The following is a 56181-nucleotide window of genomic DNA, read 5'->3' as shown; positions in this document are numbered from 1 at the left end:
CGCGGGGTCGTCGTAGGTGTTCCAGTAGTACGTCCTGGTCCGCGCCGAGTAGAGCCCGGTGTAGATGGTCCTCTCGAACTCGCCGGAGCCCATGGCTGCGCTGCCGTCCACCATCGCGACCTGCTGGAGCGTGTGGAAGGCCCTGCTGACGTTCTCCTCCTCGCTCGCCTTGCCCGGGTAGTGCGCGTTGACGTACGCCGCGCGCACGAACCGGGACGGCGAGTAGTAGTCACCGGGGATCCCTCGCATGTGCGCCCCCGAGCCGAACGGGCCCAGGTGCGCCCGCCCGAGCACGGTCTCCTCGGGAAAGTCGGGCGTCACGTTGAGGTAGTTGCGCAGGTTCTCACGGTGCCACCCGAAGCCCGGCTGGTTGGCAAGGACGTCGACGTCGTCGTCGAAGACCTGGAGGCCCTCGCTCGTGGACTCCACCACGATGGCGCGCGTCGAGTCGCCGATGATCCAGTGCAGCAAGGAGCTCGGGTACTTCTCGTTGATGGGCTTGTCGACGATGACGACGTCACCGAGGGCGGCCTGGACCTCGTCGACGCTGGCGAACTGGGAGGCCACCCAGAGCGGGAACTCGAAGGCGGCGACGTTCGTCGCGCCTTCGACCGGCTCCTGCGCGTAGCTTGCGTAGCCCGGGAAGTTGAGGCCCGCCACGGCCAGGCCCGCGTCGTTGCCGCAGTCGAAGTACAGCGGCGTGTCCTCCTCCACGATCCCCATGCCGATGACGGCGTACTGGATGCGCGGCACTGCGCCGAACGGTGAGTTCGTGTCGTACGCGGTGGGTGTCAGCACCACCCGCTCGCCGTACCCGATCGTCCAGTCGAGGTTGCGGGCGAGAAAGAGGTTGTTGCTTGCGTCGGAGAACCTGATGCTCGTGCACATGTCGTCACCCCTGCGCTATCGGCAAAGCTGCGACGGCCTCGCGTGACAGTCGCCGCCGGCCTCGCTCGTCCGGTGCGCCTCGGCCCGATCAGGCCTCGGTGGTTGTCCTTTGCAGGCTAGCCCCGGGGGGACCACCCGGGAATCCCCACCGCAGGCGTACGGCGCCCCCGCCGTGCCATTCCTCGCACGAAGTGCGGCCAGAAGCGTGGCCACACGACTTCGCAGGCACAGAAGCCGCCTCCCGCCGCAGCGGAAACGGCGACGTCGGGCAGGTCGCCTCGATCAGCTCATCGAGCCAGCGCAGCACTCGGTCAGGGCCCACCGGGTGGTGGGGGTCCCGATTGCACCGTGGCCGGGGAGGTCGGGTGCAGCGTGCACGTGCGGCACGACCCACCCAGGCTCGAGGAGGGGCGCGTGCAGCAGTGCTTCGGCCCGCTCCCAGAGCCAGGCCCCTAGTGCCGGGTCACGACTGGAGTCGACCGGGTCGGTGAGGACGGGTCGCCCTGCGGCCACATGGCGAGGCCCGATATAGGCCATGGCGGGCAGCGATCTCGCTGACAGGGCGGTCACGGCTGGCTCCGCGGCGGCCTCCTTGCCTTGGACCCAGAAACGGAAGGCCGGTCCCAGTCCCCGGGCGGCCGCCCGAACGATCAAGGGGCGCCGGTGGATGCCGGCGCGGTCGGGCGTGAGCGCGTCGATTGCCCCACCTGGGTGAGTGACGATGGATTCGACGGTGGAGCGCGAGGCCCGCAACCGTCGGTCGAGCTCGAAGCCGAGGATCTCGGCAGCATGGCGAGACATCGCGTACGCGACGCGAGGACGGTAGGACTGTTGAGCAAGCCAGTTGTCGGGGTCGAACGGGAGGCGACGGGTGAGCATGCTGCCGACGCTCACGACGCGGGCATGTGGCGAGGCGGCGAGGGCCGGGAGCGTGAGCCGTAAGAGCTCCAGGTGCGCCAGGACGTTGACGGCGACGGTGGACTCGACGCCGAACGGGCCTTCCTGGTAGGTGCGGGGGGCAGCGATCACGCCGGCGTTCATGATCAGGCCGTCCAGGCGGTCGAGCGTGCCGAGGTGGCGCCCGACCTGGCGGACCGAGTCGATGTCGGAGAGGTCGATCCTGAGGAACCGATGGGCTCCACCGCGTGGCAGCTGCGATAGCGCCGTACTTCCGCGGGTCGCGGACCGGCCGGCTATCACGACGTTCGCGCCCAGGTGGGCGAGTCCCTCCGCGACGAAGAACCCGATGCCGGAAGTGGCACCGGTCACGACGATCGTCGCGCCATCAAGACGTCGCGTTTCCATGTGTCTGCCTCCGGTTCGGCGGCGCCTTGACGCTCAGGCAACCTTTCAAGTCTGGAAGGAATGGTAGCCAATCATTTCCAGACTGGAAGCAGATCGCCGTACGATCGGCGGATGACGCCCGAGGAAGACGTGTTGGCGGCCGCCCTCCTGTCCCTCTACGACCTGACCTCGCGGACCACCGAGGCGGTGTCCCCGACGCTGGACGAGCACGGCCTGACGCTCAACACCGCTTACACGTTGTGGGCCGTCGACCCGGACGAGCCACCGCCGTCCATGGGCGTCCTTGCGGAACGTACTCGATGCTCACCACCGAACCTGACCTTCCTCTGCGACCAGCTGGAAGCTCGTGGACTCATCCTCCGAGCCGTGCCCGCCTCAGATCGGCGTCAACGAGTCGTCAAGCTCACCGATGCGGGACGCGCTGCCCGGAGCGCAGTCGTCGACGTCATGCTGAGCGGCTCACCGCTGCGCACCCTGAGTCGAGCGGATCTCATGGAGCTTCATCGCCTCCTGCAGTCGGCGTCGGATCCTGAGGTTCCCTCGTCCCGGAGGCCATGAGAGAGCGTGATCGCGCGGACACGCTCAGCGCGAGGCGTCGCCGGCAAGAGAAGCGCGTCCTCGGGCTCCCCCGCCACGGCGTGCGCGTCAGCCACGGCCGGGTCGAACGAGTGATGCGCCACACCGACCTGCATGGGCGTGCACCGGCGTCGGCTCAGCGACTGCACCCGCCGCGATCGGGCAGCGACACCGTCCAATGACCTAGTCGAGCGCAGGTTCAACCCCGACGCGCCGGACCGACTCTACGTCGCGGACGTCACCCAGCACCGCACCAGTGAGGGCTGGTTGCACCTCGCCGTAGTCATTGGCTGGGCGGTGGCGTGGCGTGTGGTCAGGGCCTCAGACAACGCGATCCGTGGGTCGCGCAGATCGCCCTGCTGGTGGATCCGGTTTCTCCCCGTGCGCAGAGGCACTGGCCGCGCGGCGCCTCAGATCGACTGGGCGACGAGCAACGCGGCGAGCACCGAGTAGGTCGTGCCCGCGAGCAGCGTCAGCCCGGCACGGGCGCGCCCGTTCGAGGACGAGGACTCTCGGAGTTGTCCCGCGGCTATCCCGATCCCGGCGTCGATCACGAATCCCACGATCAGGAAAACCGCGCCGAGCATCAGGAACTGCGGCGCGTACGCATCAGCAGACCCGACGAACTGCGGCAGGAACGACGCGAAGAACAAGATGATCTTCGGATTCGTCAGATTGACCAGCAGGCCGCGCCGGAATGCTGAGAATTGCTCGACCGATGGCGGACCGTTCCCGTCCGACCCAGTGCCCGACCTCAGCGATCGGAAGGTCGCCCACGCCAGGTACGCCAGGTATCCGGCTCCCACGACGCGGACCACCTGGAGGGCTGTCGGGCTCGCACCCAGGACGGCTGCGAGACCCAGGGCAGCCAAGGTCGTATGGACTGCGATACCGACGGCCATCCCGGCGGAGGCGAAGATTCCAGCTCGGCGCCCCCCGGTACCGGCTGCGGCAACGATGAAGGCCTGATCTGGACCGGGCGCCAGGCAGATCGCGACAGCCGCCGCGAAGAACGCCGGCAGGACATTGAAGTCGATCATCGATCCTCCCGGACACCGCAGAATGTTCACTGACCATGACTGCAACGACTCCCGTAGTCAAGAGTGAGTCACTCAGACGCGACTATGGGCGAGTACGCTGGGGCGGGGCTGTGTCCGCGCCGAACTCACCCGAGGTGATTGCGACGGGGCAGGCCCGGTCACCCATGCAGTGCGTTCTGGAGGTTCATGGTGGGTAGCGACTCGTTCATCAGCGGCTCCGGTCCCGCGCCGGATCCCCGGCCCCTCGGCGACCCGGCGGAAGCGCCGAACGCCCAGCTCCAGCTCGGCGCACGCATCCGCAGGCTCCGCAAGGAGCGCGGCCTATCCCAGCGCGTGCTGGCCGGTGACGACCTCTCCCCCAGCTACGTCTCCCTGCTCGAGTCAGGTCAGCGCAACCCCACCGACGACGTGCTGCGGATCCTCGCCGACAGGCTCCAGACGACTCCGGCCGAACTGACCGGCAACTCTGAGCTGGCCACCCCGGCCTCTGTGGAGACCCAGCTGGAACTGCGTTGGGCCCGCATCGCCCTCTACAACGGCGATGCCACCGACGCACTCGCCCCCTTGCGCCGACTCCTGGACAACGAGGAGCTCGGTCCGGTCGAGCGCAGCGAAGCGCAGCTACTCCTGGCGACCGCGCATGAGCTCAACGGACAGCTCTTCGAGGCGGTCGACCTCCTGGAGCAGGTGGGCCCCCGACTCACCGAGGACGCCGAGCGTTGGACCGCGGCCCAGACCCAGCTGTGCCGTTGCTACAAGGAGATCGGAGACCTCGACCGTGCCATCGACGTCGGCGAGGCCGTCAACCGCCGGCTCGGCGACCAGGAGCTGACGGACTCCGCCGCAGTGCTGGCGACCACCCTGGGCGGCGCCTACTACGAGCGTGGAGACCTGGCCCGCGCCGCTCACGTCCTGAGTCGGGTGCTCCAGCAGACCGAGCGCCTCGGATCCCATCGTGCCCGCGGCGGGGCCCTGTGGAACAGCAGCCTCGTGGCCGCGGCCGAGAACCGACTCAACGAGGCGCTGATGCTGGCCGAGCGTGCTCTCGCGATACTCGGTGAGAGCGACAACACCCGCAACCTGGCTCGTCTCAAGGTTGCGTACGCCTGGCTGCAGCTCGAGACGGGTGGCGACGATGTCGAAGCGACCCGGCGACTGCTCCTCCATGCGCAAATCGATCTCCAGGTGGAGGGCTCCGCCGTCGACCTGGCAGCCTGCTTGACCGAGCTGGCCCGCTGCGACCTCCTCATCGGCGACTTCGAGGCCGCGCGCCGGACCGCGACGTCCGCGATCGACCTCCTCCGTCACGCGCCGACCATCGAGGGCGCCCGGGCTCACGCGATCCTGGGGCAGGGGCTAATCCTCTCCGGAGACGTCGGACACGGCGCAGCCGCGATGCGAGCCGCTGCGTTCCAGCTGCAGGACATGGCCGCACGGCGTGAAGCCGCCCGGGTCTGGCGCGATCTCGCCGAGCTCGCCGCGCACGCAGGGGAGACCACTCTCGCGACCGAGGCGATGGAAGCGGCGGCCGCGGCCCTCGGCATCGTGCCTCGCTCCGTGCGCGCCCTGCTCCGCAGGCACGATGCCAGCAACGAGGAGCAGGAAGCCGACTCGAGCCGTCACTGAGCCCAGACCGCCCGGCGCAGGCTCCTGACCCGCGATGCCTCGGCGCTCCTGCTAGCAGCAGGTCGGGGGACCGCTCTTCGCGGGCTTCGATCCGGCGGGCCCAGGAGCTGCCGAGTCACCTGGCCTCGTCGACCCCTCCGGCCCCGCCGGGTTGACCACGAGCACGGACAGGGACAAGGCGAAGAGTGCAATGCCGCCAGCGAGTCGAGATCTCCGTGACATGAGCTGTCCTCCCGATAGTCAAGAAATGATGACTGACTATTGACTCACGCGGCGAGCCGAGTCAAGAGTGAGTCAGCGACCGCTGGCCAGCCGTTGCTCTCGACCACCGGAACTGGAGTCCGCGATGACCGAAACGACGACGAGGGTGACCACGGCCGGCGGCTCGGCCGGGACGCTTGTCGACTTGTCAGGACACCGAAACAACCTCAGCTGCACGACGACCGACTCACTCCGGGAGGGTCGGTTGAATATCTGGCGCAACTCGCTGCCCCAAGTGGAGATGCCGACGGCGGGCCTGCTCGAGATCCACGGCGTGGGCTTCTCGCTCCCCCGGTTCGACGGAATCAACCCCGACAACGTCGTCTGCTCCGGTCAGCACCTCGCCTGCGCGTCGGGTTCGTATGACTGGATCTATCTCTTGGCCACGTCGGAACGAAGGTCCGAGGACCAATTCTCGCTGCACTTCGCTGACGGGTCTGTCGATTTCGAGAGTTTCCGTGTCTCGGACTTCTGGCACGCCGAACCCGCTTTCGGCGACCGTCGCGCCTTCGGCACCACGCAGATGCACTATCCCTTCCACGTGCAACCGAACCTGCGGGGGGACGTGTGGTTCCAACGGGTCCCCGTCACCCGAATGGTGCCGCTATCGGGTGTAACCCTCCCCGACAACGTCGCCATCCACCTCTACGCCATGACTCTCATCCCGAGTCGTTTGGAGAGCTTCGATGCCTAGACCCAACGAGTTGCGCACTTTCCAGGCCCGCAAGCTCGAGCAGTGGTATCACGACCCGCTCAACTGCCTGCACACGACCGTCGCGACGGTCCTGATGGCGCGAGGCGCCGACCCCCTCCAGGTCCTGGGGCGCAACCTCGGATTCGTCCATCTCCCGGGCGAGGTGACCAGCGAGGAGTTCTACTACCCGGCCACGTCCCCTAACGGTGTGCTCGGAGACCTCGCCCCGTTCCACGGGATCCACTCTCGCTGGTGGCGCCCGGACTCCCACGACGTCATCGGGCAGCTCTACGAGGCACTCGTCCAGGATGAGCTGCTGGTGGCTGCGGTCGACAACTTCCACCTTCCCTACCGACCCGCCTTCCACGACGTCCACGCGGCCCATCTCGTGGTCATCGACGGACTCGACGAAGGCCGGCAGACCCTGTCGATCTCCGACGCTCAGCCACCGGTGTGGCGTGGACATGTCGAGCTCGCCCCCTTCCTCTCCGCGTGGGGGTCGGCCAACCCGGCGGACGAGCAAGACGCCTTCTTCAGCTCGAGCGGCATCGAGTACCGGTGCCTCCGAATCACCATTGATGACGACTTCCACCCGATGACCCACGACGAACTGCGGCTCACCATCGAGACCAATCTCGCCGGGCTCAGCGGACAGGGTCAGCGAGCCCCTGACCTGGCCGTCACCGACGCCAGCACGGACTCCGCCGGAGCGCTGACCGGGATCCCGGGTCTCGCCGTCTACCTCGATGAGCTCGTGGCAGCGGCCGCCGACGGCAAGGCAGAGGCGCTCTCGGACCTGTACGCCATGGCATGGCCGCTCCAGGCGCAGGGCTTCATGCACGGTCGGTTGCTGACCTGGGCGAGCGCCGAGTGGGCCGACCCCAGGCTCGCGGTGATCGGTCGCTCGTCCCACGCCATCGCCTCGGCCTGGACGAACCTACGGGTGCTCGGCGCCCATCTGGTCGAGACACCGCAGCAGCAGAACTCCCAGCTGCGGCGTCGGGCCCAGCAGCTGCGGCAGGCCTACGAGACCACTGCCTACCTCTACGAATGTTGGATCAGCGCCGAGGGAGCGGCCTGATGGGGCTGGCGTCGGCAGCGCGGTCGATCGCGCAGCCGGCCCTTTCCGGCGGGTCGCGAGCCGTGACCCTGCCCGACTCGACCACCTGGCCGGTCATCACACCAGCCGACCGCGACGCAGTCCTGGGCGTGCTCTCCGACGGCGCGCTGGTCTCGGACAGGAACGAGGAGACCGCCGTCGACCGGTTGGAGACCGAGTGGGCCGAATACGTCCGCGCACGTCACTGCATCGGCGTCGCCAACGGGACGATCGCGCTGGAACTGGCTCTGGAGGCAATAGGGGTCGGGCCGGGCGACGAGGTGGTTGTTCCCGCGCTCAGCTTCGTCGCCACCGCGATGGCGGTGGTCAACCGGGGCGCCCGGCCAGTCTTCGCCGACATCGACCCGGTGACCTACAACATCGACCCGGACTCGTTGCGAGCCGCGATCACTGCCCGCACCGTCGCCGTCATGCCCGTGCACCTCCACGGACTGCCGGCCCCGATGGACCAGGTGATGGAGATCTGCCAGGCCCACGGCCTGGCCGTGATCGAGGACGCCGCACAGGCCCACGGCGCCACCATCGAAGAGCGCCACGTAGGCACGTTCGGCAGCATCGGCTGCTTCAGCCTGCAGGCCACCAAGAACCTTCCCACCTGCGGCGAGGGCGGCCTCCTCGTCACCGACGACGACGCCGTGGCTAGTCGGCTCCGCCAGCTCCGCCAGTTCGGTGAGGTCATTGAACGCGGCCGTCCACGCAAATACCTCTCCCACATCGTGGGCCACAACGCCAAGCTGAGCTCGGTGCAGGCGGCCTTCACCTCCAGCCAGCTGCGGCGCCTCGAGGCGACCTCCGAATGCCAGGACCGCAACGTCCGCGAGTTCCTCACCGCACTCGAGCCGCTCGCCGGGTTGCATGTCCCCCGCGCGGCCGATCCTCGGGCGCGTCACGTGTGGCACATCCTGCGATTCCGCATCGATCCCGGCGTTGCCGGCCTGGACCGTTCCGAGGCCGGACCCGTCCGTGAGGCACTTCAACGGCTCCTACGCGCCGAGGGCGTACCCGTCACCCGATACCAGCTGATTCCGCTGTCGGACCAGCCTGCCTTTTCCGACCTCCCGCCGACGACCGCGAACGAGGAGATCCCGGTGACCAGGGCCGTGCTCGCAGACTCCTTCGTCCTCCAGCGCCGGCACCTCGACCCGTCCGCTGCGCCGCTTCTTCGTCAGTACGCCGAGGCGTTCCACAAGACGTGGCAGCACGTGAACCTCGTGCCCGCCCTGACCGCATCGAGGCGACGATGACGCCCAGAGCCGAGGCGTGCGACCCGGCGAGGCCGCTGGGCACCGGCCGCCCGGCCGCCGCCGGAGTTGAGACCCACCCGGGCCCGGGGTATGACGCGAGTGACTCCGTCGGCGAGCTCGACCGCATCGCTGCGCGTGTCCGTGAGCGGGTGACCCGGATGTGTGCTGGACCCGAGGGCGGGCACCTCGGCGGATCCCTGTCGCTGGTCGAGGTGCTGACCACGCTCTACTTCTCGTCGCTGAACATCACCGCAGCGAACGTCGATCACCCCGACCGCGACATCGTGATCCTGAGCAAAGGTCACGCAGGGGCCGCCCTCTACGCCACCCTGGTCGAGCGGGGCATCCTTCCTGCGGAGCACACCGACCGGTACGGCCAGCCCGGCGCGCCCCTGGGGGGCCATCCCTCGCCTCACGTCCCTGGGATCGAGGTCGCCACCGGCTCCCTGGGACACGGGCTCGGAATCGGCGTCGGCTACGCGTTGGCCCGGCGGTTGCAAGGACGACCCGGTCGAGTGGTCGTCGTGCTCGGGGACGGTGAGCTGCAGGAAGGCGCGGTGTGGGAGGCCGCACTGGTCGCCGCGGCACGCCGCCTGGGCAACCTCACCGCCGTCGTGGACAAGAACGGTCTGCAGCAGTCGACCTCCACCGCCGCGGTGCTGGGCTCCGTCGACCCCGCTGCAGGCCTCGGCGCTCTGGGATGGACCATCGCGAACGTCGACGGACACGACCTCCGCGCCCTGGGCGCAACCCTGGCCGCACCCACCGGCGCGGGGGGCTCGTTGCCCTCCGCACCCCTGCTGGTGGTGGCGGAGACCGTGAAGGCCCGCGGGATCGCATTCCTCGAGCGCAAGGTGGGGTCGCACTTCGTGACCCTCGACGAGTCCCGGCTGGCCAGGAGCCTGCAAGCACTCACGAGCACGGGACCAGGGGCCGGCGGATCATGACGCGCGCCTCGGCCGACCCCCACCTCGCCGGGGCGCCCTCTCCGCGGAAGGCCAGCGACGGGCGTGCCCCGACCCGCCCAATGGACGCTCCTGCATCCCCGACGGCGGCGACCCGCGCCGCGGCTAAGGCGGTGGTAATCGAGCAGATGCAACTCGACCACCGGGTGGTGTGCATCGACACCGACACCGGCCTGTTCGCCGCCTCGGACTTCGCGCAGTGCCCCGAGCGGTACCTCAACATCGGGATCGCAGAGCACACGGCGGTCTCGGTGGCTGCCGGCCTGGCCCGGGAAGGCATGCGTCCGGTGGTCTTCATGTTCGCCGCCTTCGCAGTCAACCGGGCCGCCGACGCCATCAAGCTCAACGTCGCCTACGCCAACCTCCCGATCGTCCTGATCGGGACGCACGCCGGTCTCTCGGCCGGGTTCCTGGGAGCGACCCACCATTGCCTCGAGGACCTCGGTCTCATGCGGGCGCTACCCAACGTCGCGGTCGTCGCGCCGGGCGACGCGTTGCAGGCAGCCCAGCTGCTGCGGCAGCTGCTCGCGGCCGACGGACCTTCCTACCTGCGGCTGGGCCGCAGAGCGTCGCCCGTCCTGCCTGGGGATAGTCGGTCCGTCCTCGGTGTCCCGCAGGTGGTGGCTTCCCCGGCCGAGGGGGTCGACCGCTCGGTCACCGTCTTCGCCTGCGGGCCCGAGCAGCTCGCTGCCGCACACCTCGCCAGCGAAGCACTGGGACGAGACGGCACCGGCGTGACCGTCGTGAACGTGCACACCCTCAAACCGTTGTTCACCGACGCCGTCGTGGACCTGCTGCCCGAGCCGAGCGGAAACACCCAGGGACTGGTGGTCACCCTCGAGGAACACTGGCGCAGCGGCGGCCTCGGTGACGCCATCGCTGACATCCTCACCGCCCACTCACCACGCCGGATGCTGCGCCTGGCCGTCCCGGACACCTTCTGCGCGACGCCCGGCGACCACGCATTCCAGGTGCACGCCGCGGGCCTCGATGCGTCGTCCATCACCGCACGTATCCGGGCAGGTCTTGCCGACGCGCCATAACCCCCCGGCCCCGGATCCGCAGAGCGATCGCTCAGCACCGACCGGGTCACCAGTTGAGCCACCTACACCAGCACCCCACCGAGAAGGAGAAACACCATGGCCACCACGACCGCCTGCATCACCTGCTCAGACGAGCTGGCCCTGCCCGCGAACACCATGGTCGGGGAGGTGATCGACTGCAAGCACTGCCTCAGTGAGCTCGAGGTCCTCTCCACCGACCCCCCGGTGTTGGTCCTCGCCCCGGAGCCTGAAGAGGACTGGGGCGAGTGAGCCGTGGACGTCCCCCGTACCCCCTCTCCCATCACCCTCGTCGCATCGCGGCTGCGGGCGGAGGAGAAGTCGATCATCGCGGCCCTGGAGGCCAGTGGCCTTGAGTGGCAACACGTCGACCCGCGGCGGATGCGCCTGTCTGCCTCCGGCACGGGTCATTCCCCGGGCGTCTACCTGATGCGCGACATCGCTCAGCACCGAGCGGCCGTGGTCGCCCACGGACTCGCTCACCCGAGCCGAACCGTTATCAACTCAGCGGAAGCGATCGAGGTGTGCGCCAACAAGTGGGCGACCGCGCTGACCCTGGAGGCCCACGTCCTGCCCACCCCGGCCACCTGGGCCGTGACGGACACACAGGAGGCCATGGATCTGATCGGAGACGTCGGCTACCCCGTCGTCCTCAAGCCCCAGGCGTCCTCGTGGGGCCGTAGGGTCAGTCTCCTGACCGATGCGTTCGCCGCGCGGGCCGTCCTCGAGCACTGCGAGGCGCTGCCGTCGCCACAGGCCAAACTGCCCCTGCTGCAGGAGTACGTGCCAGCTCCCGCCGGAGACCTACGCGTGCTGGTCGTCGGCGGACAAGCGGTGGCCGCGGAGCGACGCGTCAGCAGCAGCCCAGGAGAGTGGCGGCACAACGTCGCTCGCGGTGGCGAGGTCGCGGACTTCCCGCTCGTAGAGCGTCGCGACGTCGCCGACCTCGCGGTCGCCGCCGCTCGGGCGACCGGCGCCGACATCGCTGGCGTCGACCTGCTCGAGCGGCCCGGCGGCGAGCTGCTGGTTCTCGAGGTGAACGCAGGCGTCGAGTTCGCCGGGTTGCAGCGCGCCACCGGGATCGACATCGCCGCCGCGATCGTCGAGATGTGCCGGACTGCCGCGAGCGGCAGCATGACCGGTGCGGCCTGATGCACAGCGTCGGGATCCTGGGGGGCTCCGGCTTCGTCGGAGGCGAGCTTCTCCGTCTGCTGCACCTCCACCCCGCGGCGACGGTCCGAGCCGTGGCCTCCGGGAGCCGAGCGGGCAAGGCGGTGAGCAGCGCGCACCCACACCTGCGCTCTATCGTGGACGAACGCTTCATCGACCCCGCCGAGCTCCCCGAGGTCGACGTCCTGTTCTCGGCGCTTCCGCACGGCAACTCCCAGGAGATGGTGGAGACCTACGCCTCGCGCTGCGGCGTCCTCATCGACCTGGCCGGGGACTTCCGGTTGGCCGACGGCGCGCTCATGGAGCGACACTACGGGTGGCGACGCCACACCGAGCACCGCGGGGCGTTCACCTACGGACTGCCGGAACTCAACCGCTCGGCACTGCGCGGCGCCGACCGGATCGCGGTCGCGGGGTGCATGGCGACCGCAGCCATCCTCGCGCTGCGCCCGCTCGCCATCGCAGGGTTGGCAGACGACACCATCCCGATCAACGTGGACGCCCGCACCGGCAGCAGTGGCAGTGGCGCGGGCAGCACACCGGCGGACGGTCACGCGCTGCGTGCCGGAGCGATGCGGGTCTTCGCTCCTCTCCGACACCGGCATCAGGCCGAGATCCAGCAGAGCACGGGGCTGGATCCACGCATGACAGTCACCAGCACCGCGGCGGTGCGCGGGGTCCAGGTCGTCGCTCGCGCAGACATCGGGATCGACGTCGCGGACCTGTGGCGGATCTACCGCGGGACGTACGAGAACGAGCCGTTCATCCGCCTCGTGGCCCAGCGCAGTGGAGCCTTCCGCTACCCGGACCCGAAGGTCTTGCTGGGGTCCAACTACTGCGACGTCGGCTTCGAGACCGACGGGACCACGGTGGCGGTCGTCGCGGCGCTCGACAACCTCGTCAAGGGTGCCGCGGGAAACGCCGTGCAGTGCATGAACGTGCGACTCGGACTGCCCGAGACCACAGGACTCCACGGCGCCGGTCTTCACCCGGTGTGACCCCCCGACCCCCAAGGACCGAGAGGCAGGACGCGGAATGAAGCTCGTGATCAAGTGCGGAGGCCACGGAGACGTCGACTTCGACCAGGTAGCCCTAGATGTGGCTGCCCACGTCGCTGCAGGGGACACCGTCACGCTCGTGCACGGAGGATCCGCTGCCATCGACGCCATCGGGGCTCGCCTCGGGATCCCGGGTCGTCGTCTGCACGCTCCCGACGGCACCGAGACCCGCTACACGGACGCAGAGACCCTGCGGTCCGTCCGACTGGCCCTCCTCGGAGAGGTCAAGCCGCAGCTCGTCGTGAGCCTGCACAAGGCCCACGTGCGGGCGCTGTCGATGAGCGCGCTGGACGCCGGCCTGGTCCGCGCGCGCCGCAAGGGCACCGTCCGCGCCGTCGTGGACGGTCGACGCGTCGTCGTCCGTGACAACCTCGCCGGCCGCATCGAGCAGGTGGAGGCCGACGTCCTGGCCGGCATCCACGACCTGGGGCTGGTCCCGGTGCTCTCGCCGCCCGCCCTCACGGTCGAGGGCGAGGTCGTCAACGTCGACGCAGACCGCCTGGCGGCCAACGTCGCGAGCGCCACTGACGCCGACCGCCTCATCCTCCTCACCTCCGCACCAGGGCTGCTGTCCGACCCGTCCGATCCGTCCAGTTGCCTGAGCCGGCTCGACGCCGAGGCACTCGACGGACGTGGCGCGATCGACGGGGTCCTGGCCCGCGGCGGGATGCGCATGAAGCTCATCGCCGCCGGCGAGGCGATCGCCGGAGGAGTCCCGCGGGTCCACATCAGCGACGGCCGTCGGCCCCGACCGGTCCAAGCCGCTCTCCAAGGCGCGGGCACCGTCATCGAGTGCCGGGAGGGGTACGCCGGTCCCGGGATCCGGAACGGCCTGCCGGGCGTCGCCGGGTCGTCCCGAGGCGCCCCGGGGACGAGGTCGGCATCATGACGAGCAGCGAGCGAGCGGGCCGGCGGACCGCAGGCGGACCCGGCCGGCCCCGACCCGAGCCCTCGGACGGGCAACCGCGCGGGACCGGTCGCACCCCCGTCGACGCCGCGGTCACCGACGCCGCTCTCGCACTGGTGCGGACTCCCTCGCCGTCTCGCCAGGAGGCGCTCGCGGCGTGCCTGTTCGTCGAGATCGCGCGCGAGTGGGGGCTGGAGGCCTTTATCGACGACGCGGGCAACGCTCAGGCGTGGACGGCCGCGGACCCCACAGGCAGCCCGACCGTCCTGCTGCTCGGTCACATCGACACGGTGCCCGGCGGCCCCTCCGCGTCGCTCGCCGACGGCGTGCTCCACGGTCGCGGCAGCGTGGATGCGAAAGGGCCGCTCGTGGCCATGCTCGCAGCGGCGGCCCGCTACGCCGCACAGCGTCGACCTGACGGTCTGCGCGTAGGCGTCGTCGGTGCTGTGGAGGAGGAGACGCCTTGTTCCCGGGGGGCGATGTGGATTCGCGAGCACCTGCCGCCGCCGGACGCAGTCGTCATCGGCGAGCCGTCCGGCTGGGACGCGATCACGTTGGGTTACAAGGGCAAGCTCGATCTCGAGTACGCCGTCAGGACACCCGCGCGCCACCCGGCACACCCGGGGCCGCAGGCCAGCGAGGACATGCTCACGTTCTGCGCTCGAGTCCTGGACCTCTACGGGACTGCCGGCAACAGCAGCTTCAAGAAGGTCAGCCTCGCGGTCACCTCCCTCCACGGCGACTGCCACGCGGCCCGGTGCTCGCTGTCATTCCGAACCCCTCCCGGGCTGGGAGTGGCCGACCTGGTCTCGTGGGTCGAGGACCAGAGCGCTGGCGGCGAGGTGTCGGTCATCAATGCCGTCGACGCGGTCCGCGTGCGGCGCAACGACCCCGTCGTCTCCGCCCTGAGCGCGGCCATCGCACGTGCCGACGGTCGGAGCCGGCACCAGGTGAAGACCGGGACCTCCGACATGAACACGCTCGCCGAGGTGTGGCAGGTGCCGATGGCCACCTACGGCCCCGGTGACGCTGCCCTCGACCACAGCGACGAGGAGCAGTTGCAAGTCCGGGAGCTGCTCTCCAGCACCCGGGTGCTCCACGACGCCCTCACCATCCTCGAGACCCGATTGCCCCGATGAACACCGGAGGTGTCTGATGACTTCCTCGTCCGTCCCCCGTCTCCTGGCGCTGTGGAGCGTCCCTCGCGCCCGATCCACGGCGTTCCTGCGCATGATGACCGAACGCCGCGACTACACGGTCGTCCACGAGCCGTTCTCCCGGGTCACCGACTTCGGCGAGGTCTCCGTCGGCGAGACCCGATGCCACTCTCCGGGCGAGGTGAAGACGGCCCTTCTCGAGCTCGCCCAGGACCGTCCGCTGTTCTTCAAGGACACCATGGACTTCCGATACCCGGCCGTCCTGACGGACGAGGTGTTCTTGCGGGCAGCCACCCACACCCTGATGATCCGCAACCCGCGTGACGTGGTCGCATCCCACCTCCGCGTCGATCCACGGGCAGGTCTCGCGGCCGTCGGTTTCGAGCACCTCGTAGAGCTCCACGAGACCATCACGGGGCTCACCGGCACCCGCCCGAACATCCTCGACGGCGACCAGTTGGTCGCCAGGCCCGTCGAGACCGTCAGGTGCTACTGCGACCACGTCGGCATCGCCTTCGACCCCGAGGCTCTCCGGTGGTCCGCCGGCCCGCTGGACGAGTGGCAGCATGCCTCGCAGGGATGGCACGACGAGGTCGCGTCGAGCACCGGGTTCACTGCCACGGCGGCGGTACCGCTGCCTGCCTCGCTCCAGGCGATCGCCGATGCCTACGTCGGGTATCACCAGCCCTTCTACGAGCGGCTTCGCGCGGAGGGCCGCTCGCAAGGAGCACCCGGGGGGTTGTCTGACCCGAGGACAGCGGCAGGCAAGCCCTGATTCCGGTGGCGACAACCCCGCCGACCCCGGCGCCCCCGACGCGCCCACCGTGTCCACCGTGTCCGCAACGGCGGCTGAACCTCCACCGAGGTGGAGGTTCAGCCGTTCCAGGCCGCCGCGACCTGGGCCATGAGCAGGATCAGCTCGCGGTCCGCGCGGGCGCGGTCCGCGGCGTGATCCAGATTGACCTCGGCCAACGTCAGCGTTCGGGCCTGGGGGATGGCCGCCAGTTGCTCCACGAGGCGCCTCAGCTCCGCCAGCGTCAGGCCGTCGACGCGACGGGTGTTCTCTGCCACGGCGAAGTCGTCGAAGTCCAGGACATCGGCATCCACGTGGATGAGGACTACGTCGTACTCGCTGGCCCACGCGCGGGTGCGTTCGGTGACCGTGGCCACGTCGGCTTTGAGCAGCTCGACCCCCTCGACGTGGAGCGAGTCACGCCGGATCTGCCCGCGCTCGAAGTCGGTCACGTTCGTCGCACCCAGGAGACGGATGTCCGCGGGCTCGAGGAGAGGCCGGCGGGGGCCCATGCCGGCCAGGGACGACTCGGTTCCGTCGAGGTCGAGCAGGTGCGCCACACCCATCCAGTCCAGCCGGCCGTCGGCGGTGTCCGGCACGTTCAGGTCAGCGTCGTAGTCGACGTAGACCAGGCCCACCCGGTCGACCGCGGCAACCGCCGCCGCTACGACGCCGATCTCCACGGTGCAGTCACCACCCAGCACCAGAGCTCTGCTTCCCGCTGCGAGCGGCTGGCGCAGCCGTGCTGCCACATCTCGGGAGGCGGCGACTACGTCCTGGAGGTTTCGCGCACGTTCGTTCCCGGCATCCCGCCTATGTTCGCGTCGAGGGACGTCTCCCAGGTCCTCGAGGCCGGAGTGGACGGCACCGAGCGCGTCCATCAGACCTGCCGTGCGCAGCCGGGCCGGGGTGAGGTCCTGCCCGGGCCCATAGGCCGCGGCAGCAGTCGGCGCACCGAGAAACACCAACCGGCCGTCGCCGTCCGTGGCCATCCTGGCTCCTCTCTCAGAGATGACGCCGACAGTGTGCCCACCGCCGCCCGGATCGAACCGGGACGAACCGGTGCAGTTGTCCCCCGTCAGCTCTGCGGGATTCTGGCACCTCGAGGCGCCTCGGTCCGGGCGTCCCCGCGTCGCCCCACCCCGTCGTACCCGTCCTCCTCGGCCCCGGAGCTCCCATGACCGTCGACTACCGATTCCTCCTCGCCAACGAGCGGACCTTCCTGGCCTACACCCGCACCGCGCTGGCCCTCGACGTGACCGGGCTCGGCGTTCTGGGGCTGCCCAGCGACGTCCCCCAACTCGTCCGGATCTGGCTCGGCGCACTCCTGGTGGCCGTCGGGGCGTGGGTCAGTCTCACCGGCTGGTTGCGCTGGCGGCAGAACAACCGCGCCATCCGTGGGAACGAGGAGATGGAGGCGCCGCGCGCGCTCGGCCCGCTGGCCATCGCCCTGGTTCTCATCTCCGGGTTCGGCGCGCTGGGCATCATCGTCGGTCAATGACGACGACCGCCTCGCCCCCGGCCCGAGCACGCAGCAGACCGCCGGCCTGCATCGCTGGCTCCCGGCGGCTTTGCGCTCTGCCTCCGCTGAACTGCCTGGATCCGCCGCGATGCGCGTGGTCATGCCGATGAGCGTGGGCCGGGTTCCGGATCCTCACGAGTGCGTCCTCGAGTCCCCGGCCATGAGTCTGTTTCAGGCCGGTCAAGTCATCGAGCGACGCGTGGCGGATCGTCAGCCCGGAGAGGCTCCTGGTGGACGCGGCCCGGTCGCTGGCGCGCAGAAAGATGCGCCGCCACTCCCCCAGCCACTCGGCCAGGGTCCGCTCGGAGTCGCGCACCGGAGCCCCGGCCGCGACCCGGCGCCGCGCCTCCTCGGCCTTCGCCCGCGCCTCGCGTCGGGTCCGGCCCCGGAAGAAGGCGCGCCGGGTGCTGCCGTCCTCGTCGGTGATGGTGATCGCCACCATCACCCGCCGATCCGGCCGCGCCCGGCGTCCGGCCGGAGACGACACGGCCGAGCAGACGGCACGTCGCCGGGGTCCGGCACCCGGCGCCGGGAGCCGCCAAGGGGGCGAGCACCCGGGGCGAGCACCAAGGGCGAGGTTCCCGCGGCCCGACCGAGGAGGAAACCTGTGGCGAAGTGTGGCCACACGGCTCCACAAGCACAGAAGCCGTCTCCCGCAGGAGCGAAAAACGGCCTCTGACCTGCAGTTTCTTCGGTCGGGCTGACAGGATTTGAACCTGCGACCCCTTGACCCCCAGGCCGTCTGGGGCGCCTATCACTGTGTTGCCAAGAGTACCCCGTGGCGGACGTTTCCCCAGGTCAGACCCGGTCTTTGCAACAAGGCGCTAACGAGCACAACAGGCGGCAACGGTCGGGTTTCTCGCACGAAGTGTGGCCACAAGTGTGGCCACCGCCGGCCAGCCAGCCAGCCAGCCAGAGCCGGGCTAGTCCGTCCGCACCCCGCGACGAGGTTTGCAAGCACCCGGCAGCGGTGCTCAGCAGTGTGATCCCGCACGGCCGCGCCGTACCGCCGGGTTGCTACCGAGGCCTCGCTGACTTACTCGACAAGCCGCCGCTCGACAAGCACCTAATGTGCAACGTCCTCTTCGCCACCCGCGTTGACCACCAGCCCGGCAGCCGGCTGCCCCAATCCCTGGCTCCTCCCGTAGGTGCGGCCCACGCCCTCGCTGCAGGAACCCGGTGCGACTCCGGGGCGGTTCCGCCACTGTGACCCGGCCTTTCGAGGCCGCCAGCCAGACACTGAGCCGAGGGCGATCCGACCGCAACACGGGGCGAGAACCCCGAGGGAGGAACCCGGCCATGGCCGCGTCTGCCCACATCTGCCTGCTCTCCACGTCCGACAGCGACCTGCTCTCGGCGCGGGCGAGTGACGCGAGCTACGCGCTCGCCAACCCCACCCGCGGCACCGGCGGCGAACTCGACGCCGTCACCGAGGAGGCCGACCTCGTGGTGGTGCGCCATCTCGGCTCTCCGCACGACCTCTGGGACGGGCTCGCCCAGCTCCGCCCTGCCGGCACGCCGCTGGGCGTGCTCGGCGGGGAGCAGCAGCCCAGCGCCGAGCTGATGGAGCTCTCCAGCGTCCCGATCGGGACCGCGGCGCAGGCCCACCGCTACCTGGCCGAGGGAGGTCCGGGCAACCTGGCCCAGCTGCACGCGTTCCTCTCCGACACCGTGCTGCTCACCGGTGCCGGCTTCGCGCCGCCGGAGGAGATCCCCGCGTGGGGCCTCGCCGAGCGCGCCGTACCGACCGGCGCCAACCCCCTTCACCAGAGCCTGCCGCGGATCGGGGTCCTCTACTACCGGGCCCACCAGGCCAGCGGCACACCGCCTTCGCCCACGCGCTGGCCGATGCCGTCGACGCGACCGGCCGGGCGACCGGCGTCCCGATCTTCGCCGGCTCGCTGCGCAGCGCCCCCGACGACCTCTTCGAGGCCCTCGGCACCCTCGACGCCCTCGTCCTCACCGTGCTCGCCGCGGGCGGCAGCGTGCCCGCGTCGGCCAGCGCCGGCGGCGACGACGAGGCCTGGGACGTCGAGCGCATCGCCGCCCTGGACCTCCCGGTGCTCCAGGGCCTGTGCCTGACCAGCAGCCGCGCGGAGTGCGCGGCCAACGACGACGGCGTCACCCCGCTGGACTCGGCCAGCCAGATCGCGATCCCCGAGTTCGACGGCCGGATCACCGCGCCGTTCTCGTTCAAGGAGATCGGCGCCGACGGCCTGCCCCGCTACGTCGCCGACCCCGAGCGCTGCCGCCGGGTCGCCGAGATCGCGGTCAACCACGCCCGGCTGCGGCACGTGCCGAACGCGGAGAAGAAGGTCGCGCTGGTGTGCTCTCGCCCTACCCGACCAAGCACGCGCGGATGGGCAACGCGGTCGGCCTTAGACCCCGCGCACCTTCTCGAAGTCGCAACGCGGGCCGCCGGCCTGAATCAGGCTGAGGTGGCTCGGCGGGGTGGCACGTCCCAGGCGACGGTCATTGCATACGAGCGTGGGCTGAAGTCACCGTCGCTGAAGGGCGCGGCACGTCTGCTGGGCTTGATGGGCTGGGAGTTCACGCTGCAGTCGACAATCGACTTCGAGGAGTATCACCCGCCGGGGATCCCCGCCTTCTGGGTGCCAAACCTGTTGTGGCGGGTGCCGACACCGGGCTGCTTCGACACCCTGGGGATGCCTGACCTGCTGCAGTACACAGCCCCGGGCGAGTGGGACCTGGCCGACCGGACCGACCGTCGGCATGCCTACGAGGTGCTGATCCCCGAGGGCGTCCCCCGCAGATGATCCGCTGGCTCGACGGCGCGTTCCTCGTCGATCTGTGGGACGAACTCGACCTTCCCGGTCCTGTCCGCGCTACCTCTGGCTGCCCGCGATCGCATCGGCTCGCGAAGGCAGATCGGTAGACGCTCTTAAGTGGTACGGGCAGATTCCAGAGATCGCACTCGCCAGGATCCGGGGGCGCGAGCCAACTCCGCCACCGCCACCTCCTCCACCACCTCGGCGCTCACGCTTCGACCCGAGGCCGGAACCATGAGTCTCGTCGTTCTCAACGCAGGTCCGTGTCGGACCGCACCTTTATCCCCCCGACTCAGATCAGAGCGAAGCGATCCGGTTTGCCGCAGCGACTGCGGCAGCGCGCCCCGTGTCGACATGACAAGGTCATGGCGTCACACGATGTGAGTCCTCGGGAGCCGCGCCCCTTCCCCGCCATTTCAGCCCTTCTTAGCCCGTTTGACGACGACGGTCCGGACCGCTGAAGTCGCAGGCTTGGCGGTCGCGCTGCCGGCGTACGACGCGGACAGCCGGTGCTTGCCAGGCTTGAGACGCAGCTTCACCGTTGCGCGCCCCTTCACCGCGATCGTCCGGACAACCTTCCGCCCGTCGCGGATCACGACTGTGCCGGCGCCGACCCCTCTCAGCTGGACGCGGAGCTTCGCCTTCTTGCCGGCCCGGACCTTCCGCGGGGTGTCGAGGACGAGCCCCGTGCTGGCCAGGGGCTGCGCGGATACGACGACCACCGGCACCTGGACCAGGAACGTCCGGGCCGCCGGGCTGGCGTCGATGTTGCCCGCGGCGTCGATCGCGCGGAACTCCACTGCGTGCGAGCCGTCGGCCAGGTCGGCGAGGGTCATCGGGCTGGTGCAGTCGGCCCAGGCACTGCCGTCGGTGCGGCACTGGAGCCGCGCCGTGTCACCGGCCGTCCCGTGGAACGCGAACGCAGTGGACCGGGTCGCGATCGTCGCGCCCGCGGCCGGGCCAGAGTCGATCGTGGTGTCGGGCGCGACCGTGTCGACCGTGACCGACCGGGTCACCGGCGTCTGGTCCTGGTTGCCGGCCGCGTCCTGGGCCCGGAACGCGACCGTGTGCGGCCCCTCGCCCAGGTCGGCGAACGTGGCCGGGCTGATGCATTCCGTCCACGCTGCGTCGTCGACCCGGCACTGGATCTTGTCCGTGTCGTCGACGGTCCCGTGGAAGCCGTACGTCGCCGCGTCCGTGGCGATCACCCCGGTCGGGCCGGAGTCCACGACGGTCTCGGGCGCGACCGTGTCGACCGTGATCTCAGCGGTCGCCGGCGACTGGTCCTGGTTGCCGACCACGTCCTCGGCGCGGAACTCCACCGTGTGATCGCCCTCGTCGAGGTCGGTCAGCTCCAGCGGACTGCTGCAGACGGCCCAGGACTCGTCGTCGACGCGGCATTGCAGCGTGGCGGTGTCGCCCTCGGTCCCGTGGAACTCGTACGTCGCCTCGTCCGCCGCGATCACCCCGGTCGGGCCGGCGTCCACCACGGTGTCCGGCGCGTCGGTGTCGACCGTGAAGGAACGGCTGGCCGGGGTCTGGTCCTGGTTGCCCGCCGCGTCCACGGCGCGGAACGCGACGGTGTGGTCGCCCTCGGCCAGCTCCTCGAACGTGGCCGGGCTCTCGCAGTCGGCCCACGCAGCGTCATCGAGGCGGCATTGCAGCGTGGCGGTGTCGCCCTCGGTCCCGTGGAACTCGTACGTCGCCGTGTCCGCCGCGATCGCCCCGGTCGGTCCGGAGCCGATGGTCGTGTCCGGGGCCACGGTGTCGACCGTGAAGGAACGGCTGGCCGGAGTCTGGTCCTGGTTGCCGACCGCGTCCTGTGCCCGGAATGAGACCGTGTGGTCGCCCTCGTCGAGACCGGTCAGCTCCAGCGGGCTCGTGCAGTCCGCCCAGGCGGCACCGTCGACCTGGCATTGCATCTTGGCCGTGTCAGCGGCAGTGCCGTGGAACTCGAACGTGGCCGCGTCAACGGCGACGGCACCGGTCGGGCCCGAGCCGATGGTCGTGTCCGGGGCCACGGTGTCGACCGTGAAGGAACGGCTGGCCGGGGTCTGGTCCTGGTTGCCCGCCGCGTCCACGGCGCGGAACGCGACCGTGTGGTCACCCTCGGCCAGCTCCTCGAACGTGGCCGGGCTCTCGCAGTCGGCCCACGCAGCGTCGTCGACGCGGCACTGCAGCGTCGCGGTGTCGCCCTCGGTCCCGTGGAACTCGTACGTCGCCTCGTGCGTGGCGATCACCCCGGTCGGGCCGGAGTCCACGACGGTCTCGGGCGCGACCGTGTCGACCGTGATCTCAGCGGTCGCCGGCGACTGGTCCTGGTTGCCGACCACGTCCTCGGCGCGGAACTCCACCGTGTGGTCGCCCTCGTCGAGGTCGGTCAGCTCCAGCGGACTGCTGCAGTCGGCCCACGCAGCGTCATCGAGGCGGCATTGCAGCGTGGCGGTGTCGCCCTCGGTCCCGTGGAACTCGTACGTCGCCTCGTCCGCCGCGATCACCCCGGTCGGGCCGGAGTCCACCACGGTCTCGGGAGCGATCGTGTCGACCGTGAACTCAGCGGTCGCCGGAGTCTGGTCCTGGTTGCCGACCGCGTCCTGTGCCCGGAATGAGACCGTGTGGTCGCCCTCGTCGAGACCGGTCAGCTCCAGCGGGCTCGTGCAGTCCGCCCAGGCGGCACCGTCGACCTGGCATTGGATCTTGGCCGTGTCAGCGGCAGTGCCGTGGAACTCGAACGTGGCCGCGTCAACGGCGACGGCACCGGTCGGGCCCGAGCCGATGGTCGTGTCCGGGGCCATGGTGTCGACCGTGAACGCACGGCTCACCGGTGACTGGTCCTGGTTGCCGACCGCGTCCTGTGCCCGGACGCGCATCGTGTGCGCCCCCTCGGCCAGGCCGGTCAGGCTCAGCGGGCTCGCGCAGTCCGCCCACTCCGCGGTGTCGAGCTGGCACTGCAGCTTCGCGGTGTCGCCCGCCGTGCCCCGGAACACGAAGGTCGCCGTCCGGGTCGTGATCGTGGAGTCGGCCGCAGGACCGGAGTCGAGGAACGTGTTCGGCGCCGACGTGTCGACGCGGAAGGTCCGTTCCGCCTCGGTCACGTCCTCGACGCCGCCGCGCCCGACGGCGTACACGCGGAAGGTGTGCTGGCCCTGGCTCAGGCCGGTGAATGTCCTCGGGTTGGTGCACACCGACCAGGCCCGGGAGTCGATCTGACACACGAACGAGAGCGCGGCCTCGGCCGGGTCGCCGGCAAAGGTGAACGTCGTCGACGTGCTGGCGATCGTGGCGCCTTCCGCCGGGCCGGTGAGGATCACCGTGTCGGGGGGCGCGATGCGCTCGAGCACACCGTCCGCGACGACGCTGGCACCGGAGGGGACCACGACCGGCGTCGCCTCGGCGAAGGTGTCCGCGTCCTGGTAGTACTCGTCCGCGAACGGGCCGATGTCGCGGCAGTTGCGGAACCCCACGAAGTACGTCCCTGACAACACGTTCTCGAACGCGTAGTTGCCGCCGCTGTAGGTGACGACCGGGTCCAGCACGCGCTCGCCGGTGGCGTCCAGCAGGTCGACGCAGACCAGCTCCAAGCCGACGCCGTCGTCATCGGTGACCGTGCCGCGCACCTTGCCACCGAAGACCATCCGGGCGTCGATACCGGTGGTCTCGCGGCCCATTGACGCCATGAAGACGTCCGCGGTCTCGAACGTCGCTCCGTCGTACCACTGGTCCATGACGTAGGGCTGGTCCCCACACGAGGTGAACTGCGTGACGAACAGGCCGGGATCGACGTCGACCCGGTAGCGGCCGTCACCGTCGGTGCGCACCTGCCAGCTGGTGTTGGTCTGGTCCAGGGTCACGTTCACGCAGACGCCCGCGAGGGGGTTGCCGGCGGTGTCGGTGACCCGGCCCGAGACCACAGGCTGGACGGTCGAGGGCTCGTCGGCGAAGGCGACCTCGGCGTCGACGACCGTCTCCTGGGCAACGACGACCGTGACAGGCTGCGCCAGCTCGTAGATCTCCGCGTCGGGGTAGAACTCCTCGACGATGCCGGAGCCGCAGTCGTTGAAGCCCGCGCGGTAGGTCCCGGGCGCGAGCTCGTTCACGCGATAGTGGCCCGCGGCGTCCGTCACGGCGTACCCGGCCCCCATTCCGTCCTCCCCGTATGCCACGACGCAGACCAGGCCCAGGCCGACATGCTGTCCGTCCACGACCTGGCCGGAGATGACCCCGGTGGTGGCGATGCCGAAGTCGAGCGCGATCTTGACGGAGCCGGAGACCCCGTCGTACCCGTCGACGGCGATCCGGTACGTCGTGCCAGCGACGACCGGGAACGACATCCGACCCTGTCGGCTGCCGGTCGCGGAGTCGTCGTCCACCGAGCCGATGAGGACGAGGTTGCCGACGGACTCCCCGGTGTAGACCGCCAGCAGCGTGTCGAAGGCGCTGCCGGCGAGGTCGACGTCCACGCTCCCGTCGTCCGGCGCCGTCCAGGAGAACCAGATCGACTTGCCGCCGGCGTTGTCCGCGTGGCCCGGCTCCCCCGACTCCTTTGTCGCGGCGGCGTTGCTGCCGGTGACGGTCACGGGGGCACCGGTCAGGACCTGGGCGTCCGCGAAGTTGTCGTTCGCAGGTGCCGCGAAGGCCGGCGCCGGGACGACGACCAGACCGACGACCCCGATCAGGGCTCCGAGCAGAAGGGGCAGGAGCCGCCTGCGGCGACCGTCCGAACGAAGCGCGGACCGGACGCGTGAAGGCGACATGGCCGTGACGGTAGCCACCGCCCAGCGAGCCCGTGGGCTTTCGTCAACAACCCATCCCTACGGGTGGCGGAGGACACAATCCGGCGGCGTGCGAGCCAGGAGCCCCTGTTGGCCTCGGGGTTCGTCAGAGCCCGATGCCCCGATCAATCGAAACCGCTAGCTGTGATTTGGAGTGCCCCCGGTAGCCCGGACACCTTGAGTGAGGCGACGATGGTCGCCCGAGAGGAGTCCGTATGCCGGCACCGAAGAGTCCTGAGTTCCGTCGCCGAGCAGTCGAGCTGGCCCGGATGCGGGAGAAGCCGATCTCGCAGATCGCGAAGGATCTCGGCATCGCCGAGTCCGGTCTGCGCTGTTGGAGAAACAGGCCGATGTTGACGAGGGCAAGCAAGAGGGCTTGACCAGCGATGAGCACGCCGAGCTGGTCCAGCTGCGCCGCGACAAGCGGGTGCTCGAGATGGAAGTGGAGATCCTCAAGCGCGCCAGCGCCTACTTCGCTCGGGAGAACGTCCTCCCAAAATGATCTTCCCGGTGGTCTGTGAGCTCGCCGCGGACGGGGTTCCCGTCGCGGTGACCTGCCGGGTCCTGAACGTCTCGACGTCGGGCTACTACGAATGGCGCCGGCGGCCGGCCAGCGCGCGGGCGTGGGAGCAGGCGCACCTGATGGAGGCCATCCGCCAGGTCGACGCCGCCTCCTACGGCACCTACGGCCACCGCCGTGTCCATGCCGAGCTCGTCCTCGGTCACGGCGTGTGCGTCAGCCACGGCCGGATGGAGCGGCTGATGCGCCACACCGGCGTGCAGGGCGTGCACCGGCGCCGGCTGAGCGGGTGCACCCGCAGGGACGAGGCGGCCACGCCGTCGCAGGACCTGGTGGAGCGCAACTTCACCCCTGATGCGCCGGACCGCCTCTACGTCGCAGACGTCACCCAGCACCGCACCAGCGAAGGGTGGCTCTACTTCGCGGTCGTCATCGACTGCTTCTCCCGCCGCGTCGTGGGCTGGTCGATCGCTGACCACATCCGCTCCGGGCTCGTCGTCGACGCCCTGCAGATGGCGATCTGGAACCGACGCCCCGCCCCCGGCGCGATCCACCACAGCGATCACGGGTCGACCTACACCAGTTGGGCCTTCGGCCACCGGCTCCGCGACGCCGGGCTGCTCGGGTCGATGGGATCCATCGGCGACTGCTTCGACAACTCCGTGGCCGAGAGCTCCTTCGCCACCTTGCAGACCGAGCTGCTGGACCGCTCGACATGGCCGACCCGCGAAGGCCTGGCGAACGCGATCTTCGCCTTCGTCGAGGGCTTCTACAACCCGACCCGGCGCCACTCGACCCTCGGCTACCTCAGCCCCGCCGACTACGAGGCTCAAGCCGCCCTGACCGGCCCTACTGGACCCCACGCCGAGACCGCAGCATGATCACATCCACCCAACCCTGACCGTCCGGGGAACCGGGGCACTTCAGGCCTCCCTGGATGCCTACGTGTCCTCAAAGGTTCAGCGCCTCTGAGACCGCGACCGCCGCGGCCCGGGATGCCTCGTCGGTGAGGTGGCCGTAGGTATCCACGGTGATCACGATCGAGGAGTGCCCCAGGTTGCGGCTCACCACGTGCACCGGCACCCCGTGCAGCAGCGCGGCGGTAGCGTAGGTGTGGCGCAGCGTGTGCACGCTGATCTCCGCCAGGTCGGCCTGGGCGCACGCCAGCCGGACCGTGCGCAGCAGGTTGCGCGGATCCACCGAATGGCCGAACTCGGTGGTGAACACGAACCCGGTCTGCTCCCAGAGGTTCGCGGCCCGCAGGCGTTCCTGGTTCTGTCGGCTGCGGTGGGTGCGCAGCAGCTCCAGCATCGCCGGGCTCAGCGACACGGTGCGCCGCGAGCGGGCGGTCTCGGGCTCGATCACCTGCAGCCGTCCGGCTTGGCGGACCAGGGAGCCGGTGACCTTGAGCTCGCCGCGGTCCAGGTCGACGTCGGCCCAGCGGGCCGCGAGGGCCTCGCCGCGGCGCAGCCCGGTGCCCAGGATGAAGCGCAGCACCGGCCCGTAGCGCAGGTCCGCGGCGCCGGCCAGCAGCCGCGCCACCTCCTCGGAGGTCAGGCTGGCGGCCTCCTGGTGGATGCCGCGGGGCCGGTTGACCCGCAGCACCGGGTTGGTGGCCAGCAGCCCGTTGGCGACCGCGTCGTCCAACGCGGCCCGCAGCGCGGCATAGGCGTTGCGGCGGGTGCTGGCCGCCTTGCCCGCCTGCTCCATCGCCAGCAACAGCCGGGTCACGTCGGTGGGCCTGAGCTGGCTCAGCCGCACCTGTCCGATCACCGGCTCGACGTGGCGGATCGTCAGCCCGGCGTAGAGGGCCTTGGTGGACGCGGCCCGGTCGCTGGCGCGCAGAAAGATGCGCCGCCACTCCCCCAGCCACTCGGCCAGGGTCCGCTCGGAGTCGCGCACCGGAGCCCCGGCCGCGACCCGGCGCCGCGCCTCCTCGGCCTTCGCCCGCGCCTCCCGCCGGGTCCGGCCCCGGAAGTACGCGCGCCGGGTGCCGCCGTCCTCGTCGGTGACGGTGATCGCCACCTTCACCCGCCGGTCCGGCCGCGCCCGGCGCCCGGCCGGGGACGACACGGCCGGGGCCGACGGCACGTCACCGGGGCCGGGCAGCCGGCGCCGGGTGCCAGGGGGTTGCTCACTCATGCTCGGGTTCCTCTCGTCTGTGCCCAGACGAATGGCCCGAGGAGGGTGCTCGGCGAGCACCCGGGGCGAGGTTCCCGCGGCCCGACCGAGGGAAGAAACCTGTGGCGAAGTGTGGCCACACGCCTCCACAAGCACAGAAGCCGTCTCCCGCCGGAGCGGAAAACGGCCTCTGACCTGCAGTTTCTTCGGTCGGGCTGACAGGATTTGAACCTGCGACCCCTTGACCCCCAGTCAAGTGCGCTACCAAGCTGCGCTACAGCCCGATGGTTCCCGGTAGCTTCCCCGGCGAACCGCGTGAACACTACCGCAGACTCCGCCGGGACCCGGAATCGGGTGGCGCCACGGCCAGGCGGTCAGCCCATCGTCTTCTGCCCGTCCAGCGTCTCCCGCAGGATGTCGGCGTGGCCGGCGTGCTGGGCGGTCTCCGCGACGATGTGGAGGAAGGCCCGCCGGGCCGACCAGGACTTGCCGGACTCGAACCACGGCGCCTCGGGCAGCGGCCACCGGGTGTCGAGGTCGACGGACGCGACCAGGGCGTCCGTCGCCGCCGCCACCTCGTCGTACGCCGCCAGCAGGCCCGGCAGCGTCTCGTCCTCGCGCATGATGAAGCCGTCCTGGTGCGCGACGACCTCCGCCGGAGGGTTGCTCCAGTCGATGTTCGCCCAGTCGACGCCCGGGCCGTCCGCCGGCCCCTCGACGACGAAGCGCGCCCACTCCGCCTCGACGGCGCACACGTGCTTGATGAGCCCGCCGAGGGACAGCTCGCTGGCGGTCGGCCGCAGCCGCGCCTGGTCGTCATCGAGCCCCTGGACGGTGACCCGGAACAGGGTCCGATGCTGGCGCAGCGCCTCCAGGAGGACGCTGCGCTCGTCGTTCAGGCTGACGGCCGGGTCGGGCGTGCCACGGGTCTGGGTCTCACTGTCGGTCATGCCTCGACCCTAGGACCGCCAGCGGTCAGCGGCTGTCCGCAATGCGACCTGGTTCGCTGGCGGACCGCCCCCCGAAAGAACAGGTGGGGACGGGGCGATTCTCGGCCTCCGAATCGCCCCGTCCCCACCAGTTGTTCGTCAGGGCCGGCCAGACCCCACCAGTTTTTCGCCCGGACCCGGAGCGGCACCGAGCCCGCCCCGGACCTCAGCGCTTGCGCTTCTCCCGCGGCCGCTGCTGGAGGATGATCGGGGTGCCGACGAAGCCGAACTCCTCGCGCAGCCGGCGCTCGATGAAGCGCTCGTAGGACGCCTCGAGCTTGCCGCTGGTGAACAGCACGAACGTCGGCGGGGCGACGCCGACCTGGGTGCCGAACAGGATCTTGGCCTGCTTGCCGCCCCGGACCGGGTGCGGGTGCTCGGCGACCAGGCGGCCCAGGAACGTGTTGAGCGCCCCGGTGCCGATCCGGGTCTCCCAGCCCGCCAGGGCCTTGTCGAGGGCCGGCACCAGCCGGTCGACGTGCCAGCCGGTGCGGGCGGTGATGTTGATCCGCGGGGCCCACTGCACCTGCACCAGGTCACGCTCGATCTCGCGCTCGAGGTAGTAGCGGCGCTCCTCATCGACGAGATCCCACTTGTTGAACGCGATGACCAGGGCCCGGCCGGCGTCGCGGATGGTCTGGATGATCCGCATGTCCTGCTCGGAGATCTGCTCCCCACCGTCGAGGACCAGGACCGCGACCTCCGCCCGGTCGATGGCGGTGTTGGTGCGCAGCGAGGCGTAGTACTCGTGGCCCGAGGCGGTCTTGACGCGCTTGCGGATGCCCGCGGTGTCGATGAACCGCCAGGTGCGGCCGCCGAGCTCGATCAGCTCGTCCACAGGGTCCACGGTGGTGCCGGCGACGTTGTCGACGACGACCCGCTCCTCCCCCGCCAGCCGGTTGAGCAGCGAGGACTTGCCGACGTTCGGCTTGCCGACGATCGCGATCCGGCGCGGCCCGCCGGAGACGCGGTCCTGCTCCGGCGGCGGCTCGGGCAGCGCGGCGAGCACGGCGTCGAGCATGTCTCCAGAGCCGCGGCCGTGCAGCGCCGAGACCGGGAACGGCTCCCCCAGGCCCAGGTTCCACAGGCCGTAGGCCTCGGCCTCGGTGCGCTGGTCGTCGACCTTGTTCGCGGCCAGCACGACCGGCTTCCCGGACTGACGCAGGATCCGGACCACCGCCTCGTCGGAGTCGGTGATCCCGACGGTCGCGTCCACGACGAAGAGCACCGCGTCCGCGAGGCTCACGGCCATCTCGGCCTGGGCGGCGATCGCGTGGGCGAGCCCCCGGGCGTCCGGGTCCCAGCCGCCGGTGTCGACGACCGTGAACGCACGCCCGTTCCAGTGGGCGTCGTAGGAGACCCGGTCGCGGGTGACGCCGGGGATGTCCTCCACCACGGCCTCGCGGCGCCCGATGATCCGGTTCACCAGCGTCGACTTCCCGACGTTGGGGCGACCGACGACGGCGAGAACCGGCACCGGTCCGGACCCGCTCCCGTCCTCGCCGGTACCGGCGGTGGGGTCGTGGTCGGGCAGGTCGTCGGTCATGGTGCTCCTTGGTCGGTGACGCCGGTCGCGGGATCCGGGTCTGAGTCCCCGGCCGGCAACGGGCCGGGCAGGGTGCGGCCGGTGAGGGCCTTGGCGTGGTCGAGATGGACCAGCAGATGCTCTCTGAGCAACATCGAGGTGTGCTCCACTTGTTCCTTGGTGCGTGGCCACGGCGCCGCCGGGACCGTGTACGGCGCGCCCAGGACGATGTCGATGCGGGCGCCCCGGTGCGGCAGCGAGCCACTGGTGCCGCCCGGGTCGCGGGTGCCGAAGAAGACCACCGGCACGACCGGCGCCCCGGAGACGAGCGCGAAGTACGCCGCCCCGCGGTGGAACCGCTCGAGCTCGCCGGTGCCGCGCTGGCCCTCGGGGAAGATGCCCATCGTGGCGCCGTCGCGCAGCACCCGCAGGCAGGCCTTCACCGCGCCCGGGTCGCTGCGGAAGCGGTCCAGCGGGATCTGCCCGGAGAACAGCAGGAAGCGCCCCACGGGGCCGCGGAACATCTCCACCTTGGTCAGCGCGTGCACGGGCCGGGGCGCGAACATCGCGAGCAGCGGCCCGTCCATCACCCCGACGTGGTTGGCCGCGAAGATCACCGGCCCGGTCGGCGGCACCAGGTCCGCGCCGTGCACGTGCACCTCGTAGCGGCGCCCCACCAACCCCCTGGACACCGGCCGCAGCCCGTGCAGGAGGAACCGCCACGGGAACCGGGTGCGGTCACTGCGCGGCAGCGCGCGGTGGTCGGTCGCGCTGCTCATCCGGAACTCATTCCCGGGGCTCACTCGACGGCTCTCACCAGGTCCACGACCTGGTCGATCACCTCGTCGAGCGTGTACCCCGTGGTGTCGATGTGGACGGCGCCGTCGGCCTGCACCAGCGGGGCGGTCTTCCGTCCGGAGTCGATCCGGTCGCGGGCCAGCAGCGACTGCTGGGTCGCGGCGAGGTCGCTGCCACCCTCCTCGGCGGCGCGGCGCGCGGCCCGGGCAGCCGGGTCGGCGGTCAGGTACACCTTCACCGGGGCGTCCGGGGCGACGACCGAGCCGATGTCGCGGCCCTCGACGACGATGCCGGGCCCGTCGAGGACTGCCTGCCGGATGACCTCGCGCTGCAGTTCCAGCAGCCGCGCGCGTACGTCGGGGACGGCGCTGACCGGCGACACGGCCCGGGTCACGGCCTCGCCCCGGATCGCCTCGGCCACGTCGACGCCGTCGACGGTGATCGTCGGGGCCAGCGGGTCGGTGCCGGACACGATCGTCGGCTCCACGGCCCGGCCGGCGACCGCCTCGGCGTCCTCCACCGGGACGCCGGCCTCCAGCATCGCCCAGGTCATCGCACGGAACATCGCGCCGGTGTCCAGGTAGCGCAGACCCAGCCGCACGGCCACCCCGCGCGACGTGCTCGACTTGCCCGAGCCCGACGGTCCGTCCACCGCCACCACGATCGCGTTGCTCACGGGGCGGCAGCCTACCGTTGCGTGGCCCAGCCGCGAGATTCCAGGGACCCGAGCAGGTGCTCGGCGCGCGACTCCTCGACGACGAGCTCCACGAGCCCGACCGGCCGGGCCGGGTCGTGGTCGATGCGGATGTCCTCGATGTTGACCTCGCTGGCGACCGCGTCGGCCAGCAGCCGGGCCAGCTCGCCGGCGTGGTCGGGGACCGAGACCCACACCGAGCGCATCGGCCGCGGCGGCCCGCCGTGCTTGCCGGGGATCGCCCGGGTCCCGGCCGCGCCGCGGGCCAGCAGGGTCTCCAGGCTGCCGCGGTCGCGCCGGCCGACGGCGTCGATGACCCGCTCCAGCTCGTCGCGGACCTCGCCGAGCAGGTCCAGCACCGCCTCGGCGTTCGCCGAGACGATCTGGCCGTAGAGCCCCGGGTCGCCGGCGGCGACCCGGGTGACGTCCCGGACCCCCTGCCCGGACAGCGCGAGGTGGTTCTCCGGGGCGTCGGCCAGCCGGGCCGCGACCAGGGACGCCAGCAGGTGCGGCACGTGGGAGGTGCGCGCGACGGCGCGGTCGTGCTCGCCAGGGGTCAGCCACACCGGCACCCCGCCACACAGCCGGACCAGCTCCTCGACCAGCTCGACGGCGTCCACCGCCGAGTCCGGGTGCGGGGTGATCGCCCAGGGGCGGCCGTCGAAGAGCGCCGCGGTCGCGGTCAGCGGGCCGGACTGCTCGCTGCCGGCCATCGGGTGGCTGCCGACGTACCGGGCCGCCTCGGGGTGGTCGGCGAGGGCGGCGAGGGGGCCGGCCTTCACCGAGCCGACGTCGGTGACCACCGCGCCGGTGTCGGCGCTGGCGTCCAGGGCCGCCGCGATGACCTCGCCGAGGTGGTCGGGCGGCACGGCGACGACGACCAGCTGGGGGCGGTCGGCCTCGGTCCGGGCGCGCCCGGCGCCGAGCCCGGAGGCGGTGCGCAGGTGCTCGGAGGAGATGTCGCTGAGGACCACGTCGATGCCGGCCCGCCGGCAGGCCAGGCCGATGGAGGCACCCAACAGCCCGGCGCCGACGACCTCGACGGGACCGGTGAGCTGCACGGCCCCGCTCGCTGGTTGCGCCACGTCACTCCCTGCCTCGCACCTGCTGGACCGGCCAAGGCTACCGGGCCCGGGCGCCGGGCCGCGGCGTGGCTCAGGAGGGCTGGTAGCTGCCGAACGACCAGTGGTTGCCCTCGGGGTCGGCGACGCTGCCGCCGCGTCCGCCGTAGTCCTGGTCCTCCATCGCCCGCTGCACCGTGCCGCCGGCGGCGAGCGCCGCCTCGAAGACGGCGTCCGGGTCGTCCGCGACCAGGTACGCCGCCGAGCCGCCGACGTTGTCGACAGCCGCGTCCGGCCGCTGGGACCCGAACATCAGTCCGCCACCACCCGGCCACAGCCACTCGGCGTGCACGACGACCGACGGGTCGGCCTGGTCGCGGTACGTCGCGTGCTCCACGAACCCCACCGCGGAGAGCCACGCGATCATCGCATCGGCGTCCCGGACGGACATGGTGTGCCACATTCTCACGTTCGCTGCCGTGCTCGTCTGAGTCATGGCCCCGACTCTGCCCCGACTCCCCCGCCGAGGTCTTGGACGAATGGGAACTCCTCGCGCAGCCAGGTGGTCGGGGTGCAGCCGGCCAGGGCCGTCCAGTCCCGCGTCAGGTGCGCCTGGTCGGCGTACCCGCACGCCGCGGCGACGTCGGCCAGCCGCCGGCCGGCGCGCAGCGCGTCTCGCGAGGCCTCGAGCCGGCTGACCCGCTGCAGCTCCTTGGGCGCCAGCCCGCACTCCGCACGCACCAGCGTCGTGAGGTGGCGTCGGCTGAGGCCGACCTCCTCGGCGACCGCCCCGACCGGGACGCCGCGGGTGAGCTGGGCCAGGGCCAGGCCCACGTCGGCGCGGGGCCGGAGCTCGCTGCGGCCCACCCGGGCCAGGGCGCGCAGGACCACGCCGGCGCGCCGGGCCGCGGGGGTCTCCGCGAGCTGCTCCGGCAGGTGCGCGAGCGCCGGGACGACGTCGGGCAGCTCGACGATCTCCCCCGCCAGCGCGGCGGCCGGGACCCCGAGCAGCGCTCGCGCGCCCGCCGGGCTCAGCGCCAGTTGCACGCCGACCTGGGTGCCGCCGTGGTGGATCTGCGCCGCGCGGCTGCTCAGCCCGGCCAGCGTCGACCAGTGCCGCGCCCGGCTCTGCGGCGCCCCGCTCCAGCCGACGTCGAGCGGGTCGCCCACCGGCAGCACCAGGGTCAGCGAGCCCGAGGGCAGCCCGCGGTGGGTCCCGGGCGCACCCGAGCGCACGTCGTAGGCCACCACCGAGGTGACGTACGGCGCGAGGGGCGCCGGCACCGCTGCCACGCCCCCACCCTGCCACCGCCGGAGCCGGCGCGGGAGTCAGAGCTGGGCGGTGTCCAGGAGCTCGCCGAGCTCCTCGCGGGTCAGGTCGCGCAGCTCGCCGGGCTTGAGGCCGGTCAGCCGGACCGGCCCGAACGCGGTCCGGGTCAGGCGGCGGACCGGATGGCCCACCGAGTCCAGGAGCCGGCGCACGATCCGGTTGCGGCCCTCGTGGATCACCAGCTCGACGATGGACCGGTCCTTGCCGTACTGCGGCCCGGAGGGCACCACCTTCGCGCGCGACACCGCGACCGGGCCGTCCTCCAGGGTCACCCCGGCGAGCAGCTTCTTGATCGTGGCGCGGGTGACCTCGCCCTCGACCTCGGCCACGTAGGTCTTGTCGACCTCGTAGGAGGGGTGCGCCATCCGGTGGGCGAAGTCGCCGTCGTTGGTCAGCAGCAGCAGCCCGGAGGTGTCGGTGTCCAGCCGGCCCACGTGGAAGAGCCGCTCGGGGCGGTCCGCCACCAGGTCCGAGAGGGTCCGGCGGCCCTCGGGGTCCGACATCGTCGACACCACGCCGCGCGGCTTGTTGAGCACCAGGTAGACCTGCTCGGAGACCGGCGGCAGCCGCTTGCCCTCGACGCGGATCACGGCGGTGCGCGGGTCGACCTTGGTGCCGAGCCGGGTGACGACCTCGCCGTCGACCTCGACCAGCCCGCCGAGCATCAGCTCCTCGCACTTGCGCCGCGAGGCCACGCCCGACTGGGCCAGCAGCTTCTGCAGGCGGACCAGGCCCTCGTCGTCGGTCTCGATCTCGGGGCCGCTCATGCCTGGTGCTCCTGGTCGGGTGCGGGGGTGTGGGTGGGGGTCTGGGGGCTCACGGGAGGCTCGGAGGGCTGGGCCATCGCGGTCAGCTCGTCCTCGAGGTCGTCCATGTCGGGCAGGTACGGCGCCAGCTCGGGCAGGTCCTCCAGGGAGGTCACCCCGATCCGCTCCAGGAAGTAGCTGGTGGTGCGGTACTGGTTGGCGCCGGTCTCGGTGTCCTGGCCGGCCTCCTCGACCAGCCCGCGGGCGAGGAGCGTGCGCATCACCCCGTCGACGTTCACGCCGCGGATCGCCGAGACCCGGGCGCGGGAGACCGGTTGCTTGTAGGCGACCACTGCCAGCGTCTCCAGCGCGGCCTGGGTGAGCCGGGCCTGCTGGCCCTCGAGCACGAAGGCCTCGACGACCCCGGCGTACTCCTCGCGGGTGTAGTAGCGCCAGCCGCCGGCGACGTTGCGCAGCTCGAAGCCGCGGCCCTGCTCGGCGTACTCGGCGGCCAAGGCTGCCAGCGCGGCCTGCACCTCGTCGACGGAGTGCCCCACGGCGCTGGCCAGCGTGAGCGCGTCCAGCGGCTGGTCGGCCACCATCAGCACGGCCTCCAGCGCGGGCCGCAGCTCGGCGGGGGTCGAGACCTCGTCGCTCATGTGTCCTCTCCTTCGGGGGTCCCGCGTACGTCGGGGGCGGCGGGCTCGGTGGGGGCGCCGTCGAACTCGTCGCGGACCAGCTCGTCGACGTCCGCGTCGTCCTCGCCGGTCCAGCGCACGCTCAACTCGCCCAGCGGGGTCACCTGGTCGAAGGAGACCACGCCCTCGCGGAACAGCTCCAGCAGGGCCAGGAAGCGGGCCACTGTCGTGAGCCGGTCCGGCGAGTCGCCGCACAGGGCCCGGAAGGTCATGGTGCCGCTGCGGCGCAGCCGGTCCACGACGATGCCGGCCTGCTCGCGGACGCTGACGGTGTTGGCGTGGATGTGCTGCAGGCTCACCTCGACCACCGGCTTGGGCTCCATCGCCTTCGCGGCGAGGGCGGCGAACTGCTCCAGGCCGATCCCGATCAGCACCTCGGGCAGCAGGTTCGCGAAGCGGTCCTCCAGCCCCACGGCCCGCGGGTGCCGGCGGGCCTCGGCGCCCAGCCGGGTCTCGAGCACGCCGGCGACGAGCTTGAAGGCGCGGTACTGCAGCAGCCGCGCGAAGAGCAGGTCGCGGGCCTCGAGCAGGGCGAGGTCCTCCTCGTCCTCGACGTCGCCCTGCGGGAGCAGCCGGGCGGCCTTGAGGTCCAGCAGCGTGGAGGCGACCAGCAGGAAGGACGTGGTCTGCTCCAGGTCCCAGACCGGGCCGCCGGCCTTGACGTGGGCGATGAACTCGTCGGTGACCTGGGAGAGCGCGACCTCGGTGATGTCGAGCTTGTGCTTGGCGATCAGGCTGAGCAGCAGGTCGAAGGGGCCCTCGAAGTTCTCCAGGCGCACCGCGAACCCGCCGGGCTCGTCCCCGGGCTGCTCCCTCGGCTGATCACCGGGCTGGGCGGCCCCGGACCGGGGGCCGCTGGTCGTGCTCTCGGGCGCCGAGGTCATCCCTCGCTCAGCCGTCGCACCAGCGCGCTGTCCTCGCCGTTCGCGTCGAGGTCGGCCAGCGCCAGCGCGACCGCCTCACGCACCAGCCGGCCGCGGTCCACCGCGAGCCCGTGGCCGCGCCGCAGCGCGAGGCGGGCGTGCTCGATCTCGAGCAGCTCCTCGGAGGTGATGTAGACGGTCATCTTCTCGTCGTGGCGGACCCGGCCGCTGGGCCGGCGCGGCTGCTCCGGGGCCGGGGCCTCCTCCGCCGGGGCGTCGGGCACGGCCCGGACCGCGGACTGCTTCTCCGGCGCCGGGGCGGTGGGCCGGAAGAGGTCGTCGGCGGAGGGCAGGCTCACCCGTCGAGGCATCGAGCGAGCACCTCCCGGGCCAGCTGGCGGTAGGAGTCGGCGCCGGCGGAGGACGAGGCGTAGGAGGTGATCGGCTCGCCGGCGACGGTGGAGTCGGAGAACTTGATGGTGCGGCGGATCACTGTGTGGAAGACCCGCTCGCCCCAGGCGTCGACCAGCCGCTCCATGACCTCGCGCGCGTGCAGGGTGCGGCCGTCGTACATGGTGCCGAGCACGCCGTCGATGACCAGGCGCGGGTTCAGCCGCTCGGTGACCTTGTCGATGGTGGTCTTCAGCAGCGCGACCCCGCGCAGCGCGAAGTACTCGCACTCCAGGGGCACGATGACGCCGTCGGAGGCGGTGAGCGCGTTGACGGTCAGCAGCCCGAGCGAGGGCTGGCAGTCGATGAGGATGACGTCGTAGTCCTTGACCGCCGGCGCCAGCACCCGGGCCAGGGTCTGCTCGCGGGCCACCTCGTGCACCAGCTGCACCTCGGCGGCCGAGAGGTCGATGTTGGACGGCAGCAGGTCCATGCCGGGCACGCCGGAGGGGACGATGACGTCCTCGACCTTGACGTCGCGCTCCATCAGCAGGTTGTAGACCGTCAGGTCCATCTCGTGGGGGTTGAGCCCCAGACCCACCGACAGCGAGCCCTGCGGGTCGAAGTCGACGAGGAGCACCTTGCGGCCGTACTCGGCCAGCGCCGCGCCGAGGTTGATGGTCGTGGTCGTCTTGCCGACCCCGCCCTTCTGGTTGCACATCGAGATGACCCGGGCGTTGCCGTGCTCGGTCACCGGCGCCGGCTCGGGGAACACCGGCATCGGGCGCCCGGTGGGGCCGAGCGCCACCTCGGAGGTCGGGGCGGCGGGGCGCTCGCGCAGGAGGGGCTGCTCGAACGGCAGGGGGTCGGACACGTGGTCATCTCCGGACGTGGTCGGTGGTGCCGGCGGGGTCGGGCGCGGGGTGCGCACCAGCGGGGGCAGCTGCGGGGCGCCGGTCCCGGAGTGGAAACCGCCATCGCTCATCTGCTGCTCCCGTCCCATTATGTCGACACGACGACTTGTGACCGACGGGTGGGAGCCTAGGTCCGCCCGCCGACGCCGAACAAGCGGGTGGGCGGAACCGGGGCACCGGTGCGGACATCTGTGCAGAGGCCCCGCCTGGCATGCACAGGGGGCGCGCCCCCTGTGCACAGACCTGTGGAGGACGGGCGGCCGGCGGCGGGGCCGGCCGGGCGCTCAGACCGGGTCGGCGACCAGGTCGGCGTAGTCGGGGTGCTTGTCGATCCAGACCTTGATGAACGAGCACATCGGCACCACGTCGCGGTTCCCGCTGCGGCGTACGTCGTCGAGCGCGCCCTGCGCGAGCGCGGAGCCGACGCCCTGGCCCTCGAAGGCGTCGTCGACCTCGGTGTGGGTGAACACGATGCGGCCCTCGCGCAGCACGTAGTCGGCGAACCCGGCGAGCTCCCCGCCGATCCGGGCCTCGTAGCGGCTGTTCTCCGGTGCGTTGGCGACGTCGACCTGACTCATGGCCCAGACCCTACGTGGCGCCGGATCGGGCGCCGTCACCCCCCGTCGCCGGTCCGCGCGACGACGCCACGGCTCAGCCGACGCGGGTGACCTCGTCCCCGGCGTTGAAGAGTGCTACCTCGTTCGTGGGGCCCGCGCACGCGGCTGCCATCGCCGCATCGCGCTCGCCGAGAATGACGGCCAGCCCGTCGGCGTCGTGGTAGCCACCACCACCGGACACGGCGTCCCCCATGGCGACGCGATCCCCATGAGCCAGGACGACCTCGCGGGCGTCCGCGTCCCAGGTGGTGCCCCGGGGCCAGACCACCGGCAGGCCGTCCAGCGTGAGACATCCGTCCTCGAACCTGACCTCACCGGCCACCAGGGCGTCGTCGCCGCTGCCGCTGCCGGCACCGGAGACGAGCAGCGGGCCGCTCGGGGGCGCCGCCCGCTCCTCGGTCGACGCGCTGCCGCAGCCGGCGGCGACCACCACCACCAGCGGTCCAGCGCCCAGGCGGGTCACCCTCATCGCTCCTCCTGCACCACATCCACCGTCCGGCGACGTCGTGGCTCACCCCACGATCCCACGCGGGGGCGTCCAGAGCCTCGAGCCTCAGAGCCGCCGCATCGCGGTCGTGGCCAGGACCAGCTCGCCGGCCTCGTCGGAGGCGTCCAGGTCGGCCACGGCCTCGATCACCCAGTCGTGGTCGCCTGCCGGGTCGTCGAGGGTCTGGGTGAGCCGCCACAGCCGTGCGGTGCCCGGATGCTCGTCCTCGTCGACGCCCGCCGGGACCCCGGTGGCGTGCTCGATCGCGAGCAGCTTCGGGGCCCGGGCCGCGGCGTCGGTGCCGACCGAGTCGTGCTCGTCGTAGTAGGCCTCGATCGCCTCGTCCCACCGCGAGCGGGTCATCGGCACGGACCGGGCCGGCTCGGTACGCTCCGCGGCCGCCCGCTCCAGGCGCATCAGTCCGTCGAGGTCGTCGCGGGCGACGAGCTCAACGCGGCGCCACATCGCGTTGCGGACCATCACGGTGAAGGCGCGCTCCTGGCGCGAGATCGGCCGCGGTGACGGCGGCGGCTCGTGCCGGGCCAGCTCGGCGGCCTTCCGGGCCACGGCCGCGGGGTCGGTGAGCGCCTCCCACTCGTCGAGCAGCGAGGAGTCGGTCTGGCGCACGGTCTCCCCCAGCCACTCCTCGAGATCGTCGAGCTCGGCGGTGCGGTGCTGCTCGGGGACCGTGTGCCGCAGGGTCCGGTAGGCGTCGGTGAGGTAGCGCAGCACCAGCCCCTCGGAGCGCGCGAGCTGGTAGCGGCCCACGAAGTCGGTGAAGCTCATGCCCTGCTCGTACATCTCGCGCACCACCGACTTCGGCGAGAGCGCGTCCTCGGGCAGCCAGGGGTGGGTCTGGCGATAGATCTCGTACGTCGCGCCGAGCAGCTCGGCGAGCGGCTGGGGCCAGGTGATCTGCTCCAGCAGCGCCATCCGCTCCTCGTACTCGACGCCGTCGGCCTTCAGCTCGGCCACGGCCTCCCCGCGGGCTGCGAACTGCTGGGCCATCAGCACCTGGCGGGGCGCCTCCAGCACCGCCTCGACCACCGAGACCACGTCGGCGGCGTGGTCGGGCGAGTCGGGGTCGAGCACGTCGAGGGCGGCCAGCGCGAAGTGCGCGAGCGGCTGGTTGAGCGCGAAGTCCACGGGCAGATCGACGGTGAGCACGTAGCGCCGGCCGAACTCGTCGGGCTCCTCGAGCCGGGTCAGGATCCCGGAGCGGACCAGCGAGCGGGCCAGCCGCAGCGCGCGCCGGACCAGGCGCAGCTGCTGGCGGCGGTCCTCGTGGTTGTCGGTCAGCAGCCGGCGCAGCACCGCGAACCCGTCCTCCTCACGGGCCACGACGTTGATCAGCATCGCGTTGTCCACGCGCATCCGGGACACCAGCGGCTCGGGGGTGCCGGCGACGAGCTTGTCGAAGGTCTGCTCGGACCAGACCACGACGCCGTCCGGGGCCTTCTTCAGCTGGGCCTTGGACTTCCGCTTGGCCTGCTTCTCGACGCTCATCGCGGCGTTCTTGGCGGCGGCCTTGGCCTTGGCGCGCTCGTTCTCGATGACGTGCTCGGGCGCCTGCACCACGACGTACCCGGCCGTGTCGTAGCCGGCGCGCCCCGCGCGGCCGGCGATCTGGAGGAACTCCCGGCTGCGCAGCACCCGCTGGCGGGTGCCGTCGAACTTCGCCAGGCCGGTGAACAGCACCGTGCGGATCGGCACGTTGATCCCGACCCCGAGGGTGTCGGTGCCGCAGATGACCTGGAGCAGCCCCGCCTGGGCGAGCTGCTCGACCAGCCGCCGGTAGCGCGGCAGCATCCCGGCGTGGTGCACGCCGATCCCGCGGCGCAGCAGCTTGGAGAGGGTCTTGCCGAAGCCGGCGCCGAACCGGAACCCACCCAGCCGCTCGGCCAGCTCCGGGCCGGGCTTGGGGATCCAGCCGGCGTTCAGCAGCGAGGTGGCGTGCTCGACCGCGGCGGCCTGGGTGAAGTGCACGACGTAGACCGGCGCCTGACCGGTCGTGACCAGCTCCTCGAGCGTCTCGGCCAGCGGGGTCAGCGCGTAGCTGAAGGTCAGCGGCACCGGGCGCTCGGCGTCGGCGACGACCGCAGTGGCGCGCCCGTTGCGACGGGTCAGGTCGGCCGCCAGGTCGGTGACGTCGCCCAGCGTGGCCGACATCAACAGGAACTGCGCCTGCGGCAGCTCCAGCAGCGGCACCTGCCAGGCCCAGCCCCGGTCGGGCTCGGCGTAGAAGTGGAACTCGTCCATGACGACGAGGCCGACGTCGGCGCGCTCGCCCTCGCGCAGCGCGATGTTGGCGAGCACCTCGGCGGTGCAGCAGATGATCGGCGCGTCGGCGTTCACCGCCGCGTCGCCGGTGAGCATGCCGACGTTGTCGGCGCCGAAGACCTCGCAGAGCGCGAAGAACTTCTCGCTGACCAGCGCCTTGATGGGCGCGGTGTAGAAGCTCACCCGGTCGGTGGCCAGGGCCGCGGCGTGGGCCGCGGTCGCGACCATCGACTTACCCGAGCCGGTGGGCGTGGCCAGCACGACGTTCGCGCCGCCGAGCAGCTCGATGACTGCCTCGTCCTGGTGCGGGTAGAGGGCCAGCCCCTGGCGGTCGGCCCAGTCGACGAGGCGGTCGTAGACCTCGTCGGCGTCGGCGCCGGTGGGGACGTCGAGCCGGGGGACGTCGGCCATCAGTCGCGCGCCCGCGGGTGGGCGGCGGCGAAGACCTCGCGCAGGTTGTCGACAGTGACCAGCGTGTAGACCTGCGTGGTCGTCACCGAGGCGTGCCCCAGCAGCTCCTGGACCACGCGGACGTCGGCGCCGCCGTCGATGAGGTGGGTGGCGAAGGAGTGCCGCAGCGTGTGCGGCGACACGTCGCGGGTGACGCCGGCTCGGTCGGCGGCCTTGACCAGCACCGCCCAGGCGGACTGGCGCGACAGCCGGCCGCCACGGGCGTTCAGGAACAGCGCCCCGCCGCTGCCGGTGCCGGTCGCGGCGGTCGCGAGCTCGGGCCGGGACCGGACCAGGTAGGCCTGCACGGCCTCCCGCGCGTAGGAGCCGACCGGGACCAGGCGCTCCTTGCCGCCCTTGCCGCGCAGGAGCACGGTCCCGTCCCCGGCGCCCTCGGCCCCGTCGGGACCGGCGGGGCCCCAGTCGAGGTCGTCGACATCGAGCCCGACGGCCTCGGAGATCCGCGCGCCGGTGCCGTAGAGCACCTCCAGCAGGGCCCAGTCCCGCAGCGCGAGCGTGGTGCCGGGCGCGCCGGCGGCCTCGAGGATGGCCTCGACGTCGGAGAGCGGCAGCGCCTTGGGCAGCCTCTTGGCCGGGGTCGGCGGCTTCACGGTGGCCGCCGGGTCGGTCTCGGCCAGCCCGTCGGCGACCGCGAACCGGTGGAAGCCGCGCACCGCCACGACCGTGCGGGCCGCGGAGCTGGAGCCGAGCGGGGGGTGCTCGCCGTCGCCCTCGCGCAGCCGGACCAGGAAGCCGGAGACGGTCGCCTCGGTGACCTCCGAGAGCTCCCCGATGCCCTGGGCCGCGAGGTGGTCGACGTAGCGGCGCAGGTCGCGCCGGTAGGACGACAGGGTGTTGGCGGCCAGGCCGCGCTCCACCGAGAGGTGGTCGAGGTAGGTGCGCACCGCGCGGGACAGGCCGTCCGCGGGCGCCGTGACGGTGCTCAGGCGAGCACCTCGTCGAGGGAGACGGCAGCGATGCCGACGGCCTCGCCGACGGGCGCGTTGGCCAGCCGGCCGGCGTGGGTGTTCACACCGAGCGCCAGCGAGCGGTCCTCGGTGCAGGCGCGCTGCCAGCCCTTGGTGGCCAGGGCCACGGCATAGGGCAGGGTCGCGTTGGTCAACGCGTAGGTCGAGGTGTTCGGGACGGCGCCGGGCATGTTCGCCACACAGTAGAAGATCGACTCGTGCACGGCGTACGTCGGGTCCGAGTGCGTGGTGGGCCGGGTGTCCTCGAAGCAGCCGCCCTGGTCGACGGCGATGTCGACGAGCACCGACCCGGGCTTCATCGCGGCGACCAGGTCGTTGCTGACCAGCTTCGGCGCCCGGGCGCCCGGGACCAGCACCGCACCGATGACCAGGTCGGCGGCGAGCACCTGCTGCTGGACCGCGAGCTGGGAGGACGCCAGACCGTGCACCCGGTTGCTGTAGCGCCAGAACGACATCCGCAGCTTGTCCAGGTCGGTGTCGAGGAGCGTGACGTCGGCCCCCATCCCCAGCGCGATGTTGGCGGCGTTCTGGCCGGCGACGCCGGCACCGAGGACCACGACCTTGGCGTTGGCCACGCCGCCGACCCCGCCGAGCAACACGCCGCGGCCGCCCTCGGCCCGCAGCAGCGCGTGCGCGCCGACCTGGGGCGCGAGGCAGCCCGCGACCTCCGACATCGGGTAGAGCAGCGGCAGCGAGCCGGAGGGCAGCTGGACGGTCTCGTAGGCGATCGCGGTGACCCGGCGCTCCAGCAGCTGCTCGGTCAGCGTCTTGTCGGCGGCCAGGTGGAGGTAGGTGAAGAGGGTCAGGCCCTCCCGGAGCCGGTGGTACTCCTCGGCGACCGGCTCCTTGACCTTGAGCACCAGCTCGGCGCCGGCCCAGACGTCGTCGGCGTCGGGAAGGATCCGTGCCCCGGCCGCGACGTACTCGGCGTCGTCGATGAGCGAGCCCCGGCCGGCGCCCTGCTCGACGAGCACCTCGTGGCCGTGCGCGACCAGCTCGTGCACGCCGACCGGCGTGCACGCGACGCGGTACTCGTGGTCCTTGACCTCCCGCGGGATCCCGACCCTCATGCGCGCACTCCCTCGCTCGACCCTCGTGCTGCCGAGCCTGCCAGACCACGGGCGTGCGCGACCAGGGTCGCGAGCGCCAGCGGCCCGTCGGTGACCCGCCCGGCCAGGACCGCCTCGAGCAGCTCCCCGAACGGCACCCAGCCCGCGCCCATGTCGGCCTCCTCGTGCTCGACGACGAAGTCGCCGCGACCCACCTCGGTGATCCCGCGGGCCAGGTAGAGGTGCTGGACCTCGGCGAGGATCCCCGGGGAGGGGTACGTCGAGGTCAGGTGGGTCCACTCGCTGGCCTCGAGCCCGGCCTCCTCGCGCAGCTCGCGCCGGGCGACGTCCTCGGGGTCCTCCCCCGGCTCGTCGCACAGCCCGGCCGGGAGCTCCACGAACCGCCGCCGGGCCGGGTGGCGGTACTGCCACAGGCACAGCGCCCGGTCGTCGTCGTCGAGCGCCAGCACGACGACCGCGCCCGGGTGCTCGAGCACCAGCCGCCGGAACGGCGAGGCGTCCGGCTGGTCCGGCGGGCGCACCTGGTCGGCGCGCAGCGCCATCACCCACCCGTCGCGGTGCAGGTCCTCGGTGGCCGTCACCGGCCAGGACTCGGACTGGTCGGCGAGCGGAGTCGGGATCCCGGTCATGGCTGCGACGCTACTGCCCGCGGCCCCGGCCGGGCCGCACCGGCGTGGCCGGAGCGCCGCTGTCAGGGCGGGCGCCGCTGTAACGCGCTGTTACATCGACTAGGCGCCCGCTGCAACGGGCGCCTAGTGGACGTAACAGCGCGTTACAAGGGCGGGCGGCCCCGCTCAGGCCTCCGCGGGGGCCAGCTCGGGGTCCGCGTCCTCGTCCATCGGGATCAGCAGCTCGCGCTGGCGCACCAGCGCCGCCCCGACCAGGCCCGCGAACAGCGGGTGCGGGCGAGTCGGGCGCGAGCGCAGCTCCGGGTGCGCCTGGGTGGCCACGTAGTAGGGGTGCTGCTCGCGGGGCAGCTCGACGAACTCGACCAGGTTGTTGTCCGGGGAGGTGCCGGAGAAGACCAGCCCGGCCTTCTCCAGAGGCTCGCGGTAGGCGTTGTTGACCTCGTAGCGGTGCCGGTGGCGCTCCTCGATCTGCGCCGCGCCGTACACCTCGCGGACCACCGAGCCCTCCTGCAGCTGCGCCGGGTAGAGGCCCAGCCGCATCGTGCCGCCCAGGTCGCCGTCGCCCTCGACGATCTCGACCTGCTCGGCCATCGTCGCGATCACCGGCTCCGGGGTCTCGGGGTCGAACTCGGTGGAGCCGGCCTGCTTCAGGCCGAGCTCGGTGCGGGCGTACTCGATGACCATGCACTGCAGCCCCAGGCACAGGCCCAGGGTCGGGATCTTGTTGGTGCGCGCGTAGGTCAGCGCCCCGAGCTTGCCCTCCAGGCCGCGGATGCCGAAGCCGCCCGGCACGCAGATCGCGTCGACGTCGTGCAGGTTGCGCGCGGCGCCCTGGGGGGTGGCGCACTCGTCGGAGGGGATCCAGCGGATGTGCACCTTCGCCTCGTGGGCGAAGCCGCCGGCGCGCAGCGCCTCGACGACCGAGAGGTAGGCGTCGGGGAGGTCGACGTACTTGCCGACCAGGCCGATCGTGACCTCCTCCTTCGGGTGGTGCACCCGGCGCAGCAGGTCGTCCCAGATGCTCCAGTCGACGTCGCGGAAGGGCAGGTCCAGGCGGCGTACGACGTAGGCGTCGAGACCCTCGCGGTGCAGCACCTTCGGGATGTCGTAGATCGAGGGGGCGTCCGCGCAGGTGATGACGGCCTCGGTGTCGACGTCGCACATCAGCGCGATCTTGCCCTTGATGCTCGCCGGCAGCTCGCGGTCGGCGCGGCACACGATCGCGTCGGGCTGGATGCCGACCTGGCGCAGCGCGGCGACGGAGTGCTGGGTGGGCTTGGTCTTCAGCTCCCCCGACGGGCCGATGTAGGGCACCAGCGAGACGTGGATGAAGAAGCAGTTGTCGCGCCCGACGTCGTGGCGCACCTGGCGGGCCGCCTCGAGGAACGGCAGCGACTCGATGTCGCCGACGGTGCCGCCGACCTCGGTGATGACGACGTCGACGCGGTCCTCGCCCTCGCCGCCCATGGCGCGGATCCGGTCCTTGATCTCGTTGGTGATGTGCGGGATGACCTGCACGGTGTCACCGAGGTACTCGCCGCGCCGCTCCTTGGCGATCACGCTGGAGTAGACCTGACCGGTCGTGACGTTCGCGATCTGGTTCAGGTCGGTGTCGAGGAACCGCTCGTAGTGGCCGATGTCCAGGTCGGTCTCGGCGCCGTCGTTGGTGACGAACACCTCGCCGTGCTGGAAGGGGTTCATGGTCCCCGGATCGACGTTGAGGTAGGGGTCCAGCTTCTGCATGGTCACGTGCAGTCCACGCGACCGGAGCAGCCGGCCCAGACTCGAGGCGGTGAGCCCCTTGCCCAGCGAGGAGGCGACGCCTCCAGTGACGAAGATGTGCTTGGTGGGGGTCCGGGGCTTCACGGGGTTCCATGCTATCCCAGCGGGACGGCACCTTCCGAACTCGCAGCGCCGAAGGACCCACCTGTTTCGCTCAGCTCGCGCACCAGCGCGAGCACCGCGGTCACCCGGCCCAGCCCGGTCTCGACCCCGTCCACGGTGGAGAGCCCCGCGGCGGCCGGGTCGGCGCGCAGGCTCGCCAGGTCGCCGGAGTGCCCGGCGGCGGTGCTGCCCGCGACCACGACCCCGGTGGCGCTCTCGGCGAGGCCGGCGGAGATCCCGGCCAGGACGGCCGGCTCGACCTCGTCGCCGAGCACCAGGAGCACCAGCGGCGCGCGCCGCACCGGCTCCGTGGCCAGCGTCAGCAGGTCGGCGGCGACCATGCTCTCGCGCACCGGCGCGTCGGTGTCGCCGAGCGGCGTCCCGGCCGGGTCCGTCGAGGCCGCGGCGGCGCCGAGCAGCTGGCCCAGCCGGACGTACGTCGGGGCGTCCGCGGCCACGCCGGGGGTGGCGGCGGACAGCTCGCGGCCGAGCGTGTCGACGAGGGTCTTCTCCCCCGCCGCCACCAGGCCCGGACGCAGGTCGTAGCGGCCGGCGATGCCGCCGCCGGCGGCGGCGACCTGCTCGGTCAGCGCCTCGACGTCGCGCTCGTCGGCACCGGGAAGCGTGAGCACGGCCACCGGGTGGCCGGCCAGGCCGTCGGCGTACAGGCGAGGCGCGACCTGGAGGGCGAAGTCGTCGCCGTACCCGGCCCCGGGGGCGCCCGTGGCGGCCGCCGGGCGGGCGTCGGGGGTGGTGTCGTCGTCGGCGTCGGCGAGCACGGTGCTGCCGAGGGCGATGCCGACGGCGAGCGCGAGGAAGACGGCCACGAGGGAGACCACGTGGTGGCGGTAGGAGATCACCGGAAGAGCCCTTCACTGAAGTCACGAAGCTGGTCCCACCACTCCTGGCCCACCGGGGTGACCCCGACGGCGAGGAGCAGCGCGAGGATGCCGGCCAGGACGACCAGCACCAGGTGGTGCGGGCGAACCCGCCCGGAGTAGAGGCGAGCCACGGCGGCGGCGTCGACCAGCGACGGGCCGAGCTTGAGCCGGGTCAGGTAGGTGCTGGCCAGGCCCGGGCGGCCCTGGTCGAGGAAGTCCACGAGGGTGGTGGCCAGGCCCACGGTCACCACGAGCTCGGCGTCGCCCGCATGGGCGATCAGCAGGGCGGCGTCCTCGGTCGCGGCCGAGGAGTCGACGTGCAGCGGACGGACGCCCAGCCGCTCCAGGGAGGCCGTGACCTCGGCGCGACCCTGGCCGCCGCAGACCACGACGTCGGTGGCGGCGCGCAGCGCCGGGGCCGAGGGCAGCTCGCCGTCGGCGTCCAGGACGACGACCTCGGCGCGGTGGCCGCGCTTGCGCAGGTCGTCGGCGGCGGCGCCGACGGCGACCAGCACGGCGTGCTGCTCGCGCAGGAACGGGCGGAGCGCGTCCAGCTCGGCCAGGTGGCCGTGGCCGCGGGCGACGACGACAGCGGGTCGGCCGGCGAACGACGTGGCGGGCGTCGGCATCCCCTGCCCGTGCAGCAGCAGCCCCTCCTCGCGCCGCAGCAGCTCCACGCTGTTGCGGGTGAAGGACTCCAGCTGGGCGGTGAGACCCAGGCGCGCCTGCGCCATCTCGGTCAGGACGGTCTCGAGGTCGACCACCCGGCCGGAGGCGAGCAGGACACCCTCCTCGTCGAGCACCTGGGCGTCGTGGATCCGGACCCGGGCGCCCTCGCGCAGGGTCGCGACGCCCTCGGCGCCCACGCCGTCGAGGACCGGGACGCCGGCCTCGGCGAGCACCTCGGCGCCCCGGCTCGGATAGCGCCCGGAGAGCATCGGCGAGGCGTTGAGCACGGCGGCGACCCCGCTGTCGACGAGCGCGCGGGCGGTCGCGGGGTCGAGGTCGTGCTGGTCGAGGGCCACGACGTCGCCGGGACGCACCCGGGGCAGCAGGGCGCGGGCCCCGCGGCCGAGGCGGACGTTCCCCACGACGCCGGACGGATCGGGTGCGGGACGGGTGCGGGTGCTGGCTCTCATGACCCGGTCATCTTCACAAACCGAACGGGCGCCTCGAGGCAACCCTCGAGGCCGGGCGCGTCGGTCGTGACTCCGGTCACCGGCGCCCGCGCGCGGGCCGCCTCAGCCGAGCGCGCGGGCGGGCTGGGCGACCTCGAGGAGCTCGCGGGCGTGGGCCAGGGCGGTGTCGGACCCGGTCAGGCCGGCGAGCATCCGGGAGAGCTCCGCGACCCGCTGCTCCTCGCTCAGCACGCTGAGCCCGGAGCTGGTGACGGTCCCGTCGCTGGACTTCTCCACCACGACGTGGCGGTCGGCGTACGCCGCGACCTGGGGCAGGTGGGTGACGACCAGGACCTGGGCGCCGAGGGCGAGCCGGGCCAGCCGGCGGCCGACCTCGACGGCGGCCGTGCCGCCGACGCCCGCGTCGACCTCGTCGAAGACGAACGTCGGCACCGGGCTGGTGCCGGCGAGGGCTACCTCGACCGCGAGCATCACCCGGGACAGCTCACCGCCGGAGGCGCCCTTGCCGAGCGGGCGGGGGTCCGAGCCGGTGTTCGCGGCGAGCAGGAACTCGACCTCGTCGAGACCCGAGGGCGCGAACCGCAGCCAGCGACGGCCGGCCTGCAGCGGGGCACCCGGGGCGTCCGGGTCCGCGGGCGCTGCGACCTCGAGCTGGCGCACCTCGATCGAGAGCCGCGCGTGCGGCATCGCCAGCAGGGTCAGCTCCTCGGTCACGGCGTCCGCCAGCCGCTGAGCAGCGGCGGACCGGGCCTTGGACAGGGCGAGCCCGGCCCGGGCCAGGTCGGCGCGCAGCTCCTGCCGCTGCGCCCGCAGCGCGTCGATGCGCTCGTCGGTGCCGTCGAGCTCGAGCAGCCGGCGCGCGGACGTCTCCGCCCAGGCGAGCACCTCGTCGACGCTGGCGCCGTACTTGCGGGTCAGCGCGGTCAGCGCGGCCCGGCGCTCGGAGACCGTGGCCAGCCGGGCGGGGTCGGTGTCGATCCGGGTGGCGTAGGACGCGACGTCGGCCGCGACGTCGGAGAGCAGGTAGGTCACCTCGGCCAGCCGGTCGGCCAGCTCCCCGGCCTCGGGGTCGTGGTCGCGGACCCCGTCGAGCGCGGTGCGGGCCGCCGAGGTGGCCGCGAGCGCGTCCGGGTCGCCGTGCTCGCTGGAGAGCGCCTCGCGCGCCTGCTCCGCGGCGGTGCGCAGGGTGTCGGCGAAGCCGAGCCGGGACTCCTCCGCGGCCAGGGTGGCGTCCTCCCCCGGCTCCGGGCTGACCGCCTCGATCTCGCCGAGCCCGAAGCGCAGCAGGTCGGCCTCGCGGGCTCGGTCGCGGGCGGTGGCGATCACCTCGGCGAGCTCCCGCTCGGTCGCGGTGAGCCGTTCGAAGGCGGTGGCGTACGTCGCTGCCAGCGCGGCGACGTCGCCGCCGGCGAACCGGTCCAGCGCGTCGCGCTGCGCGCGCGGCTGCAGGAGGCGGTGCTGGTCGGACTGGCCGTGCACCGCGACCAGGGGCTCGGCCAGGCTCGCGAGGGTCGAGACCGGCACCGCCGCGCCGCCCGCGAAGGCCCGGGAGCGGCCCTCCGCGGAGACGTTGCGGGCCAGCACCACCCGGTCGTCCTCGGCCAGGCCCCCGGCGTCCTCGACGGCGGCGGCGAACGCCGGCAGGCTCCGGGTGTCGACGACGCCCTCGACCCGGGCGCCGCGGGCGCCCGAGCGGACCGCGCCGCTGTCGGCACGGCCGCCAAGCAGCAGGCCGAGCGCGGTGACGATCATGGTCTTGCCGGCGCCGGTCTCACCGGTGATCACTGTCAGTCCCGGGCCGAGCTCGATCGTGGAGGAGTCGATCACCCCCAGCGAGGTGATCCGGATCTCCTCAAGCATCGTCGTCCCCGCGCCGGCGCCGCTCGGCGCGGCCGCGCCAGCCCTCGACCGAGAGGTCGAACTTGGCGACCAGGCGGTCGGTGAACGGCGAGTCGTGCAGCCGCACCAGCCGGATCGGCTGCTCGCCGCGGCGTACCTCGATCCGGGCGCCCGGCGGCAGGTCGACCGCTCGGCGGCCGTCGCACCACAGCACGCCGGCACCGTCGGCGCGGGCCATCAGCTCGACCGCCAGCACCGACGTCGGCGCGACCACCATCGGGCGGGCGAACAGCGCGTGCGCGCTGATCGGGACCATCAGCAGCGCCTCGACGGCCGGCCACACGACCGGTCCGCCGGCGCTGAAGTTGTAGGCAGTGGAGCCGGTCGGCGTGGCGCAGACGACGCCGTCGCAGCCCCAGCGCGACAGCGGGCGGCCGTCGACCTCGACGACGACCTCGAGCATCCGCTCGCGGGCGGCCTTCTCCACGCTGGCCTCGTTGAGGGCGAAGGTGGTGGAGACCAGCTCGCCGTCGCGGTAGACGCGCACGTCGAGGGTGAGCCGCTCCTCGGCGGTGTAGCGGCGGTGCACGATCGCATCGATCGTGGACTCGACGGCGTCGTACTCGGCCTCGGCGAGGAATCCGACGTGCCCGAGGTTCACGCCCAGGACGGGGGTGCCGCTGGCGTGCACGATCTCGGCGGCCCGCAGGATCGTGCCGTCACCGCCGATGACCAGCGCGAGCTCGCAGTCGCGGCCGGCGCCGGCACCGGCCTCGGCCGCGGTCAGCTCCAGCGGCGGGTCGAAGGAAGCGGGGTCCAGGTCGAGGTCGGCGGCCTCGGAGGCGGGCAGCCGCAGCACGATGCCCTGCGCGGTGAGCGCCTTGCAGCAGGCCTGGGCGACCTCGCGGGCCTGCGCCCGACCCGTGTGGGTGAGCATCAGCACGCGGCGAACGCCGTCGGAGGTCGGGTCCGGAGCGCTCATTGCTCCACCCTCTCACCCGCCACCCCCAGCGAGGCAGCGCCCCGCACGACGGTGGAGATCTCCTCGGCGCCGATCGTGGCCGGGCCGCGGCGCAGCCACAGGAAGAACTCGACGTTTCCCGACGGGCCTGGCAGCGGGCTGGGCGTCACCATCCGGGCGCCCCAGCCCCGGCGGGCCGCGGCCGCGGCGACCGCGGTGACCGCCTCGGCGCGCAGCTCCGGGTCGCGAACCACGCCGCCCTTCCCGACCCGGTCCTTGCCGACCTCGAACTGCGGCTTGACCATCAGTGCCAGGTCGCCGTCGTCGGCGGTCACTCCGACCAGGGCGTCGAGGACCAGCTCGAGGGAGATGAACGACAGGTCGCCGACCACGAGGTCGACGGTGCCGCCCAGCAGCTCCGGGGTGATCTGGCGGATGTTGGTGCGATCGTGCACGACCACGCGCTCGTCCTGCCGCAGCCGCCAGGCGAGCTGGCCGTAGCCGACGTCGACGGCCAGCACCTGCGCGGCGCCGTGGCGCAGCAGCACGTCGGTGAAGCCGCCCGTCGAGGCCCCGGCGTCCAGGCAGCGACGGCCCGCGACGACGAGGCCCTCGGGCTCGAACGCCGCCAGCGCGCCGGCGAGCTTGTGACCGCCCCGGGACACGTAGTCGGGGCGCTCGGGGTCGTCGCTGACCACGATCGCGACGTCGGTGGTGACGCCGGTGGCCGGCTTGCCGGCCACGGCGCCCTGCACCCGGACCCGGCGGGCGGCGATCATCTCGCTGGCATGCTCACGCGAGCGAGCGAGTCCTCGACGGACCAGCTCGGCGTCCAGGCGCAGGCGGCGCGGAGGCACTGTCGCTCCCGCGCTCAGGCGGGCCGGTCCGCGGCGGGCCCGGGGCCCGGCTGCGGATCGGGGTCGAGGGCACGGCGCAACTGCTCGTGGACGGTCTCGAAGACGCCCACGTGCTCCTCGATCGGGCGCTCCTCCAGGTTCTCCACGGCGAGGATCACCTCATCGACGCTCTCGACGCCGGTGCGCACCGGCTCCTCGTGCTCGTCGACGGGCTCAGTCATGGCACCGAGGCTACCGCCCGGCCGCCGGCTCCGGCGGGACCGGCTGCCCCAGACCGGACGCATCCGCGGCGATGCCGTGGGCGTCCAGGTGGGCCCACCCTGCGACCGCGACGGCACGCCACCACTCCTCGGGCCGGCCGTCGCCGGTGACGACCAGCGCGCCGCCCTCGACCCGGGCTGTCCACCCACCCGCGCGGACCCGGCCGTCGCGCAGGCGCTCCGGTGCGGCGTGAGCGGTGGCCAGTCCCCCGAGGTCGGGGGCGAGGTACGTCGGGCGCCACTGCGGTGGCGCGGCGAGGAGCTCCTCGAGGCCGGTGACGCCGGTGAGAACCAGCAGCGTGTCCACGCCGCTGACCCGGCCGCCGGCGATGTCGGTGTCGAGCCGGTCGCCCACCATCAGCGGTCGCCGCCCCCCGACCCGCCGCACCGTCTCGTCCAGCAGCGGCCGAGCCGGCTTGCCGGCGACGACCGCCCGCACCCCGGAGAACCGCTCCAGGGTCTCGACCAGCACGCCGTGGCCGGGGGCCACCCCGAACGGCGTCGGGAAGGACAGGTCGGTGTTGCTGGCCACCCAGAACAGCCCGTCGCGGATCCGCACCGCGACCCGCATGATGTCGCGCCACAGCGCCTCGGGCGCGTAGCCGGTGACCACCGCCGCCGCCTCGTCCTCGACGCCCACCGGGACCAGCCCCACCTCGAGCAGCGCCTCCCGCAGCCCGTCCGCGCCGAGCAGCACCACCGCCGCCCCGGGCGCCAGGCGGTCCGCGAGCACCCGGGCGGCAGCCTGGGCCGAGGTCACGACGTCGTCCGGCTCGGCCGGCACGCCGAGCTCCTGGAGGTGCTCGGCGACCGTGCGCGGCGGCCGCGCGGCGTTGTTGGTGATGTAGGCCAGCCGCATGCCCGCGGCGCGGGCCGCGGCCAGGTGGGCAGGGGCACCGGGCACGGCCTCGCCGCCGACGTACACGACGCCGTCGAGGTCGAGCATGGCCAGGTCGTAGTTCTCCTGGAGCGGGGCGCCGGACGATCCGAGCATGCGTCCTCCTCGCGGTGTCACGGTTGTCGGGGCACCCTACGATGCTCCGATGGACTCCCGGGACGTGGTCAGCGCTCCCGACGTCGCCGGGCCGCTGTGCCTGCACAGCTACCGAGGGCTGACCCTGTCGGCCCGCCGGGTTGGCGACCCGGCGTCGGCGCGCGCTCTCGGGCGCCCCTACCGGGCGGTGCCCGCTCGGGTGGCCCGGTGGACGGCGACCGGCGACCTGGTCCGCGACGAGCGGCCGGCCGTCTACCTGCACGAGTACACCGCCGCGGGCATGACTGTGCGCGGGCTGGTCGGCGCCCTCGACATCAGCCGGCGCCCCGAGCGACCGGAGGACCGCGCGGTGCTGCCGCACGAAGGCGTCCACCGCCACCAGGTCGAGCAGCTCGCGGCCCGGCTGGAGCTGATGGAGATCAGCCAGACGCCCATCCTGCTGGTGCACCGGGCCCCCGCCCGCCTGCGTGCGCTGCTGGCGAAGGAGCGCGAGCGCACGCCGGACTCCGCCTTCGCGGACCGCGCCGGTCAGCAGCACCGGATCTGGGCCCTGCGCGACGCGACCACCCTGGACGCCGTGCACCACGGACTAGCCGACGGCCGGGCCCTGATCGCCGACGGCCACCACCGCTACGCCGCCTACCTGCGCCTGCAGCGCACGTCACCCGGTGGCCCCCACGACCGCGCCCTGGCCATGGTGGTGGACCACGACGACACCCCGTTGTTCCTGGGCGCCATCCACCGCTCGCTGCGCGGAGTCCGCGCCGGCGAGGTGGTCGCCGCGGCGACCGCGTGCGGCGCGGTCGCCACCACGATGGACCGGGCCCGGGCACTCGCAGCGCTGGGCCCCGAGGTCCTGGTCGTCACCGACGGCGATCACTGGACGAGCCTCAGGCTCCCGACCCCCGCCCGGGCCGCCGTCGAGGTCCTGCACGGCGAGCTGCTGCCACTGCTGTCGCCCGCGCCGACCATCGGCTACCACCACACGGTCGAGGACGCCCTCGGCCGCACCGGCGGGGAGCGTGCCGTCGCCGTGCTCGTCCCCGCGCCAGCGATCGGACAGGTCATCGCGGCCGCCACGGCCGGCCGGCTGCTGCCGGAGAAGGCCACCTCCTTCCAGCCGAAGCCAACCCCCGGGATCCTCATGCGGTCGTTGCGCGACGAATGACCCGGCCGGCGGTCGCCTCCACCTCGACTCGGGACGCGGCACCGCCGCCGGCGCGGAAGAAGCGGCGACGCAGCGAGCCTGTGACCACGACCAGGTCGCCCGCGGCCCAGCCCTGGACCGAGCGCCGCAGCCGCCCCGACCAGACCGCGCAGTCGATCGCGTCGACCCGCTGCCGGCTCCGGCCGCCCGCAGGACGGTCGATCACCACCCGGAACGTCCACACCGTGTCACCGCTGGGCAGAGCCCGTTCCTCGGGCTGGGACACCCGTCCCACCAGCCGCACCAGGTTCACCGCCGTCGTGGCCCCGACAGCGGCCTGATCGCTTCGCGTCCTCGTTGAGCGTGATTCCATCGCTCATCACCTCCGGGCGCCACTTCACCGGGGCGCACCGACGACCCGGCCCCAGGGCGCGGGAGCTTGTGGAGACGGGGTGCGCGTGGGCGGGCTGTGGACGGCCGGTGGCACACGCCTGCAAGGGAAATGCAAACAGGGCTGCCCCAAAGGGGCAGCCCTGCTGCTCAAAGTATGTCCGGCGGCGTCCTACTCTCCCACAACCTCTCGGTTGCAGTACCATCGGCGCTGAAAGGCTTAACTTCCGGGTTCGGGATGGGACCGGGTGTTTCCCTTTCGCTATGGCCGCCGTAACTCTTGCGGACACCATCCACCGCGGTGCTCACCGATTCCCGGGGGTGTGTGCACCCGGGTCGGGGTGGTGGGGTGTCCAAGCCACTATTCACATGTGTTGTACACGTGGTGTGTGTTGGATTGTGGACGCGAGTACGCAGTAGGTCGTTGTCGTTTTTGTAAAGTGAGTGTAAGACAAGCCCTCGGCCTATTAGTACCGGTCGGCTAGGCATTGCTGCTGTACACCTCCGGCCTATCAACCCAGTGTTCTGCTGGGGGCCTTACCCACTTACGTGGTGGGAAACCTCATCTTGAAACGTGCTTCCCGCTTAGATGCATTCAGCGGTTATCACTTCCGAACGTAGCTAACCAGCCGTGCCCCTGGCGGGACAACTGGCACACCAGAGGTTCGTCCATCCCGGTCCTCTCGTACTAGGGACAGCCTTTCTCAAGTTTCCTGCGCGCGCGGCGGATAGGGACCGAACTGTCTCACGACGTTCTAAACCCAGCTCGCGTGCCGCTTTAATGGGCGAACAGCCCAACCCTTGGGACCTACTCCAGCCCCAGGATGCGACGAGCCGACATCGAGGTGCCAAACCATCCCGTCGATATGGACTCTTGGGGAAGATCAGCCTGTTATCCCCGGGGTACCTTTTATCCGTTGAGCGACGTCGCTTCCACATGCCGACGCCGGATCACTAGTTCCGACTTTCGTCCCTGCTCGACATGTCTGTCTCACAGTCAAGCTCCCTTGTGCACTTACACTCAACACCTGATTGCCAACCAGGCTGAGGGAACCTTTGAGCGCCTCCGTTACATTTTAGGAGGCAACCGCCCCAGTTAAACTACCCATCAGGCACTGTCCCTGATCCAGATCATGGACCTAGGTTAGACATCTAGTACGACCAGAGTGGTATTTCAACGTTGACTCCACAACCACTGGCGTGGCCGCTTCACAGTCTCCCACCTATCCTACACAAGCCGAACCAAACACCAATACCAAACTATAGTAAAGGTCCCGGGGTCTTTCCGTCCTGCCGCGCGTAACGAGCATCTTTACTCGTAGTGCAATTTCGCCGAGTCCACGGTTGAGACAGCGCCCAAGTCGTTACTCCATTCGTGCAGGTCGGAACTTACCCGACAAGGAATTTCGCTACCTTAGGATGGTTATAGTTACCACCGCCGTTTACTGGGGCTTAAGTTCTCAGCTTCGATCTTGCGATCTAACCGGTCCCCTTAACCTTCCAGCACCGGGCAGGAGTCAGTCCGTATACATCGTCTTACGACTTCGCACGGACCTGTGTTTTTAGTAAACAGTCGCTTGGGCCTGGTCTCTGCGGCCCTTCACGCTTCCCCAGCTAGTGGGTACACGATCCGGGCCCCCCTTCTCCCGAAGTTACGGGGGCATTTTGCCGAGTTCCTTAACCATGGTTCGCTCGATCGCCTTGGTATTC

At 71.8% G+C, this 56181-nt stretch carries 52 protein-coding genes, 1 tRNA gene, 2 rRNA genes and 1 riboswitch (2 of these 56 cut by a window edge); of the genes, 18 read left to right on the top strand and 37 right to left on the bottom strand.

The features are described from left to right. A protein-coding gene (gene bsh, locus EBO35_RS08920) for a choloylglycine hydrolase (RefSeq protein WP_122817398.1) crosses the window boundary here: on the bottom strand, nt 1-888 show its 5' portion. Its footprint begins 60 nt before the window's first position; 888 of the gene's 948 nt are visible here — the first part of the coding sequence; the start codon lies at nt 886-888; its stop codon lies off the left edge, out of view. Nucleotides 889-1170: 282 nt separating this feature from the next. Further along, nucleotides 1171-2193, bottom strand: a complete 1023-nt coding sequence (locus EBO35_RS08915; RefSeq protein WP_122817397.1) for an SDR family NAD(P)-dependent oxidoreductase — start codon at nt 2191-2193, stop codon at nt 1171-1173. A 111-nt stretch (nt 2194-2304) separates the two neighbouring features. Here EBO35_RS08915 and EBO35_RS08910 point away from each other — a divergent pair, with 111 nt between their 5' ends. Then, a complete protein-coding gene (locus EBO35_RS08910; RefSeq protein ID WP_164477876.1) occupies nt 2305-2751 on the top strand; it encodes a MarR family winged helix-turn-helix transcriptional regulator in 447 nt (148 codons plus the stop codon). A gap of 428 nt (nt 2752-3179) precedes the next feature. Here the strand turns inward: EBO35_RS08910 and EBO35_RS08905 are convergent, their stop codons facing one another. Beyond that, entirely contained in the window at nt 3180-3809 is a 630-nt protein-coding gene (locus EBO35_RS08905; protein WP_122817395.1) for a LysE family translocator, read from the bottom strand. A gap of 186 nt (nt 3810-3995) precedes the next feature. On the opposite strand from EBO35_RS08905, the gene EBO35_RS08900 reads away from it, so the two are divergent. The 12 genes from EBO35_RS08900 to EBO35_RS08845 all read left to right on the top strand — a co-directional run bounded on the left by EBO35_RS08900 (nt 3996) and on the right by EBO35_RS08845 (nt 15847). Next, the gene (locus tag EBO35_RS08900; protein ID WP_122817394.1) at nt 3996-5435 is read left to right on the top strand and encodes a helix-turn-helix domain-containing protein; all 1440 of its coding nucleotides are present in this window, start codon (nt 3996-3998) and stop codon (nt 5433-5435) included. Between the two features lie 346 nt (nt 5436-5781). Further along, entirely contained in the window at nt 5782-6390 is a 609-nt protein-coding gene (locus tag EBO35_RS08895; protein WP_122817393.1) for a hypothetical protein, read from the top strand. Continuing rightward, on the top strand, nt 6383-7471 hold the full coding sequence (locus EBO35_RS08890; RefSeq protein WP_122817392.1) for a BtrH N-terminal domain-containing protein: 1089 nt from the start codon (nt 6383-6385) through the stop codon (nt 7469-7471). Before EBO35_RS08895 ends, EBO35_RS08890 begins: the two co-directional genes overlap by 8 nt. 62 nt (nt 7472-7533) lie before the next feature. Continuing rightward, nucleotides 7534-8754, top strand: coding sequence for a DegT/DnrJ/EryC1/StrS family aminotransferase (locus tag EBO35_RS08885; protein WP_206422722.1), 1221 nt, complete (start codon nt 7534-7536; stop codon nt 8752-8754). After that, nucleotides 8751-9701 (top strand): transketolase, encoded by a 951-nt coding sequence (locus EBO35_RS08880; RefSeq protein WP_122817391.1) that lies wholly within the window; start codon nt 8751-8753, stop codon nt 9699-9701. The genes EBO35_RS08885 and EBO35_RS08880 overlap by 4 nt, the downstream gene beginning before the upstream one ends. Further along, nucleotides 9698-10762: a transketolase family protein gene (locus tag EBO35_RS08875; RefSeq protein WP_122817390.1), complete on the top strand. Its 1065-nt coding sequence runs from the start codon at nt 9698-9700 to the stop codon at nt 10760-10762. Before EBO35_RS08880 ends, EBO35_RS08875 begins: the two co-directional genes overlap by 4 nt. Nucleotides 10763-10858: 96 nt before the next feature. After that, nucleotides 10859-11032 carry a lysine biosynthesis protein LysW gene (locus EBO35_RS08870; RefSeq protein ID WP_122817389.1) on the top strand — a complete coding sequence of 58 codons (174 nt, stop codon included), beginning with the start codon at nt 10859-10861 and terminating at the stop codon, nt 11030-11032. Between the two features lie 3 nt (nt 11033-11035). Beyond that, nucleotides 11036-11932, top strand: a complete 897-nt coding sequence (locus EBO35_RS08865) for an ATP-grasp domain-containing protein (protein WP_122817388.1) — start codon at nt 11036-11038, stop codon at nt 11930-11932. Next, nucleotides 11932-12948: an N-acetyl-gamma-glutamyl-phosphate reductase gene (argC, locus tag EBO35_RS08860; RefSeq protein ID WP_122819529.1), complete on the top strand. Its 1017-nt coding sequence runs from the start codon at nt 11932-11934 to the stop codon at nt 12946-12948. The genes EBO35_RS08865 and argC overlap by 1 nt, the downstream gene beginning before the upstream one ends. A 37-nt stretch (nt 12949-12985) precedes the next feature. Further along, the gene (locus EBO35_RS08855; RefSeq protein WP_122817387.1) at nt 12986-13897 is read left to right on the top strand and encodes a [LysW]-aminoadipate kinase; all 912 of its coding nucleotides are present in this window, start codon (nt 12986-12988) and stop codon (nt 13895-13897) included. After that, nucleotides 13894-15054 (top strand): M20/M25/M40 family metallo-hydrolase, encoded by a 1161-nt coding sequence (locus tag EBO35_RS08850; protein ID WP_122817386.1) that lies wholly within the window; start codon nt 13894-13896, stop codon nt 15052-15054. Before EBO35_RS08855 ends, EBO35_RS08850 begins: the two co-directional genes overlap by 4 nt. Nucleotides 15055-15070: 16 nt before the next feature. Next, nucleotides 15071-15847 (top strand): sulfotransferase-like domain-containing protein, encoded by a 777-nt coding sequence (locus EBO35_RS08845; RefSeq protein ID WP_206516087.1) that lies wholly within the window; start codon nt 15071-15073, stop codon nt 15845-15847. Between the two features lie 98 nt (nt 15848-15945). Here the strand turns inward: EBO35_RS08845 and EBO35_RS08840 are convergent, their stop codons facing one another. Further along, entirely contained in the window at nt 15946-16857 is a 912-nt protein-coding gene (locus tag EBO35_RS08840; RefSeq protein ID WP_122817385.1) for an arginase family protein, read from the bottom strand. 185 nt (nt 16858-17042) lie between these two features. On the opposite strand from EBO35_RS08840, the gene EBO35_RS08835 reads away from it, so the two are divergent. Then, nucleotides 17043-17366 carry a YidH family protein gene (locus EBO35_RS08835; RefSeq protein WP_122817384.1) on the top strand — a complete coding sequence of 108 codons (324 nt, stop codon included), beginning with the start codon at nt 17043-17045 and terminating at the stop codon, nt 17364-17366. On the opposite strand, the gene EBO35_RS08830 is transcribed toward EBO35_RS08835, so the two are convergent. Continuing rightward, nucleotides 17350-17832 (bottom strand): hypothetical protein, encoded by a 483-nt coding sequence (locus EBO35_RS08830; RefSeq protein ID WP_122817383.1) that lies wholly within the window; start codon nt 17830-17832, stop codon nt 17350-17352. The two genes, EBO35_RS08835 and EBO35_RS08830, sit on opposite strands and share 17 nt — an antisense overlap. Before the next feature lie 724 nt (nt 17833-18556). Then, a riboswitch (cobalamin riboswitch) is annotated at nt 18557-18629 on the top strand. 476 nt (nt 18630-19105) lie between these two features. Between EBO35_RS08830 and EBO35_RS19960 the strand changes: the two genes are divergently transcribed. Beyond that, complete coding sequence (locus EBO35_RS19960; RefSeq protein WP_241153935.1) at nt 19106-20164, top strand: helix-turn-helix domain-containing protein; 1059 nt, start codon at nt 19106-19108, stop codon at nt 20162-20164. 428 nt (nt 20165-20592) lie between these two features. Here the strand turns inward: EBO35_RS19960 and EBO35_RS08815 are convergent, their stop codons facing one another. Continuing rightward, nucleotides 20593-24930 (bottom strand): Ig-like domain-containing protein, encoded by a 4338-nt coding sequence (locus tag EBO35_RS08815; RefSeq protein WP_122817381.1) that lies wholly within the window; start codon nt 24928-24930, stop codon nt 20593-20595. A 394-nt stretch (nt 24931-25324) separates the two neighbouring features. Between EBO35_RS08815 and EBO35_RS20165 the strand changes: the two genes are divergently transcribed. Both EBO35_RS20165 and EBO35_RS08805 read left to right on the top strand, forming a co-directional pair. Beyond that, nucleotides 25325-25450, top strand: a complete 126-nt coding sequence (locus EBO35_RS20165) for a hypothetical protein (RefSeq protein ID WP_263457648.1) — start codon at nt 25325-25327, stop codon at nt 25448-25450. Continuing rightward, the gene (locus EBO35_RS08805; RefSeq protein ID WP_122817379.1) at nt 25447-26349 is read left to right on the top strand and encodes an IS3 family transposase; all 903 of its coding nucleotides are present in this window, start codon (nt 25447-25449) and stop codon (nt 26347-26349) included. Before EBO35_RS20165 ends, EBO35_RS08805 begins: the two co-directional genes overlap by 4 nt. Nucleotides 26350-26419: 70 nt before the next feature. On the opposite strand, the gene EBO35_RS08800 is transcribed toward EBO35_RS08805, so the two are convergent. The 28 genes from EBO35_RS08800 to EBO35_RS08665 form a co-directional block, all read right to left on the bottom strand. After that, nucleotides 26420-27610 (bottom strand): tyrosine-type recombinase/integrase, encoded by a 1191-nt coding sequence (locus EBO35_RS08800; protein WP_122817378.1) that lies wholly within the window; start codon nt 27608-27610, stop codon nt 26420-26422. Between the two features lie 189 nt (nt 27611-27799). After that, nucleotides 27800-27873, bottom strand: a tRNA-Pro gene (locus tag EBO35_RS08795). 90 nt (nt 27874-27963) lie between these two features. Beyond that, nucleotides 27964-28539 (bottom strand): DinB family protein, encoded by a 576-nt coding sequence (locus tag EBO35_RS08790; protein WP_122817377.1) that lies wholly within the window; start codon nt 28537-28539, stop codon nt 27964-27966. A 205-nt stretch (nt 28540-28744) separates the two neighbouring features. Beyond that, nucleotides 28745-30124, bottom strand: a complete 1380-nt coding sequence (der, locus tag EBO35_RS08785) for a ribosome biogenesis GTPase Der (protein ID WP_122817376.1) — start codon at nt 30122-30124, stop codon at nt 28745-28747. Next, nucleotides 30121-30882, bottom strand: coding sequence for a lysophospholipid acyltransferase family protein (locus EBO35_RS08780; RefSeq protein WP_122817375.1), 762 nt, complete (start codon nt 30880-30882; stop codon nt 30121-30123). Before EBO35_RS08780 ends, der begins: the two co-directional genes overlap by 4 nt. A gap of 20 nt (nt 30883-30902) precedes the next feature. Next, entirely contained in the window at nt 30903-31577 is a 675-nt protein-coding gene (gene cmk, locus EBO35_RS08775; protein WP_122817374.1) for a (d)CMP kinase, read from the bottom strand. A gap of 11 nt (nt 31578-31588) precedes the next feature. After that, nucleotides 31589-32680 carry a prephenate dehydrogenase gene (locus EBO35_RS08770; RefSeq protein WP_241153934.1) on the bottom strand — a complete coding sequence of 364 codons (1092 nt, stop codon included), beginning with the start codon at nt 32678-32680 and terminating at the stop codon, nt 31589-31591. 70 nt (nt 32681-32750) lie between these two features. After that, nucleotides 32751-33107: a VOC family protein gene (locus EBO35_RS08765; protein ID WP_206422718.1), complete on the bottom strand. Its 357-nt coding sequence runs from the start codon at nt 33105-33107 to the stop codon at nt 32751-32753. A gap of 41 nt (nt 33108-33148) precedes the next feature. After that, nucleotides 33149-33949, bottom strand: a complete 801-nt coding sequence (locus EBO35_RS08760; protein ID WP_206422717.1) for a helix-turn-helix domain-containing protein — start codon at nt 33947-33949, stop codon at nt 33149-33151. A 36-nt stretch (nt 33950-33985) separates the two neighbouring features. Next, the gene (locus EBO35_RS08755; protein ID WP_122817371.1) at nt 33986-34753 is read right to left on the bottom strand and encodes a pseudouridine synthase; all 768 of its coding nucleotides are present in this window, start codon (nt 34751-34753) and stop codon (nt 33986-33988) included. Beyond that, on the bottom strand, nt 34750-35391 hold the full coding sequence (gene scpB, locus EBO35_RS08750) for an SMC-Scp complex subunit ScpB (RefSeq protein WP_122817370.1): 642 nt from the start codon (nt 35389-35391) through the stop codon (nt 34750-34752). Before scpB ends, EBO35_RS08755 begins: the two co-directional genes overlap by 4 nt. Further along, nucleotides 35388-36314, bottom strand: a complete 927-nt coding sequence (locus EBO35_RS08745) for a segregation and condensation protein A (RefSeq protein WP_122817369.1) — start codon at nt 36312-36314, stop codon at nt 35388-35390. Before EBO35_RS08745 ends, scpB begins: the two co-directional genes overlap by 4 nt. Then, entirely contained in the window at nt 36311-36664 is a 354-nt protein-coding gene (locus tag EBO35_RS08740) for a hypothetical protein (protein ID WP_122817368.1), read from the bottom strand. Before EBO35_RS08740 ends, EBO35_RS08745 begins: the two co-directional genes overlap by 4 nt. After that, the gene (locus tag EBO35_RS08735; protein ID WP_122819525.1) at nt 36649-37464 is read right to left on the bottom strand and encodes a ParA family protein; all 816 of its coding nucleotides are present in this window, start codon (nt 37462-37464) and stop codon (nt 36649-36651) included. The genes EBO35_RS08740 and EBO35_RS08735 overlap by 16 nt, the downstream gene beginning before the upstream one ends. A gap of 417 nt (nt 37465-37881) precedes the next feature. After that, nucleotides 37882-38175, bottom strand: coding sequence for a GNAT family N-acetyltransferase (locus EBO35_RS08730; RefSeq protein ID WP_122817367.1), 294 nt, complete (start codon nt 38173-38175; stop codon nt 37882-37884). Between the two features lie 73 nt (nt 38176-38248). Further along, entirely contained in the window at nt 38249-38683 is a 435-nt protein-coding gene (locus EBO35_RS08725; RefSeq protein ID WP_164477873.1) for a hypothetical protein, read from the bottom strand. Between the two features lie 84 nt (nt 38684-38767). Beyond that, nucleotides 38768-41392: a DEAD/DEAH box helicase gene (locus tag EBO35_RS08720; RefSeq protein WP_122817365.1), complete on the bottom strand. Its 2625-nt coding sequence runs from the start codon at nt 41390-41392 to the stop codon at nt 38768-38770. Then, entirely contained in the window at nt 41392-42336 is a 945-nt protein-coding gene (locus EBO35_RS08715; protein WP_206422716.1) for a site-specific tyrosine recombinase XerD, read from the bottom strand. The genes EBO35_RS08720 and EBO35_RS08715 overlap by 1 nt, the downstream gene beginning before the upstream one ends. A gap of 38 nt (nt 42337-42374) precedes the next feature. After that, the gene (gene ald, locus EBO35_RS08710; RefSeq protein WP_122817364.1) at nt 42375-43490 is read right to left on the bottom strand and encodes an alanine dehydrogenase; all 1116 of its coding nucleotides are present in this window, start codon (nt 43488-43490) and stop codon (nt 42375-42377) included. Continuing rightward, a complete protein-coding gene (locus EBO35_RS08705; protein ID WP_122817363.1) occupies nt 43487-44119 on the bottom strand; it encodes an NUDIX domain-containing protein in 633 nt (210 codons plus the stop codon). The genes ald and EBO35_RS08705 overlap by 4 nt, the downstream gene beginning before the upstream one ends. 165 nt (nt 44120-44284) lie before the next feature. After that, complete coding sequence (locus EBO35_RS08700; protein ID WP_122817362.1) at nt 44285-45985, bottom strand: CTP synthase; 1701 nt, start codon at nt 45983-45985, stop codon at nt 44285-44287. Between the two features lie 11 nt (nt 45986-45996). Continuing rightward, entirely contained in the window at nt 45997-46863 is an 867-nt protein-coding gene (locus EBO35_RS08695) for a copper transporter (protein ID WP_122817361.1), read from the bottom strand. Then, entirely contained in the window at nt 46860-48023 is a 1164-nt protein-coding gene (gene steA / locus EBO35_RS08690) for a putative cytokinetic ring protein SteA (protein WP_122817360.1), read from the bottom strand. Before steA ends, EBO35_RS08695 begins: the two co-directional genes overlap by 4 nt. A 102-nt stretch (nt 48024-48125) precedes the next feature. Beyond that, nucleotides 48126-49883 carry a DNA repair protein RecN gene (gene recN, locus EBO35_RS08685; RefSeq protein ID WP_122817359.1) on the bottom strand — a complete coding sequence of 586 codons (1758 nt, stop codon included), beginning with the start codon at nt 49881-49883 and terminating at the stop codon, nt 48126-48128. Continuing rightward, on the bottom strand, nt 49876-50844 hold the full coding sequence (locus EBO35_RS08680) for an NAD kinase (RefSeq protein WP_122817358.1): 969 nt from the start codon (nt 50842-50844) through the stop codon (nt 49876-49878). The genes recN and EBO35_RS08680 overlap by 8 nt, the downstream gene beginning before the upstream one ends. Continuing rightward, nucleotides 50841-51680: a TlyA family RNA methyltransferase gene (locus EBO35_RS08675; protein WP_122817357.1), complete on the bottom strand. Its 840-nt coding sequence runs from the start codon at nt 51678-51680 to the stop codon at nt 50841-50843. The genes EBO35_RS08680 and EBO35_RS08675 overlap by 4 nt, the downstream gene beginning before the upstream one ends. Nucleotides 51681-51694: 14 nt before the next feature. Continuing rightward, entirely contained in the window at nt 51695-51901 is a 207-nt protein-coding gene (locus EBO35_RS08670) for a hypothetical protein (RefSeq protein WP_122817356.1), read from the bottom strand. Nucleotides 51902-51911: 10 nt separating this feature from the next. Continuing rightward, the gene (locus EBO35_RS08665) at nt 51912-52934 is read right to left on the bottom strand and encodes an HAD-IIA family hydrolase (RefSeq protein WP_122817355.1); all 1023 of its coding nucleotides are present in this window, start codon (nt 52932-52934) and stop codon (nt 51912-51914) included. Nucleotides 52935-52983: 49 nt separating this feature from the next. On the opposite strand from EBO35_RS08665, the gene EBO35_RS08660 reads away from it, so the two are divergent. After that, the gene (locus tag EBO35_RS08660) at nt 52984-54102 is read left to right on the top strand and encodes a DUF1015 family protein (protein WP_164477872.1); all 1119 of its coding nucleotides are present in this window, start codon (nt 52984-52986) and stop codon (nt 54100-54102) included. Here EBO35_RS08660 and EBO35_RS08655 read toward each other — a convergent pair. The 3 genes from EBO35_RS08655 to EBO35_RS08645 all read right to left on the bottom strand — a co-directional run. Further along, nucleotides 54077-54454 carry a single-stranded DNA-binding protein gene (locus EBO35_RS08655; RefSeq protein WP_122817353.1) on the bottom strand — a complete coding sequence of 126 codons (378 nt, stop codon included), beginning with the start codon at nt 54452-54454 and terminating at the stop codon, nt 54077-54079. The two genes, EBO35_RS08660 and EBO35_RS08655, sit on opposite strands and share 26 nt — an antisense overlap. A 176-nt stretch (nt 54455-54630) precedes the next feature. Beyond that, nucleotides 54631-54747: ribosomal RNA gene (gene rrf / locus EBO35_RS08650) — 5S ribosomal RNA — on the bottom strand. Between the two features lie 171 nt (nt 54748-54918). Beyond that, nucleotides 54919-56181: ribosomal RNA gene (locus tag EBO35_RS08645) — 23S ribosomal RNA — on the bottom strand; it runs 1854 nt beyond the window's last position.

Source organism: Nocardioides pantholopis, from assembly GCF_003710085.1.
Classification (GTDB): Bacteria; Actinomycetota; Actinomycetes; order Propionibacteriales; family Nocardioidaceae; genus Nocardioides; species Nocardioides pantholopis.
This window is presented reverse-complemented; position numbering and strand designations above follow the sequence as displayed.

What these genes read in the sequence shown, in the direction of transcription:
- EBO35_RS08915 (WP_122817397.1), bottom strand. Translation starts at nt 2,193, where the DNA reads ATGGAAACGCGACGTCTTGATGGCGCGACGATCGTCGTGACCGGTGCC.
- EBO35_RS08910 (WP_164477876.1), top strand. Translation starts at nt 2,305, where the DNA reads ATGACGCCCGAGGAAGACGTGTTGGCGGCCGCCCTCCTGTCCCTCTAC.
- EBO35_RS08905 (WP_122817395.1), bottom strand. Translation starts at nt 3,809, where the DNA reads ATGATCGACTTCAATGTCCTGCCGGCGTTCTTCGCGGCGGCTGTCGCG.
- EBO35_RS08900 (WP_122817394.1), top strand. Translation starts at nt 3,996, where the DNA reads ATGGTGGGTAGCGACTCGTTCATCAGCGGCTCCGGTCCCGCGCCGGAT.
- EBO35_RS08895 (WP_122817393.1), top strand. Translation starts at nt 5,782, where the DNA reads ATGACCGAAACGACGACGAGGGTGACCACGGCCGGCGGCTCGGCCGGG.
- EBO35_RS08890 (WP_122817392.1), top strand. Translation starts at nt 6,383, where the DNA reads ATGCCTAGACCCAACGAGTTGCGCACTTTCCAGGCCCGCAAGCTCGAG.
- EBO35_RS08880 (WP_122817391.1), top strand. Translation starts at nt 8,751, where the DNA reads ATGACGCCCAGAGCCGAGGCGTGCGACCCGGCGAGGCCGCTGGGCACC.
- EBO35_RS08875 (WP_122817390.1), top strand. Translation starts at nt 9,698, where the DNA reads ATGACGCGCGCCTCGGCCGACCCCCACCTCGCCGGGGCGCCCTCTCCG.
- EBO35_RS08870 (WP_122817389.1), top strand. Translation starts at nt 10,859, where the DNA reads ATGGCCACCACGACCGCCTGCATCACCTGCTCAGACGAGCTGGCCCTG.
- argC (WP_122819529.1), top strand. Translation starts at nt 11,932, where the DNA reads ATGCACAGCGTCGGGATCCTGGGGGGCTCCGGCTTCGTCGGAGGCGAG.
- EBO35_RS08855 (WP_122817387.1), top strand. Translation starts at nt 12,986, where the DNA reads ATGAAGCTCGTGATCAAGTGCGGAGGCCACGGAGACGTCGACTTCGAC.
- EBO35_RS08850 (WP_122817386.1), top strand. Translation starts at nt 13,894, where the DNA reads ATGACGAGCAGCGAGCGAGCGGGCCGGCGGACCGCAGGCGGACCCGGC.
- EBO35_RS08845 (WP_206516087.1), top strand. Translation starts at nt 15,071, where the DNA reads ATGACTTCCTCGTCCGTCCCCCGTCTCCTGGCGCTGTGGAGCGTCCCT.
- EBO35_RS08840 (WP_122817385.1), bottom strand. Translation starts at nt 16,857, where the DNA reads ATGGCCACGGACGGCGACGGCCGGTTGGTGTTTCTCGGTGCGCCGACT.
- EBO35_RS08835 (WP_122817384.1), top strand. Translation starts at nt 17,043, where the DNA reads ATGACCGTCGACTACCGATTCCTCCTCGCCAACGAGCGGACCTTCCTG.
- EBO35_RS08815 (WP_122817381.1), bottom strand. Translation starts at nt 24,930, where the DNA reads ATGTCGCCTTCACGCGTCCGGTCCGCGCTTCGTTCGGACGGTCGCCGC.
- EBO35_RS08805 (WP_122817379.1), top strand. Translation starts at nt 25,447, where the DNA reads ATGATCTTCCCGGTGGTCTGTGAGCTCGCCGCGGACGGGGTTCCCGTC.
- EBO35_RS08800 (WP_122817378.1), bottom strand. Translation starts at nt 27,610, where the DNA reads ATGAGTGAGCAACCCCCTGGCACCCGGCGCCGGCTGCCCGGCCCCGGT.
- EBO35_RS08790 (WP_122817377.1), bottom strand. Translation starts at nt 28,539, where the DNA reads ATGACCGACAGTGAGACCCAGACCCGTGGCACGCCCGACCCGGCCGTC.
- der (WP_122817376.1), bottom strand. Translation starts at nt 30,124, where the DNA reads ATGACCGACGACCTGCCCGACCACGACCCCACCGCCGGTACCGGCGAG.
- EBO35_RS08780 (WP_122817375.1), bottom strand. Translation starts at nt 30,882, where the DNA reads ATGAGCAGCGCGACCGACCACCGCGCGCTGCCGCGCAGTGACCGCACC.
- EBO35_RS08765 (WP_206422718.1), bottom strand. Translation starts at nt 33,107, where the DNA reads ATGTCCGTCCGGGACGCCGATGCGATGATCGCGTGGCTCTCCGCGGTG.
- EBO35_RS08755 (WP_122817371.1), bottom strand. Translation starts at nt 34,753, where the DNA reads ATGAGCGGCCCCGAGATCGAGACCGACGACGAGGGCCTGGTCCGCCTG.
- scpB (WP_122817370.1), bottom strand. Translation starts at nt 35,391, where the DNA reads ATGAGCGACGAGGTCTCGACCCCCGCCGAGCTGCGGCCCGCGCTGGAG.
- EBO35_RS08745 (WP_122817369.1), bottom strand. Translation starts at nt 36,314, where the DNA reads ATGACCTCGGCGCCCGAGAGCACGACCAGCGGCCCCCGGTCCGGGGCC.
- EBO35_RS08740 (WP_122817368.1), bottom strand. Translation starts at nt 36,664, where the DNA reads ATGCCTCGACGGGTGAGCCTGCCCTCCGCCGACGACCTCTTCCGGCCC.
- EBO35_RS08735 (WP_122819525.1), bottom strand. Translation starts at nt 37,464, where the DNA reads ATGCCGGTGTTCCCCGAGCCGGCGCCGGTGACCGAGCACGGCAACGCC.
- EBO35_RS08730 (WP_122817367.1), bottom strand. Translation starts at nt 38,175, where the DNA reads ATGAGTCAGGTCGACGTCGCCAACGCACCGGAGAACAGCCGCTACGAG.
- EBO35_RS08725 (WP_164477873.1), bottom strand. Translation starts at nt 38,683, where the DNA reads ATGAGGGTGACCCGCCTGGGCGCTGGACCGCTGGTGGTGGTGGTCGCC.
- EBO35_RS08720 (WP_122817365.1), bottom strand. Translation starts at nt 41,392, where the DNA reads ATGGCCGACGTCCCCCGGCTCGACGTCCCCACCGGCGCCGACGCCGAC.
- ald (WP_122817364.1), bottom strand. Translation starts at nt 43,490, where the DNA reads ATGAGGGTCGGGATCCCGCGGGAGGTCAAGGACCACGAGTACCGCGTC.
- EBO35_RS08705 (WP_122817363.1), bottom strand. Translation starts at nt 44,119, where the DNA reads ATGACCGGGATCCCGACTCCGCTCGCCGACCAGTCCGAGTCCTGGCCG.
- steA (WP_122817360.1), bottom strand. Translation starts at nt 48,023, where the DNA reads ATGAGAGCCAGCACCCGCACCCGTCCCGCACCCGATCCGTCCGGCGTC.
- recN (WP_122817359.1), bottom strand. Translation starts at nt 49,883, where the DNA reads ATGCTTGAGGAGATCCGGATCACCTCGCTGGGGGTGATCGACTCCTCC.
- EBO35_RS08680 (WP_122817358.1), bottom strand. Translation starts at nt 50,844, where the DNA reads ATGAGCGCTCCGGACCCGACCTCCGACGGCGTTCGCCGCGTGCTGATG.
- EBO35_RS08670 (WP_122817356.1), bottom strand. Translation starts at nt 51,901, where the DNA reads ATGACTGAGCCCGTCGACGAGCACGAGGAGCCGGTGCGCACCGGCGTC.
- EBO35_RS08665 (WP_122817355.1), bottom strand. Translation starts at nt 52,934, where the DNA reads ATGCTCGGATCGTCCGGCGCCCCGCTCCAGGAGAACTACGACCTGGCC.
- EBO35_RS08660 (WP_164477872.1), top strand. Translation starts at nt 52,984, where the DNA reads ATGGACTCCCGGGACGTGGTCAGCGCTCCCGACGTCGCCGGGCCGCTG.
- EBO35_RS08655 (WP_122817353.1), bottom strand. Translation starts at nt 54,454, where the DNA reads ATGGAATCACGCTCAACGAGGACGCGAAGCGATCAGGCCGCTGTCGGG.